The sequence below is a fragment of the Romboutsia ilealis genome, assembly GCF_900015215.1.
GTDB classification, from domain to species: domain Bacteria; phylum Bacillota; class Clostridia; order Peptostreptococcales; family Peptostreptococcaceae; genus Romboutsia; species Romboutsia ilealis.
Map to the genome: position 1 here is coordinate 2378585 of NZ_LN555523.1, position 57671 is coordinate 2436255.

The 57671-nt window shown below is 32.5% G+C and carries 45 protein-coding genes, 27 tRNA genes and 5 rRNA genes (2 of these 77 running past the window's edge); 4 read left to right on the forward strand and 73 right to left on the reverse strand.

Annotated elements, in window-relative coordinates; genetic code table 11:
* From cdaA to CRIB_RS11420, 58 genes are all read right to left on the reverse strand, one after another.
* Positions 1-726, reverse strand: the 5' portion of a protein-coding gene (cdaA, locus tag CRIB_RS11135) for a diadenylate cyclase CdaA (protein WP_180702430.1). Its footprint begins 117 nt before the window's first position; 726 of the gene's 843 nt are visible here — the first part of the coding sequence; its start codon is at positions 724-726; its stop codon lies off the left edge, out of view.
* A 148-nt stretch (positions 727-874) separates the two neighbouring features.
* A tRNA-Arg gene (locus CRIB_RS11140) sits at positions 875-951 on the reverse strand.
* Between the two features lie 11 nt (positions 952-962).
* Positions 963-1037: transfer RNA gene (locus CRIB_RS11145), tRNA-Gly, on the reverse strand.
* A gap of 8 nt (positions 1038-1045) precedes the next feature.
* Positions 1046-1121 (reverse strand) — tRNA-Asn (locus tag CRIB_RS11150).
* A gap of 16 nt (positions 1122-1137) precedes the next feature.
* Positions 1138-1214 (reverse strand) — tRNA-Asp (locus CRIB_RS11155).
* 5 nt (positions 1215-1219) lie between these two features.
* Positions 1220-1295, reverse strand: a tRNA-Val gene (locus CRIB_RS11160).
* Positions 1296-1306: 11 nt separating this feature from the next.
* A tRNA-Gly gene (locus CRIB_RS11165) sits at positions 1307-1380 on the reverse strand.
* Between the two features lie 9 nt (positions 1381-1389).
* Positions 1390-1464, reverse strand: a tRNA-Glu gene (locus CRIB_RS11170).
* Positions 1465-1469: 5 nt separating this feature from the next.
* Positions 1470-1545: transfer RNA gene (locus CRIB_RS11175), tRNA-Met, on the reverse strand.
* A gap of 9 nt (positions 1546-1554) precedes the next feature.
* Positions 1555-1643, reverse strand: a tRNA-Leu gene (locus CRIB_RS11180).
* Positions 1644-1648: 5 nt separating this feature from the next.
* A 5S ribosomal RNA gene (gene rrf, locus CRIB_RS11185) occupies positions 1649-1765 on the reverse strand.
* Positions 1766-1898: 133 nt separating this feature from the next.
* Positions 1899-4796: ribosomal RNA gene (locus CRIB_RS11190) — 23S ribosomal RNA — on the reverse strand.
* Between the two features lie 152 nt (positions 4797-4948).
* Positions 4949-5024: transfer RNA gene (locus CRIB_RS11195), tRNA-Ala, on the reverse strand.
* An 84-nt stretch (positions 5025-5108) separates the two neighbouring features.
* A tRNA-Met gene (locus CRIB_RS11200) sits at positions 5109-5185 on the reverse strand.
* 10 nt (positions 5186-5195) lie between these two features.
* Positions 5196-5271 (reverse strand) — tRNA-Phe (locus CRIB_RS11205).
* A gap of 8 nt (positions 5272-5279) precedes the next feature.
* Positions 5280-5356, reverse strand: a tRNA-Ile gene (locus tag CRIB_RS11210).
* 10 nt (positions 5357-5366) lie between these two features.
* A tRNA-Pro gene (locus tag CRIB_RS11215) sits at positions 5367-5443 on the reverse strand.
* 37 nt (positions 5444-5480) lie between these two features.
* A tRNA-Trp gene (locus CRIB_RS11220) sits at positions 5481-5556 on the reverse strand.
* A gap of 8 nt (positions 5557-5564) precedes the next feature.
* Positions 5565-5641: transfer RNA gene (locus tag CRIB_RS11225), tRNA-Ile, on the reverse strand.
* 10 nt (positions 5642-5651) lie between these two features.
* Positions 5652-5728, reverse strand: a tRNA-Pro gene (locus tag CRIB_RS11230).
* A 6-nt stretch (positions 5729-5734) separates the two neighbouring features.
* Positions 5735-5827 (reverse strand) — tRNA-Ser (locus CRIB_RS11235).
* Positions 5828-5841: 14 nt separating this feature from the next.
* Positions 5842-5930 (reverse strand) — tRNA-Ser (locus CRIB_RS11240).
* Between the two features lie 3 nt (positions 5931-5933).
* Positions 5934-6009, reverse strand: a tRNA-Lys gene (locus CRIB_RS11245).
* Positions 6010-6020: 11 nt separating this feature from the next.
* A tRNA-Gln gene (locus CRIB_RS11250) sits at positions 6021-6096 on the reverse strand.
* Between the two features lie 8 nt (positions 6097-6104).
* Positions 6105-6181, reverse strand: a tRNA-Arg gene (locus CRIB_RS11255).
* Between the two features lie 18 nt (positions 6182-6199).
* Positions 6200-6273, reverse strand: a tRNA-Gly gene (locus tag CRIB_RS11260).
* Between the two features lie 9 nt (positions 6274-6282).
* Positions 6283-6357: transfer RNA gene (locus CRIB_RS11265), tRNA-Glu, on the reverse strand.
* A 5-nt stretch (positions 6358-6362) separates the two neighbouring features.
* Positions 6363-6438: transfer RNA gene (locus CRIB_RS11270), tRNA-Met, on the reverse strand.
* A gap of 9 nt (positions 6439-6447) precedes the next feature.
* Positions 6448-6536 (reverse strand) — tRNA-Leu (locus CRIB_RS11275).
* A gap of 5 nt (positions 6537-6541) precedes the next feature.
* A 5S ribosomal RNA gene (rrf, locus tag CRIB_RS11280) occupies positions 6542-6658 on the reverse strand.
* Between the two features lie 133 nt (positions 6659-6791).
* Positions 6792-9689 (reverse strand): 23S ribosomal RNA (locus CRIB_RS11285).
* Between the two features lie 152 nt (positions 9690-9841).
* A tRNA-Ala gene (locus CRIB_RS11290) sits at positions 9842-9917 on the reverse strand.
* 112 nt (positions 9918-10029) lie between these two features.
* Positions 10030-11534: ribosomal RNA gene (locus tag CRIB_RS11295) — 16S ribosomal RNA — on the reverse strand.
* The 16S, 23S and 5S rRNA genes sit together here with 27 tRNA genes alongside, the layout of an rRNA operon.
* Before the next feature lie 253 nt (positions 11535-11787).
* Positions 11788-11961, reverse strand: a complete 174-nt coding sequence (locus CRIB_RS11300) for a hypothetical protein (protein WP_180702431.1) — start codon at positions 11959-11961, stop codon at positions 11788-11790.
* 747 nt (positions 11962-12708) lie between these two features.
* On the reverse strand, positions 12709-14229 hold the full coding sequence (lysS, locus tag CRIB_RS11305) for a lysine--tRNA ligase (protein WP_180702432.1): 1521 nt from the start codon (positions 14227-14229) through the stop codon (positions 12709-12711).
* A gap of 20 nt (positions 14230-14249) precedes the next feature.
* The gene (gene greA / locus CRIB_RS11310) at positions 14250-14729 is read right to left on the reverse strand and encodes a transcription elongation factor GreA (protein WP_180702433.1); all 480 of its coding nucleotides are present in this window, start codon (positions 14727-14729) and stop codon (positions 14250-14252) included.
* A 102-nt stretch (positions 14730-14831) separates the two neighbouring features.
* Entirely contained in the window at positions 14832-15806 is a 975-nt protein-coding gene (gene dusB / locus CRIB_RS11315) for a tRNA dihydrouridine synthase DusB (protein ID WP_180702434.1), read from the reverse strand.
* A 77-nt stretch (positions 15807-15883) separates the two neighbouring features.
* Positions 15884-16654 carry a type III pantothenate kinase gene (locus CRIB_RS11320; protein ID WP_180702435.1) on the reverse strand — a complete coding sequence of 257 codons (771 nt, stop codon included), beginning with the start codon at positions 16652-16654 and terminating at the stop codon, positions 15884-15886.
* Positions 16655-16672: 18 nt separating this feature from the next.
* Positions 16673-17344, reverse strand: coding sequence for an ECF transporter S component (locus CRIB_RS11325; protein ID WP_330404872.1), 672 nt, complete (start codon positions 17342-17344; stop codon positions 16673-16675).
* 125 nt (positions 17345-17469) lie between these two features.
* Entirely contained in the window at positions 17470-18447 is a 978-nt protein-coding gene (locus CRIB_RS11330; protein WP_180702436.1) for a P1 family peptidase, read from the reverse strand.
* Positions 18440-19417 (reverse strand): biotin--[acetyl-CoA-carboxylase] ligase, encoded by a 978-nt coding sequence (locus tag CRIB_RS11335; protein WP_180702437.1) that lies wholly within the window; start codon positions 19415-19417, stop codon positions 18440-18442. Before CRIB_RS11335 ends, CRIB_RS11330 begins: the two co-directional genes overlap by 8 nt.
* 160 nt (positions 19418-19577) lie before the next feature.
* Positions 19578-21557 (reverse strand): ATP-dependent zinc metalloprotease FtsH, encoded by a 1980-nt coding sequence (ftsH, locus tag CRIB_RS11340; protein ID WP_180702438.1) that lies wholly within the window; start codon positions 21555-21557, stop codon positions 19578-19580.
* A 32-nt stretch (positions 21558-21589) separates the two neighbouring features.
* Positions 21590-22975, reverse strand: a complete 1386-nt coding sequence (tilS, locus tag CRIB_RS11345; RefSeq protein WP_180702439.1) for a tRNA lysidine(34) synthetase TilS — start codon at positions 22973-22975, stop codon at positions 21590-21592.
* A gap of 184 nt (positions 22976-23159) precedes the next feature.
* Entirely contained in the window at positions 23160-23576 is a 417-nt protein-coding gene (locus CRIB_RS11350; RefSeq protein ID WP_180702440.1) for a DUF1934 domain-containing protein, read from the reverse strand.
* Between the two features lie 62 nt (positions 23577-23638).
* Positions 23639-24448: a glutamate racemase gene (gene murI, locus CRIB_RS11355; RefSeq protein ID WP_180702441.1), complete on the reverse strand. Its 810-nt coding sequence runs from the start codon at positions 24446-24448 to the stop codon at positions 23639-23641.
* 14 nt (positions 24449-24462) lie between these two features.
* Positions 24463-25530, reverse strand: coding sequence for a D-alanine--D-alanine ligase (locus CRIB_RS11360; protein WP_180702442.1), 1068 nt, complete (start codon positions 25528-25530; stop codon positions 24463-24465).
* A gap of 142 nt (positions 25531-25672) precedes the next feature.
* Positions 25673-26191: a cell wall hydrolase gene (locus tag CRIB_RS11365; protein WP_180702443.1), complete on the reverse strand. Its 519-nt coding sequence runs from the start codon at positions 26189-26191 to the stop codon at positions 25673-25675.
* 16 nt (positions 26192-26207) lie between these two features.
* Positions 26208-26873: a stage II sporulation protein R gene (gene spoIIR / locus CRIB_RS11370; protein WP_330404873.1), complete on the reverse strand. Its 666-nt coding sequence runs from the start codon at positions 26871-26873 to the stop codon at positions 26208-26210.
* A 207-nt stretch (positions 26874-27080) separates the two neighbouring features.
* Positions 27081-27761, reverse strand: coding sequence for a GntR family transcriptional regulator (locus CRIB_RS11375; RefSeq protein ID WP_180702444.1), 681 nt, complete (start codon positions 27759-27761; stop codon positions 27081-27083).
* A complete protein-coding gene (gene ispE, locus CRIB_RS11380) occupies positions 27745-28635 on the reverse strand; it encodes a 4-(cytidine 5'-diphospho)-2-C-methyl-D-erythritol kinase (protein ID WP_180702445.1) in 891 nt (296 codons plus the stop codon). Before ispE ends, CRIB_RS11375 begins: the two co-directional genes overlap by 17 nt.
* 178 nt (positions 28636-28813) lie before the next feature.
* Positions 28814-30364: a DUF3794 and LysM peptidoglycan-binding domain-containing protein gene (locus CRIB_RS11385; protein ID WP_180702446.1), complete on the reverse strand. Its 1551-nt coding sequence runs from the start codon at positions 30362-30364 to the stop codon at positions 28814-28816.
* Positions 30365-30458: 94 nt separating this feature from the next.
* A complete protein-coding gene (locus tag CRIB_RS11390) occupies positions 30459-30725 on the reverse strand; it encodes a Veg family protein (protein WP_180702447.1) in 267 nt (88 codons plus the stop codon).
* A 142-nt stretch (positions 30726-30867) separates the two neighbouring features.
* Positions 30868-31728, reverse strand: a complete 861-nt coding sequence (gene yabG, locus CRIB_RS11395; RefSeq protein ID WP_180702448.1) for a sporulation peptidase YabG — start codon at positions 31726-31728, stop codon at positions 30868-30870.
* A gap of 372 nt (positions 31729-32100) precedes the next feature.
* Positions 32101-32262, reverse strand: a complete 162-nt coding sequence (locus CRIB_RS11400; protein ID WP_180702449.1) for a hypothetical protein — start codon at positions 32260-32262, stop codon at positions 32101-32103.
* A gap of 9 nt (positions 32263-32271) precedes the next feature.
* Positions 32272-32769 (reverse strand): SEC-C metal-binding domain-containing protein, encoded by a 498-nt coding sequence (locus CRIB_RS11405; RefSeq protein ID WP_180702450.1) that lies wholly within the window; start codon positions 32767-32769, stop codon positions 32272-32274.
* A 71-nt stretch (positions 32770-32840) separates the two neighbouring features.
* Positions 32841-33557 carry a peptide arginase family protein gene (locus CRIB_RS11410; RefSeq protein ID WP_330404874.1) on the reverse strand — a complete coding sequence of 239 codons (717 nt, stop codon included), beginning with the start codon at positions 33555-33557 and terminating at the stop codon, positions 32841-32843.
* A gap of 21 nt (positions 33558-33578) precedes the next feature.
* On the reverse strand, positions 33579-34244 hold the full coding sequence (locus CRIB_RS11415) for an RluA family pseudouridine synthase (protein ID WP_180702451.1): 666 nt from the start codon (positions 34242-34244) through the stop codon (positions 33579-33581).
* On the reverse strand, positions 34244-35116 hold the full coding sequence (locus CRIB_RS11420) for a class I SAM-dependent methyltransferase (protein WP_180702452.1): 873 nt from the start codon (positions 35114-35116) through the stop codon (positions 34244-34246). The genes CRIB_RS11415 and CRIB_RS11420 overlap by 1 nt, the downstream gene beginning before the upstream one ends.
* Before the next feature lie 216 nt (positions 35117-35332).
* Here CRIB_RS11420 and CRIB_RS11425 point away from each other — a divergent pair, with 216 nt between their 5' ends.
* Entirely contained in the window at positions 35333-36073 is a 741-nt protein-coding gene (locus tag CRIB_RS11425) for a DUF3298 and DUF4163 domain-containing protein (RefSeq protein ID WP_180702453.1), read from the forward strand.
* A gap of 110 nt (positions 36074-36183) precedes the next feature.
* Here CRIB_RS11425 and carB read toward each other — a convergent pair whose 3' ends face one another.
* The 4 genes from carB to CRIB_RS11445 form a co-directional block, all read right to left on the reverse strand.
* Positions 36184-39390 (reverse strand): carbamoyl-phosphate synthase large subunit, encoded by a 3207-nt coding sequence (gene carB, locus CRIB_RS11430; RefSeq protein WP_180702454.1) that lies wholly within the window; start codon positions 39388-39390, stop codon positions 36184-36186.
* Between the two features lie 40 nt (positions 39391-39430).
* Positions 39431-40477: a carbamoyl phosphate synthase small subunit gene (locus tag CRIB_RS11435; protein ID WP_180702455.1), complete on the reverse strand. Its 1047-nt coding sequence runs from the start codon at positions 40475-40477 to the stop codon at positions 39431-39433.
* Positions 40478-40489: 12 nt separating this feature from the next.
* Positions 40490-41206 (reverse strand): orotidine-5'-phosphate decarboxylase, encoded by a 717-nt coding sequence (pyrF, locus tag CRIB_RS11440; protein WP_180702456.1) that lies wholly within the window; start codon positions 41204-41206, stop codon positions 40490-40492.
* A gap of 464 nt (positions 41207-41670) precedes the next feature.
* On the reverse strand, positions 41671-42483 hold the full coding sequence (locus tag CRIB_RS11445; RefSeq protein ID WP_180702457.1) for a nitroreductase family protein: 813 nt from the start codon (positions 42481-42483) through the stop codon (positions 41671-41673).
* A 433-nt stretch (positions 42484-42916) separates the two neighbouring features.
* On the opposite strand from CRIB_RS11445, the gene CRIB_RS11450 reads away from it, so the two are divergent.
* Positions 42917-44146 carry an aminopeptidase gene (locus CRIB_RS11450; protein ID WP_180702458.1) on the forward strand — a complete coding sequence of 410 codons (1230 nt, stop codon included), beginning with the start codon at positions 42917-42919 and terminating at the stop codon, positions 44144-44146.
* Between the two features lie 123 nt (positions 44147-44269).
* On the opposite strand, the gene tnpA is transcribed toward CRIB_RS11450, so the two are convergent.
* From tnpA to CRIB_RS11475, 5 genes are all read right to left on the reverse strand, one after another.
* Positions 44270-44743, reverse strand: coding sequence for an IS200/IS605 family transposase (tnpA, locus tag CRIB_RS11455; protein WP_180702459.1), 474 nt, complete (start codon positions 44741-44743; stop codon positions 44270-44272).
* A gap of 270 nt (positions 44744-45013) precedes the next feature.
* On the reverse strand, positions 45014-45973 hold the full coding sequence (locus CRIB_RS11460) for a carbohydrate kinase family protein (protein ID WP_330404875.1): 960 nt from the start codon (positions 45971-45973) through the stop codon (positions 45014-45016).
* 200 nt (positions 45974-46173) lie between these two features.
* Positions 46174-48564, reverse strand: coding sequence for a homocysteine S-methyltransferase family protein (locus CRIB_RS11465; protein WP_180702460.1), 2391 nt, complete (start codon positions 48562-48564; stop codon positions 46174-46176).
* Entirely contained in the window at positions 48536-49258 is a 723-nt protein-coding gene (locus CRIB_RS11470; protein ID WP_180702461.1) for a vitamin B12 dependent-methionine synthase activation domain-containing protein, read from the reverse strand. The genes CRIB_RS11465 and CRIB_RS11470 overlap by 29 nt, the downstream gene beginning before the upstream one ends.
* Before the next feature lie 5 nt (positions 49259-49263).
* Positions 49264-49719, reverse strand: a complete 456-nt coding sequence (locus CRIB_RS11475) for an S-ribosylhomocysteine lyase (protein ID WP_180702462.1) — start codon at positions 49717-49719, stop codon at positions 49264-49266.
* Between the two features lie 233 nt (positions 49720-49952).
* Here CRIB_RS11475 and CRIB_RS11480 point away from each other — a divergent pair, with 233 nt between their 5' ends.
* Entirely contained in the window at positions 49953-50678 is a 726-nt protein-coding gene (locus CRIB_RS11480; RefSeq protein WP_330404876.1) for a tRNA 2-thiocytidine biosynthesis TtcA family protein, read from the forward strand.
* A gap of 101 nt (positions 50679-50779) precedes the next feature.
* On the opposite strand, the gene CRIB_RS11485 is transcribed toward CRIB_RS11480, so the two are convergent.
* From CRIB_RS11485 to CRIB_RS11505, 5 genes are all read right to left on the reverse strand, one after another.
* The gene (locus CRIB_RS11485; protein ID WP_180702463.1) at positions 50780-51427 is read right to left on the reverse strand and encodes a YitT family protein; all 648 of its coding nucleotides are present in this window, start codon (positions 51425-51427) and stop codon (positions 50780-50782) included.
* A 99-nt stretch (positions 51428-51526) separates the two neighbouring features.
* The gene (locus CRIB_RS11490; protein WP_180702464.1) at positions 51527-52159 is read right to left on the reverse strand and encodes a DUF488 domain-containing protein; all 633 of its coding nucleotides are present in this window, start codon (positions 52157-52159) and stop codon (positions 51527-51529) included.
* A gap of 114 nt (positions 52160-52273) precedes the next feature.
* Positions 52274-52615, reverse strand: a complete 342-nt coding sequence (locus tag CRIB_RS11495; protein WP_180702465.1) for a zinc ribbon domain-containing protein YjdM — start codon at positions 52613-52615, stop codon at positions 52274-52276.
* A gap of 201 nt (positions 52616-52816) precedes the next feature.
* Positions 52817-54079, reverse strand: a complete 1263-nt coding sequence (locus tag CRIB_RS11500; RefSeq protein WP_180702466.1) for an MFS transporter — start codon at positions 54077-54079, stop codon at positions 52817-52819.
* A 1059-nt stretch (positions 54080-55138) separates the two neighbouring features.
* Complete coding sequence (locus CRIB_RS11505) at positions 55139-55594, reverse strand: DIP1984 family protein (protein WP_180702467.1); 456 nt, start codon at positions 55592-55594, stop codon at positions 55139-55141.
* A 361-nt stretch (positions 55595-55955) separates the two neighbouring features.
* On the opposite strand from CRIB_RS11505, the gene CRIB_RS11510 reads away from it, so the two are divergent.
* Positions 55956-57335, forward strand: a complete 1380-nt coding sequence (locus CRIB_RS11510) for a GntP family permease (protein ID WP_180702468.1) — start codon at positions 55956-55958, stop codon at positions 57333-57335.
* A 48-nt stretch (positions 57336-57383) separates the two neighbouring features.
* Here CRIB_RS11510 and CRIB_RS11515 read toward each other — a convergent pair whose 3' ends face one another.
* Positions 57384-57671, reverse strand: partial view of an ABC transporter substrate-binding protein gene (locus CRIB_RS11515; protein ID WP_180702469.1) — the 3' portion only. Its footprint extends 768 nt past the window's final position; 288 of the gene's 1056 nt are visible here — the last part of the coding sequence; its start codon lies off the right edge, out of view; its stop codon occupies positions 57384-57386.

Genomic DNA, 57671 nt, shown 5'->3' on the forward strand with positions numbered 1-57671 from the left:
AGCTATAGATACATCTCCAGTTTCTTCTGATACTATTAATGATATACAATCAGAAACTTCACTTACTCCTACTGCAGCCCTATGTCTAGTACCTAAATCCTTACTTAAATCCTTCGATTGAGTTAACGGAAGAAAGCATGCTGCTGCTTTTATTTGGGAATCTCTTATAACAACTGCTCCATCATGTAAAGGAGTATTAGGTATAAAAATATTGATTAATAACTGTCTCGATATTGCACCATCAATACTTGTACCTGTATTTATTATATCTCCTATTTTAGTTTGTCTCTCTAATATAATAAGAGCGCCTATTTTCTGTCTAGATAAAGAATATAGTGCTTCAACTATCTCTTCTATTGTTTTATCAAATATTTCTTCTGATACACTTGCGCTATTCTTCAAAAAGAAATTAAACTTTGTTCTTCCTATATATTCAAGCCCTGCTCTAAGCTCTGGTTGAAATATTACTAATGCTGCTATAAAACCTAAATCAAGAGCTTTTATTAATATCCAATATAATGTATGTAGCTTTAATATTTCACTAATTTGTGTAGCTACAAATAACAAAACAATTCCTTTTAAAACTTGTTCTGCCCTAGTATCTTTAATGAACATAAATACCTTATAAAATATATACGCTACTATTAATATATCTATAACATCATTTATACTCATACTAAATATCATATCAAAAAATCCACCGAAAAAGGAATTTATATCTAACACAATTTACTCCTCCTGTTTGAGATTTATTAAAAGTTTATACTATTACACTATGTATTATACTATATTAATCTAACTATATACAAACTATTTAATATATAGTTAATTTTAGAAAATAAAAAAAAGTTTCACTAAAGTGAAACTTTTAAAATGGTGAGCGCACAGGGATTCGAACCCCGGACACACGCCTTAGAAGGGCGTTGCTCTATCCAGCTGAGCTATGCACCCATATTTTATTATGGAGCGGGAAACGAGATTCGAACTCGCGACTTTCACCTTGGCAAGGTGACGCTCTACCACTGAACTATTCCCGCAAATACAATGGCGGGAATAACAGGACTCGAACCTGTGACCCATTGATTAACAGTCAATTGCTCTACCAACTGAGCCATATTCCCGCGTATTTAATTAAGTTGGCGACCTGGAAGGGACTCGAACCCTCGACCTCCAGCGTGACAGGCTGGCATTCTAACCAGCTGAACTACCAGGCCGCAAATGGTGGGACTAACAGGGCTCGAACCTGTGACCCCCTGCTTGTAAGGCAGGTGCTCTCCCAGCTGAGCTATAGTCCCATAAGTTTATCTGGAGCGGGTGAAGGGGATCGAACCCTCACAGCCGGCTTGGAAGGCCGGAACTCTACCATTGAGCTACACCCGCATATTTAATTGGTGACCCATAGGGGAATCGAACCCCTGTTACCGCCGTGAAAGGGCGGTGTCTTGACCGCTTGACCAATGGGCCATTTTTGGTTGCGGAGGCAGGACTCGAACCTGCGACCTTCGGGTTATGAGCCCGACGAGCTGCCAACTGCTCCACCCCGCGATATTAATATGGTGCCGAAGACCGGAATCGAACCGGTACGAGAGGTAAGTCCCGCAGGATTTTAAGTCCTGTGCGTCTGCCAGTTCCGCCACTTCGGCATACCACGTGGCTACGTGCTACTCTCCCAGGCGGTCGCCCACCAAGTACCATCGCCGCTAAAGAGCTTAACTTCTGTGTTCGGTATGGGAACAGGTGTATCCTCTTTGCTATAATAACCACATTATATGTTTGCCCTTCTCTCAAGGACAAGTATAATATTAACATTTTCGATTAATAATGTCAATACTTTTTTATAAAGTTTTTTCAAAGTTAGTACTCTGAAAACTGCATACCATTTAATTCCATCATTTCTTTTGGTCAAGTCCTCGACCTATTAGTATCGATAAGCTAAATACATTACTGCACTTACACCTTCGACCTATCAACCAGGTAGTCTTCCTGGGGTCTTACCCTTACGGTGGGAAATCTTATCTTGAAGTTGGCTTCGCGCTTAGATGCTTTCAGCGCTTATCCATTCCGTACATAGCTACCCAGCCATGCCCTTGGCAGAACAACTGGTACACCAGAGGTACGTCCATCCCGGTCCTCTCGTACTAAGGACAGGTCTTCTCAAATTTCCTACGCCTGCGACGGATAGGGACCGAACTGTCTCACGACGTTCTGAACCCAGCTCGCGTACCACTTTAATGGGCGAACAGCCCAACCCTTGGGACCTACTACAGCCCCAGGATGTGATGAGCCGACATCGAGGTGCCAAACCTCCCCGTCGATGTGGACTCTTGGGGGAGATAAGCCTGTTATCCCCAGGGTAGCTTTTATCCGTTGAGCGATGGCCCTTCCATGCGGTACCACCGGATCACTAAGTCCGACTTTCGTCCTTGCTCGACCTGTATGTCTTGCAATCAAGCTTCCTTTTGCCTTTACACTCTTCGCACGATTTCCGACCGTGCTGAGGAAACCTTTGAGCGCCTCCGTTACTTTTTAGGAGGCGACCGCCCCAGTCAAACTGCCCACCTGACGGTGTTCCAAGACCTGATTCAAGGCCTATGGTTAGGATCCCAGTACTACAAGGGTGGTATCCCAAGGTTGACTCCACACAGACTGGCGTCCATGCTTCTTAGTCTCCCACCTATCCTGTACATGTAGTACCAAGACCCAACGTCAAGCTACAGTAAAGCTCCATGGGGTCTTTCCGTCCTGTCGCAGGTACCCGGCATCTTCACCGGGATTACAATTTCACCGAGTCTATTGTTGAGACAGTGCCCAAATCGTTACGCCTTTCGTGCGGGTCGGAACTTACCCGACAAGGAATTTCGCTACCTTAGGACCGTTATAGTTACGGCCGCCGTTTACTGGGGCTTAAGTTCACTGCTTCGATTGCTCTAACAGATCCCCTTAACCTTCCAGCACCGGGCAGGCGTCAGCTCCTATACATCGTCTTGCGACTTAGCAGAAACCTGTGTTTTTGGTAAACAGTCGCTTGGGCCTATTCTCTGCGGCCTGTCATAGACAGGCACCCCTTCTCCCTAAGTTACGGGGTCATTTTGCCGAGTTCCTTAACAATAGTTCTCTCGCTGGCCTTAGGATACTCTCCTCACCCACCTGTGTCGGTTTACGGTACGGGCGCCTTTAAACTCGATAGAAGCTTTTCTTGACAGTGTGAAATCAGCTACTTCGCCCCGAAGGGCTTCCCCATCACATCCTAGCATTGTCTAAACGGATTTGCCTATTTAGACTGCCTCAATGCTTAGCCGTACATAACCAACAGTACGGTTAGCTTATCCTACTGTGTCACTCCATCTCTCAAACGCTTATTGGCGGTACAGGAATATCAACCTGTTGTCCATCACCTACGCCTTTCGGCCTCGGCTTAGGTCCCGACTAACCCAGGGCGGACGAACCTTCCCCTGGAAACCTTGGGTTTACGGCCCGTGGGATTCTCACCCACGTCTCGCTACTCATGCCAACATTCTCACTCGTATACTGTCCACATGTCCTTACGGTCATGCTTCAGCCTGCATACGAAGCTCCCCTACCCATCATAATTGATGCCGTAGCTTCGGTAGTACGTTTTAGCCCCGGAAATTTTCGGCGCAGGATCACTCGACCAGTGAGCTATTACGCACTCTTTAAATGAGTGGCTGCTTCTAAGCCAACATCCTGGTTGTCTGTGCAATCCCACATCCTTTACCACTTAACGTACATTTAGGGACCTTAGCTGACGATCTGGGCTGTTGCCCTTTTGACTATGAATCTTATCACCCACAGTCTGACTCCCAAGTAAAAGAAAACGGCATTCGGAGTTTGATAGTCTTCGGTAAGTGCAATACCCCCTAGGACATTCAGTGCTCTACCTCCGTTTCTCTACGCTTGAGGCTAGCCCTAAAGCTATTTCGGGGAGAACCAGCTATCTCCGGGCTCGATTGGAATTTCACCGCTATCCACAAGTCATCCCCGAGCTTTTCAACGCTCGTGGGTTCGGTCCTCCACGAAATTTTACTTTCGCTTCAACCTGCTCATGGATAGGTCGCCCGGTTTCGGGTCTACGCCAAGTAACTTAATCGCCCATTTAAGACTCGCTTTCGCTACGGCTCCACACCTTAAGTGCTTAACCTTGCTACTTAACGTAACTCGTTGGCCCGTTCTACAAAAAGTACGCGGTCACACAAGTAATGTGCTCCCACAGCTTGTAAGTGCAGGGTTTCAGGTTCTATTTCACTCCCCTCCCGGGGTTCTTTTCACCTTTCCCTCACGGTACTATGCGCTATCGGTCACTAGGTAGTATTTAGGCTTGGAGGATGGTCCCTCCTGCTTCCCACAGGGTTTCACGTGTCCCGTGGTACTCTGGATCATACTAGTAGCTTTCTCGTTTCAACTACAGGGCTATTACCTTCTATGGCGGAGCTTTCCAACTCTCTTCATTTACGATATTGCATCCATGTTGTATGTCCGCAACCCCAACGAAGTAAACTTCATTGGTTTGGCCTGTTCCGCTTTCGCTCGCCGCTACTTACGGAATCGAATTTCTTTCTCTTCCTCCGGGTACTTAGATGTTTCAGTTCCCCGGGTTCCCCTCGCTAAGCTATGTATTCACTTAACGATACTTAGACATTACTCTAAGTGAGTTTCCTCATTCGGAAATCTTCGGATCAAAGTTTACGTGCAACTCCCCGAAGCTTATCGCAGCTTATCACGTCCTTCATCGGCTCCTAGTGCCAAGGCATCCGCCCTGCACCCTTAATAACTTGACCAGTTATTAAAAAGTTATCGCTACTGAACAAACTTCGTATTCACTCAGTTTATTCCAGTGCTTAAAAGTGTAATTTTAAAGACTTTTCTTGTCTATATATGTTTAAAATGATGTCATATCACTAAATGTTATGCAGTTTTCAAAGTACAAACATGGTGGAGATGAGGAGGATCGAACTCCTGACCCCTTGCGTGCAAGGCAAGTGCTCTCCCAGCTGAGCTACACCCCCGTATTTATTTTTACAACGATATATATTTTATAGTATATGTCGAAGATTGTCAATAGAGTTTTTAATTTTTATNATATTTTTTGATGGTAGCGGTAACAGGAGTCGAACCTGTGACCTTTCGGGTATGAACCGAACGCTCTAGCCAACTAAGCTATACCGCCACAACAATTATGGTGCCCAGAGGCGGAATCGAACCACCGACACGGGGATTTTCAGTCCCCTGCTCTACCGACTGAGCTATCTGGGCGCAACAATTGGTGGGCCTAGCTGGACTCGAACCAGCGACCTCACGCTTATCAGGCGTGCGCTCTAACCACCTGAGCTATAAGCCCTAATTGTTAATGGTCGAGGTGGAGGGACTCGAACCCCCGGCCCCATGGTCCCAAACCACGTGCGCTACCAAACTGCGCTACACCTCGAAGTTATTAAAATTCATTTTATTTATTTTTTTATAAGTGGCAGGGGTGGAGGGACTCGAACCCCCGGCGCACGGTTTTGGAGACCGACGCTCTACCAACTGAGCTACACCCCTATAAAATTTGGTGGACCATCAGGGACTCGAACCCCAGACCTACCGGTTATGAGCCGGGCGCTCTAACCAACTGAGCTAATGGTCCACGTTATTAATGGTCGAGGTGGAGGGACTCGAACCCCCGGCCCCATGGTCCCAAACCACGTGCGCTACCAAACTGCGCTACACCTCGAATTAATGGCGGAGAAGGAGGGATTCGAACCCTCGCACCGGTTTAATCCAGCCTAATCCCTTAGCAGGGGATCCTCTTGAGCCACTTGAGTACTTCTCCATTTATTAAATTAATGGCGGAGAGGGTGGGATTCGAACCCACGGTGCCGTTAAGCATCACTGGTTTTCAAGACCAGCTCCTTAAACCACTCGGACACCTCTCCACTTGGTGATCCATCCGCGACTCGAACGCGGGACACCCTGATTAAAAGTCAGGTGCTCTACCGACTGAGCTAATGGATCAAATATTAATTTGGCAGGGGATGCAGGACTCGAACCTACGCATGTAGCAGTCAAAGTGCTATGCCTTACCGACTTGGCGAATCCCCTATATAAAGTGGTGAGCGCACAGGGATTCGAACCCCGGACACACGCCTTAGAAGGGCGTTGCTCTATCCAGCTGAGCTATGCACCCACATTATATTATAGATCATGGAGCGGGTGAAGGGGATCGAACCCTCACAGCCGGCTTGGAAGGCCGGAACTCTACCATTGAGCTACACCCGCATATTTAATTGGTGACCCATAGGGGAATCGAACCCCTGTTACCGCCGTGAAAGGGCGGTGTCTTGACCGCTTGACCAATGGGCCATTTTTGGTTGCGGAGGCAGGACTCGAACCTGCGACCTTCGGGTTATGAGCCCGACGAGCTGCCAACTGCTCCACCCCGCGATATTAATATGGTGCCGAAGACCGGAATCGAACCGGTACGAGAGGTAAGTCCCGCAGGATTTTAAGTCCTGTGCGTCTGCCAGTTCCGCCACTTCGGCATACCACGTGGCTACGTGCTACTCTCCCAGGCGGTCGCCCACCAAGTACCATCGCCGCTAAAGAGCTTAACTTCTGTGTTCGGTATGGGAACAGGTGTATCCTCTTTGCTATAATAACCACATTATATGTTTGCCCTTCTCTCAAGGACAAGTATAATATTAACATTTTCGATTAATAATGTCAATACTTTTTTATAAAGTTTTTTCAAAGTTAGTACTCTGAAAACTGCATACCATTTAATTCCATCATTTCTTTTGGTCAAGTCCTCGACCTATTAGTATCGATAAGCTAAATACATTACTGCACTTACACCTTCGACCTATCAACCAGGTAGTCTTCCTGGGGTCTTACCCTTACGGTGGGAAATCTTATCTTGAAGTTGGCTTCGCGCTTAGATGCTTTCAGCGCTTATCCATTCCGTACATAGCTACCCAGCCATGCCCTTGGCAGAACAACTGGTACACCAGAGGTACGTCCATCCCGGTCCTCTCGTACTAAGGACAGGTCTTCTCAAATTTCCTACGCCTGCGACGGATAGGGACCGAACTGTCTCACGACGTTCTGAACCCAGCTCGCGTACCACTTTAATGGGCGAACAGCCCAACCCTTGGGACCTACTACAGCCCCAGGATGTGATGAGCCGACATCGAGGTGCCAAACCTCCCCGTCGATGTGGACTCTTGGGGGAGATAAGCCTGTTATCCCCAGGGTAGCTTTTATCCGTTGAGCGATGGCCCTTCCATGCGGTACCACCGGATCACTAAGTCCGACTTTCGTCCTTGCTCGACCTGTATGTCTTGCAATCAAGCTTCCTTTTGCCTTTACACTCTTCGCACGATTTCCGACCGTGCTGAGGAAACCTTTGAGCGCCTCCGTTACTTTTTAGGAGGCGACCGCCCCAGTCAAACTGCCCACCTGACGGTGTTCCAAGACCTGATTCAAGGCCTATGGTTAGGATCCCAGTACTACAAGGGTGGTATCCCAAGGTTGACTCCACACAGACTGGCGTCCATGCTTCTTAGTCTCCCACCTATCCTGTACATGTAGTACCAAGACCCAACGTCAAGCTACAGTAAAGCTCCATGGGGTCTTTCCGTCCTGTCGCAGGTACCCGGCATCTTCACCGGGATTACAATTTCACCGAGTCTATTGTTGAGACAGTGCCCAAATCGTTACGCCTTTCGTGCGGGTCGGAACTTACCCGACAAGGAATTTCGCTACCTTAGGACCGTTATAGTTACGGCCGCCGTTTACTGGGGCTTAAGTTCACTGCTTCGATTGCTCTAACAGATCCCCTTAACCTTCCAGCACCGGGCAGGCGTCAGCTCCTATACATCGTCTTGCGACTTAGCAGAAACCTGTGTTTTTGGTAAACAGTCGCTTGGGCCTATTCTCTGCGGCCTGTCATAGACAGGCACCCCTTCTCCCTAAGTTACGGGGTCATTTTGCCGAGTTCCTTAACAATAGTTCTCTCGCTGGCCTTAGGATACTCTCCTCACCCACCTGTGTCGGTTTACGGTACGGGCGCCTTTAAACTCGATAGAAGCTTTTCTTGACAGTGTGAAATCAGCTACTTCGCCCCGAAGGGCTTCCCCATCACATCCTAGCATTGTCTAAACGGATTTGCCTATTTAGACTGCCTCAATGCTTAGCCGTACATAACCAACAGTACGGTTAGCTTATCCTACTGTGTCACTCCATCTCTCAAACGCTTATTGGCGGTACAGGAATATCAACCTGTTGTCCATCACCTACGCCTTTCGGCCTCGGCTTAGGTCCCGACTAACCCAGGGCGGACGAACCTTCCCCTGGAAACCTTGGGTTTACGGCCCGTGGGATTCTCACCCACGTCTCGCTACTCATGCCAACATTCTCACTCGTATACTGTCCACATGTCCTTACGGTCATGCTTCAGCCTGCATACGAAGCTCCCCTACCCATCATAATTGATGCCGTAGCTTCGGTAGTACGTTTTAGCCCCGGAAATTTTCGGCGCAGGATCACTCGACCAGTGAGCTATTACGCACTCTTTAAATGAGTGGCTGCTTCTAAGCCAACATCCTGGTTGTCTGTGCAATCCCACATCCTTTACCACTTAACGTACATTTAGGGACCTTAGCTGACGATCTGGGCTGTTGCCCTTTTGACTATGAATCTTATCACCCACAGTCTGACTCCCAAGTAAAAGAAAACGGCATTCGGAGTTTGATAGTCTTCGGTAAGTGCAATACCCCCTAGGACATTCAGTGCTCTACCTCCGTTTCTCTACGCTTGAGGCTAGCCCTAAAGCTATTTCGGGGAGAACCAGCTATCTCCGGGCTCGATTGGAATTTCACCGCTATCCACAAGTCATCCCCGAGCTTTTCAACGCTCGTGGGTTCGGTCCTCCACGAAATTTTACTTTCGCTTCAACCTGCTCATGGATAGGTCGCCCGGTTTCGGGTCTACGCCAAGTAACTTAATCGCCCATTTAAGACTCGCTTTCGCTACGGCTCCACACCTTAAGTGCTTAACCTTGCTACTTAACGTAACTCGTTGGCCCGTTCTACAAAAAGTACGCGGTCACACAAGTAATGTGCTCCCACAGCTTGTAAGTGCAGGGTTTCAGGTTCTATTTCACTCCCCTCCCGGGGTTCTTTTCACCTTTCCCTCACGGTACTATGCGCTATCGGTCACTAGGTAGTATTTAGGCTTGGAGGATGGTCCCTCCTGCTTCCCACAGGGTTTCACGTGTCCCGTGGTACTCTGGATCATACTAGTAGCTTTCTCGTTTCAACTACAGGGCTATTACCTTCTATGGCGGAGCTTTCCAACTCTCTTCATTTACGATATTGCATCCATGTTGTATGTCCGCAACCCCAACGAAGTAAACTTCATTGGTTTGGCCTGTTCCGCTTTCGCTCGCCGCTACTTACGGAATCGAATTTCTTTCTCTTCCTCCGGGTACTTAGATGTTTCAGTTCCCCGGGTTCCCCTCGCTAAGCTATGTATTCACTTAACGATACTTAGACATTACTCTAAGTGAGTTTCCTCATTCGGAAATCTTCGGATCAAAGTTTACGTGCAACTCCCCGAAGCTTATCGCAGCTTATCACGTCCTTCATCGGCTCCTAGTGCCAAGGCATCCGCCCTGCACCCTTAATAACTTGACCAGTTATTAAAAAGTTATCGCTACTGAACAAACTTCGTATTCACTCAGTTTATTCCAGTGCTTAAAAGTGTAATTTTAAAGACTTTTCTTGTCTATATATGTTTAAAATGATGTCATATCACTAAATGTTATGCAGTTTTCAAAGTACAAACATGGTGGAGATGAGGAGGATCGAACTCCTGACCCCTTGCGTGCAAGGCAAGTGCTCTCCCAGCTGAGCTACACCCCCGTATTTATTTTTACAACGATATATATTTTATAGTATATGTCGAAGATTGTCAATAGAGTTTTTAATTTTTATTAAGAACCCTCAAAATTAAACAGTAGGTAATTCTCCTTAGAAAGGAGGTGATCCAGCCGCACCTTCCGATACGGCTACCTTGTTACGACTTCACCCCAGTTATTGATTTCACCTTCGACACTCGCTTCCCAAAAGGGTTAGCTAAGTGGCTTCGGGCGCCCCCAACTTCCGTGGTGTGACGGGCGGTGTGTACAAGACCCGGGAACGCATTCACCGCAGCATTCTGATCTGCGATTACTAGTAACTCCAGCTTCATGTAGGCGAGTTTCAGCCTACAATCCGAACTGAGAATGGCTTTAAGGGATTAGCTCCGCCTCACGACTTGGCTGCCCTCTGTACCACCCATTGTAGCACGTGTGTAGCCCTAAGCATAAGGGGCATGATGATTTGACGTCATCCCCACCTTCCTCCAGGTTATCCCTGGCAGTCCCTCTAGAGTGCCCAACTTAATGCTGGCAACTAAAGGCAAGGGTTGCGCTCGTTGCGGGACTTAACCCAACATCTCACGACACGAGCTGACGACAACCATGCACCACCTGTCACTTCTGTCCCCGAAGGGAAAGATGCGATTAGGCATCGGTCAAAAGGATGTCAAGCTTAGGTAAGGTTCTTCGCGTTGCTTCGAATTAAACCACATGCTCCGCTACTTGTGCGGGTCCCCGTCAATTCCTTTGAGTTTCACTCTTGCGAGCGTACTTCCCAGGCGGAGTACTTAATGCGTTAGCTGCGCCACCGAAGGGGGTAACCTCCGACAGCTAGTACTCATCGTTTACGGCGTGGACTACCAGGGTATCTAATCCTGTTTGCTCCCCACGCTTTCGTGCCTCAGTGTCAGTTACAGTCCAGAGAGCCGCCTTCGCAACTGGTGTTCCTCCTAATATCTACGCATTTCACCGCTACACTAGGAATTCCACTCTCCTCTCCTGCACTCAAGTTTCCCAGTTTCAAAGGCTTACTACGGTTGAGCCGTAGCCTTTCACCTCTGACTTAAGAAACCACCTACGCACCCTTTACGCCCAGTAATTCCGGATAACGCTAGCCCCCTACGTATTACCGCGGCTGCTGGCACGTAGTTAGCCGGGGCTTCCTCCTCAAGTACCGTCATTATCTTCCTTGAGGACAGAGCTTTACGACCCGAAGGCCTTCATCGCTCACGCGGCGTTGCTGCATCAGGCTTTCGCCCATTGTGCAATATTCCCCACTGCTGCCTCCCGTAGGAGTTTGGACCGTGTCTCAGTTCCAATGTGGCCGATCACCCTCTCAGGTCGGCTACTGATCGTCGCCTTGGTAAGCCGTTACCTTACCAACTAGCTAATCAGACGCGGGTCCATCCTGTACCGCAAAAGCTTTGATACTTCTACCATGCGATAAAAGTATTTTATCTCGTATTAGCATACCTTTCGGTATGTTATCCGTGTGTACAGGGCAGGTTACCCACGCGTTACTCACCCGTCCGCCGCTCTTTACCGAAGTAAATCGCTCGACTTGCATGTGTTAGGCACGCCGCCAGCGTTCATCCTGAGCCAGGATCAAACTCTCAAATAAAAGTTGTTACCTGCTCAGACTAATCATTATCTGAATATCTGGCTTGGTTTGTTTAGTTTCAATTCTATAAATTAACCTACTGTTTAATTTTCAAAGTTCTTATTTCAACTTCTTAAGTTTACCAAAGTTATTTTTCTTTGTCAACTTATTTTTTTAAGCTATTTTCTTTCGTTTTGCCCTTTTCTTAAGGACAAGTATAACTATACCATCTTATTTTTATATCGTCAATACTTTTTTTAACTTTTTTATATTTTTATTTTGCAATTTTATCTTCATATACGTAAGTTCTTGTTTTCCCAACAGGTCTAACTTTTATCCTCGTTGACTTATTATAAATTTTTATAGCATCGTTACAAAAATAAATCATAACATCTAATACCAATAAAATAATACTTATTAAACATCCCCAGTTAATTATTTGACTCATAGTTCATTCCCCCAATTTAATATTTTAGTTAATATTCTTAATGATTATACATATTTCCTTTATAAAAATTTCGTTTTATAATTCTATAATGCTATACTTTACTTTTATTTTTTTCACTAAAATTACTTTATTTACATTTTTTTATATACTTTACTGAAATTTAGTGTTTATATTTTTCATCTTATAACTTAAATTTCATACTCAAAGTAACTTTATTTTTAAGTTAAATATTTACAATTTATATAATTAAATTGATTTATTATCTTAAATTTATAATAAAATCACACCTGCTATAAATCCAATATGTATGAAATTATATTTGATTTTTAATATAACTTCTAAAATATCTAAATATCAATATAACAATTAAACATATCTAAACATAAATATTATATTTTTATTTTCTATTTATTGAAAATCATAATATTCTATATTTTTCATTTTTAATGTTATCAATTATAATTTTAATATCCTCATTTTTCAAACATTAAAAGTTTTAGGCATAAAAAATTCACTTCGCTTGAGCGACGTGTCGGCGAAACAGTTCATATCGCCAACGACTTCGTCCGTTGCTTGAGCCACTGAGTGGGCGAAGCATTTCAAAATCTTTTTTACGCTCAAAAACAATTTATTGATATTACTTACATTCAAAAGTTATCCACATTTTTAAAAATATTATAATATCCTTAAGCGTAAAAAAGGATTGTCTATTGATTACAAATCATACACAATCCTTTTTTACAAATATTATTCTTCTATTTTATTTTGGTTATTTTCTATAGGTTTCATTGTAGGGAATAATATAACATCTCTTATAGACGGAGAGTTAGTTAATAACATCATAACTCTATCTATACCTATTCCAAGACCACCTGTAGGAGGTAAACCTACTTCTAAAGCGTTTATGAAGTCTTCATCCATATCACAAGCTTCGTCATCGCCTAATTCTTTCTTTCTCAATTGATCCATGAATCTTCCTTTTTGATCAATTGGGTCATTTAACTCAGAGAATGCATTAGCTAATTCCCATTTATTTGCGAAAGCTTCAAATCTATCTGTTTTTCTTGGGTCTTCTACATTTCTCTTAGCAAGAGGCGATACTTCAACTGGATGATGAGTTATAAATGTAGGTTGAATTAACTTATCTTCACCAAATTCTTCGAAGAATGCATTTATAACCTCTCCTCTTCTCATTCCAGGAGTTATTTCTATTCCTTTTTCTTTAGCTATTGCTAAAGCTTCTTCATCTGTATTTATAGTAGAGAAATCTACACCAGTATATTCCTTAACACATTCTTCCATAGTCATTCTTCTCCATGGAGGTGTAAAGTCTATTTCTGTTCCTTGGTAGTTTATTTTCATGCTTCCTGTAGCAGCCTCAGCCATATGAGCTATAACATTTTCAGTTATTTCCATCATATCTGTATAATCTGCATAAGCTTGGTATAATTCTATTGCAGTATACTCTGGATTATGCTTTATAGACATACCTTCATTTCTGAACATTCTACCCATTTCATATACTTTATCAAATCCACCAACTATAAGTCTCTTTAAATATAATTCATTAGCTATTCTCATATACATCGGTATATCTAATGTATTATGATGAGTAACGAATGGTCTAGCATTTGCTCCACCAGCTATAGTATTTAATATTGGTGTTTCAACTTCTAAGAATCCTCTTTCATCTAAATACGATCTTAACGCTTTTAATGCTTTAGTTCTTGTTAAGAATGCATCCTTAACTTCTGGATTAACTATTAAGTCTACATATCTTTGTCTATATCTTAAATCTTGATCTTTTAATCCATGATATTTTTCTGGTAATACTTGAAGTGATTTAGATAATAAAACTACTTCATTAGCCTTTACAGATATTTCTTCTTTCTTAGTCTTGAACACTTCACCTTCAACACCAATTATATCTCCTATATCATATGTAGAGAATATAGAGTATTCTTCTTCCCCTATTCTATCTAATCTAACATAGCATTGGATTCTTCCATTTTGATCTTGTATATCTATAAATCCTGCTTTACCTTGGATTCTTTTACTCATTATACGACCAGCTATTTTAACTATCTTACCTTCAAATTCTTCAAAGTTTCCTTTTATTTCTGTAGAATTGCTAGTTCTGTCATATCTACTAACTTTAAAAGGATCTCTTCCCATGTCTTGTAATTTAGTTAATTTTTCTCTTCTTACTCTAAGTACTTCTGTAAGATCTTCTTGAAGTTGATCATTATTCATTTGGTCATTACTCATAGAGTTACCTCCTCAATTTATTATCTTCTTATTTCTAATATTTCAAATTTAGCTACACCATCTGGAACTTGAACATCAACTACATCTCCTATAGTTCTTCCTAAAAGAGCTTTTCCTACTGGAGATTCATTTGATATTTTACCTTCATATGGATCTGCTTCAGCCGAACCAACTATTGTATATTCAACTTCTTCTTCAAAATCCATATCATTTACTTTAACTATTGAACCTATCGTTACAACATTTGAATCTATTTTACTTTCATCAATGATAACTGCTCTTCTTATCATTGATTCTAATTTTATTATTCTTTCTTCAACTTGAGCTTGTTCATTTTTAGCTTCATCATACTCAGCATTTTCTGATATATCTCCAAAAGATATAGCAACCTTTATTCTATCAGCAACTTCTCTTCTTCTTACAGTCTTTAATATTTCTAATTCATCTTCTAATTTTTGATATCCTTCTTGAGTTAAAAGTATTTCCTTTTTTTCTTCCATAACCCCTACAACTCCTTCACTATATATTTAGGATTTCTCCCAAAGCCTATTTAAATTATTGCATATTTTGTTTTAATTTATGCGGTATATTATAGATTACTATTATTCTAATGTCAAGCAATCTTGCATATAGCCTTTCAGCTTGTTAACTACCTCTTCGTAACTTTCAATTTTGTTTATTTCATCTCTAACTTTAGCCGAATTTCTAAGACCTTTTAAATACCATGCGATATGTTTCCTCATTTCTCTTACAGCAACATATTCTCCATGTTCTTGCACTGCTAATTTTAAATGTTTCATAGCTGTATCTATTTTTTCTTCCAACGTAGGATCTGGCAATATCTCACCTGTTTGCATATAGTGATTTATTCTTTTAAATATCCATGGGTTTCCTTGAGCACCTCTTCCTATCATTATAGCATCACAATTTGTTTTATTTAACATATTTATTGCATCTTCAACTTCAAATACATCTCCATTACCTATAACAGGGATACTTACATTTTGTTTAACTTCTTTTATTATATCCCAATCTGCTTTTCCAGAGTAGTACTGCTCTCTAGTTCTACCATGAACAGCTATTGCACTTATTCCACAATCTTGGGCAATTTTAGCAATTTCTACTGCATTTATACAAGTGTCATCCCAACCCTTTCTTATTTTAAGAGTAACTGGTTTTTCAGAATTATCTACTACAGCCCTTAAAACTTTAGCTGCTAATTCAGGATTTTTTAAAAGGGCTGAACCATCACCATTTTTTACAACTTTAGGTGCCGGACATCCCATGTTTATATCTAATATTTCATTAGGGTATGAGTTTAATATTTTTGCAGCCCCACCCATATATTCTGGATCTGATCCAAATATTTGTATTGCAACAGGATGTTCTTCTTCTTCTATTTTCAACATTTTCTTAGTGTTTTGGTCATCATAACATAAAGCTTTTGCATTAACCATTTCTGTATATAACATTCCACAATCTTGTTCCTTGCAAATCAATCTAAATGGAAGGTCTGTTACTCCAGCCATAGGTGATAGAAAAACTTTATTATCTAAATTTAAGTTGCCTATTTTCATTTTTGTCTCCTTCTAAATTTAAAATTTATTAATATTTAAAAAAAGGAATTGGATTTATATTACCCAATTCCCCTATTCTATTCTTTATTCTTTTCGTGTAAAATTCTTAAACCATCTAAAGTTAAAAATCTATCTACATGATCTATACTTTTAGTTTCCGAAGCAATAAGAGTAGATAAACCACCTGTTGCTATAACCTTAACATTTTCTTGGTTTAACTCTCTCTTCATCATTTCTATTATCTTTTCAACTGATCCTACATAACCATATATTATTCCAGCTTGCATAGCAGATACTGTATTCTTACATATAACTGAACCTGGTTTAACTAATTCTACCCTAGGAAGTTTAGACGCTCTTTGGAATAATGCTTCACTAGATATTTTCAAACCTGGTACTATAGTTCCACCTAAGTAGTCTGCATTATTTGTTATAGCACAGAACGTAGTAGCTGTACCAAAATCAACCACTATAACAGGTGTACCATATTTTTCAACACATGCGACTGCATTAACTATTCTATCTGCTCCAACTTGTTTAGGGTTATCATATTTTATATTTAATCCAGTCTTTATACCTGGTCCTACAACTTTAGGTTGTTTTTTACAATACTTTTTACAAAAGTTTTCAAGAGAATGCATAACATCAGGAACTACAGATGATATTATAACATCTTCTACACAATTCATATCTATTTTTTCATGCTGAAATAAGTTACTTATTAAAATTCCATATTCATCAGATGTTTTATATTTATCCGTAGTTATTCTCCAATACCTTATAAGCTCTTTACCTTTATATAGCCCCAAAACCATATTGGTATTTCCAACGTCAAATACTAAAAGCATATATCATTAACCTTCTTTCTATTTTTTCCTTTTATTAAAAACTACGCAAACAGCTGATACAACAAAGCCTCCAACAATTGATTCTGGTATTCCATTTGTTGCTACTAGTGTTAATATTAAAGTTTTTGCTGCTGATGCACTTTCTCCTAAAGCCTCCGCATATCTAGCTCCATACAGTATATATATCATCCCTAGTACAACCGCTGTGTTAACTAAAGATCCCATAACTCCTGTTATCCATCCAGATACAAAAACATTCTTAGTAAATTTAATAGTAAGTTTATAAACATAATAAGCTACTATACCTATAAGCATCCTTGGTAATACAGATACTAATGGATTTACAAATGCAAAAGAAGTTATTGTAGGCATAGTAAGCGCTTTTAATAAACTTGTCGCTCCAAATATAAAACCTACTGTAATTCCAACTACAGGTCCTTCTATTATTGCACCTATAATTACAGGTATATGCATTATAGTTGCATTAGTTGGTCCTATAGGAATAAATCCTAAAGGTGTCATAGATAACATAATAGAAATAGCTGATAACACTCCTATTATTGCCATCCTTCTAACATCAGTCTTCTTTTTTTGTCTTAATTTAACTTTTGAATCCTTTGGTGATTCCATCACAATCTCCACTTCTGATGGACTTAATACTTCTACTTCTGATGATTCCAAATTCCTCATAAAAATACACCTCCGTTCCAGCTCATAAAAGATGCCGGACTTCTAAATTTTATTTTTCGCTATAGTAAAGTCAAGCTCTAAAAATTAGATACCTGCTATAACAAAACAATTGTATCAATAGTAATTTACATTGTCAATAATTCTTGATTACGAGCTATATCTTTATGTGAGCGTATTTCTCCTATAGAATCCGCATTTTTTATCGCATTTATTATACTTTTTTCTACAACCTCTGTAGCTAAAGATCCTAAAAGCGTAATATCTGTTTCAACTTCTCCCGTAGCCATAGTAAATATAGTATCTCCATCATGAGGGGTATGTATAGGGAATATAGCTTTTGCATAACCATTATGTGCCATTTGAGATATTTTTTTACACTCAGCTTTATTTAATTTAGCATTAGTAGCTACAATACCTATAGTAGTGTTATCTATACTAAATCCACCTTTATTGACTCCATTTTTCATCAATTCATAGCTGTTTAGCATGTTTTTCTTCTCATTATCCATAGTTCCTGCTATAACTTTCCCATTTTCATATACATCTCCAAAAGCATTTACTGCAACTAAAGCAGATACAACTAATCCGTTAGGAAGTTTAATTGAATGACTACCTATTCCACCCTTCATTGCATATTCTATACCTTTAATTTTACCAACTGTAGCTCCGCAACCCGCTCCAAAATTCCCTTGGTTTAACTTTGTATCACTTGCTACCTCACAAGCTCTATATCCCATCTCTATATTAGGTCTAGACTTCGGATTTCCAACTCCTAAATCAAACAGTACTGCACCTACGACTATAGGAACCTTAGTAACACCTACATCAAAACCTATATTCTGTTCTTCTAAATATCTACTTACACCACATGTAGACTCTAATCCAAAAGCTGAACCACCAGATAAAACAACTGCATGTACTTTTTGAATCATATTTATAGGATTTAATAAATCTGTTTCTCGTGTACCCGGACCTCCACCTCTAACATCAACACCACAAACAGCACCTTTTTCACATATAACAACTGTGCATCCAGTTAATCCTTCTTTATCTTCAACTTGCCCTACTTTTAATCCCTTAACATCTAGTATATTATTATACATATCCTTTAACTCCTCTTATAGATACCTCTCCTGAAATAATTTCTTTTATAATACTATCTTTTGTTTGTACTACTAAATTACCCTCTTGATTTATATCTAAACATCTAATCAACTCTTTTTCTTCACCTTTAATCAAGTACACATCTTTACCTATAATAGCAGAGTAATTTCTACATATATTTAAAATTTCTTCTTTAGAATCTTCATTTATATATTTTATATATAGTTTCTCGAACTCTTCTAATATATTCCTAACTATATCAACTCTAGATATTTTATGACCTTCTTTATATAATGAAGTCGCAATTTCAGATATTTCCTGGGAAAACTCCATAGTTTTAACATTTATGCCTATTCCTAAGATAATATAATTTATTCTCTCGATTTCTGCTGATAGTTCAGTAAGAATACCTGCAATCTTCTTATTATTTATTATTATATCATTTGGCCACTTTATAGTTGTTTCTATCCCTAAATTATTTAAAGCTTTAGCTATACTAGCCCCAGCTATTAAAGTTATAAAAGGTGCTTTTTGTGGTACTATCTTTGGTTTTAATATAATACTCATCCAAATACCTTCTTTAGATTTAGAATACCACTGCCTACCTATTCTTCCTTTTCCTTTTGTTTGCTCTTCACTAATAATCACAGTTCCTTCTAGTTCCTGCAAAGCTACTTTTTTAGCATAATCATTAGTAGAATCTATAGTCTCAAAATGAACTATTTTTCTCCCCATAACCTTAGTTTCTAGTCTATGAGAAATACTTTGATATGTTAGTAAATCCTTTGAGTCTTCTATTAATTTATATCCCTTTCTATTTACAAATTCAATATTGTATCCTTCTTCTTTTAAAGCATTCATGTGTTTCCATATTGAAGATCTAGATATCCCTAACTTTTTAGCTAGTTCTTGTTCTGAAATAAAATCATCTTTACTATTTAGTATATCTTTTATTATTTTCTCTCTCATATTCCACCCCTATTCAACTTTACTAATTATTATAATAAGTAATTATATATTAGGTTTATTAAAGTTAATACATAGTCTTTAATTCACATACCTAAACATAAAAAACTCTATATTTATATAATATCCTTAATCGTAAAAAAGAGCCTTTAAAGGCTCTTTTCTATTGTTGATTTTCATCTTTATCTATTTTTTCTTGAGAAGATTTATCTATTTCACCTAAATCTATATCTGATTGTAACGATCTAGATAAAGTTTCTTTCTTTTCAACTACTTCACTAGCATTTACTTTATCATCTTTTTTAGTATTTAAAACATCTAATGACAATTCTTTGTTAAACGCTTTTAAGAATTGATCTGCATCTAATGTTTCATATACTAATAATGCTTTAGCCACATATTCTAATCTATCCATATTATCTTGTAGAATCTTTTTAGTTTGCTTGTAAGATTCATCAACTATTCTTCCTATTTCCTTATCTATTTCATAAGCTACTTCTTCAGAATAATTCTGCTTACTTGCAAAGCTATTTCCTAAGAATACTTCATCATCTGAATCTCCAAATGTCATAGGTCCTAATTTAGTACTCATACCATATTTAGTAACCATATTTCTAGCAGTTGCTGAAACTCTTTCTAAGTCATTTGATGCTCCTGTAGATATATCATCTAAAGTCAATTCCTCAGCTACTCTACCACCAAGTAATACAACTATATTTTCTTTCATTTCATTTTTAGTTGCATAGAATTTATCTTCAACAGGAAGTTGCATAGTAAATCCTCCAGCTCTTCCTCTTGGAACTATTGTAACTTGGTGTACTGGACTTACATGAGGTAATACATGTGCACAAACTGCATGCCCTGCTTCATGGTAAGCCGTAAGTTTTCTTTCTGGTTCACTTATAACCCTAGATTTTTTAGCTACACCTGCTATAACTTTTGTTATAGCTTCTTCTATAGTTTCCATATGAATTTTCTTTTCTCTTTTTCTAGCAGTAAGTATTGCTGCTTCATTCATTAAGTTTTCTATATCAGCCGGAGTAAATCCAGGTGTTCTTCTTGCTAATACTTCTATCTTTACATCATCTGCTAAAGGCTTATTCTTAGAATGCACTTTAAATATTGCTTCTCTACCTTTTACGTCTGGTGCCCCTACAACGATTTGTCTATCAAATCTTCCTGGTCTAAGTAAGGCTGGATCTAATATATCAGGTCTGTTTGTAGCAGCCATTATTATTATACCTTGATTTACACCAAAACCATCCATCTCAACTAGTAACTGATTCAGAGTTTGTTCTCTTTCATCATGTCCTCCGCCAAGACCTGCACCTCTTTTTCTACCAACAGCATCTATTTCATCTATGAATATTATTGCTGGTGCATTTTTCTTAGCTTGATCAAATAAATCTCTAACTCTAGATGCACCAACTCCAACAAACATTTCAACGAAATCAGAACCACTTATACTAAAGAACGGTACTCCTGCTTCTCCAGCTACAGCCCTTGATAAGTAAGTTTTACCTGTTCCAGGAGGTCCTACCATAAGTATACCTTTTGGTATTCTAGCTCCTAGTTCTATATATTTTTTAGGATTCTTTAAGAAATCAACAACTTCTTGTAAGTCCTCTTTCTCTTCATTTAATCCTGCAACTTCCTTAAATGTTACTCTTGTTTTTTCATCATCCTTATGAACCTTAGCTTTTGACTTACCAAAGTTCATAACTCTTCCGCCTCCACCTTGAGACTGATTCATAAATACAAACCATAGTATTACCATAAAGAATATTAACAATAAAGTAGGTAATAACTCTATAAACCAAGGTGTAGATGGCTTAGCTTCTCCACCAACTACAATTTTACCTTCTTTAACTTGATCTAGTACCTCTTTTGAAAGAGTATCTCCTATTACCTCCTCAGGTACATAAGATCTAAATTTAGTATTTGAATCTTTTATAGTACCTTCTACTGCTGTATCACTTATAAAGTATAGACGAGATATATTTTCATTTGTTAACTCTCTGTATACTTTTGAAAATTCTAAAGTTTTCACTTCCTGTGCAGGTGTTCCTGAAAACTGAACTATTCCTACGATTATTATAAAAATTACTAGGTAGAAACCTATTCCTTTGAAAAATTTATTCAAAAGAAGCCCTCCTTTCATACGTTGTTTTTATTCTATAGTTTCTTAAAGGTAACCTTTAAGACTTCTTTTGTTTTTTCATCTATTTTATAATTTTCACTAGACTTATACTGACCAACTTGTAATATACCTTGTTCATCAGATATTATAGGTACTTTACATCTTTCTTCTCTTGCTATTTTCAAGTCTATAAATAGATCTTTAATTTTTTTAGAACCTCCAGCAAGTTTTATTTTATCACCTTGCTGTCTACTACGTACTACCATACCTCCTTTTATTTTGTTTAAATCAAACCCTCTAGACATTTTATCTACTTTTCCACTTTTATATCTATCTATAGTCATTGTTTGGGTTTCAATTATAGTGTTTACTTCTTTTATCTTAACAAATCCATTACTAGGTATATTATATAAGAAATCTATATCTTCAATGACTATTTCTGTAGTAGTTAATGTTATACAATCTTGCTTTCTATATACAAATACACCTCTTGGAAGGGTTAACATCTTATTTATTTTAGATTCACTTTCAAACCCTATTATATCTTCTATGTGTTTTTGCTCTATAAAATTCGTATCACCTAAAATAGATTTTATTCCTTCTCTTAAAATCCTTACTTTTATTGCATTATGTAACTTACTAAAATCATTTATTTTTATGTCTACTGTATCAGAAGTAACTTTACATATATTTTTAAACTCAGATTTAGCTTCAGATTCAATATAGTCACTATCACTTCTTAAATTATTACTCATCCTTACTATAGATTCTATTAAATTAGTATTAAAATTATCTTTCATATATGGTATTAATTCTAATCTAATTTTATTTCTAGTGTAAATATTTTCTAAATTACTTTCGTCTATTCTAGGATTTAAATTATGTACTTCACAATATTCTTCTATATCTTTTCTTTCTATATCTAGAAGTGGTCTAATTACACCATTTTCTCTAGCATATTCTATCCCTCTAAGACCTTGAAGTCCTGTTCCCCTCATAATTCTCATTAAAATAGTTTCTGCTTGATCGTTTAAATTATGTCCAACTGCTATTTTGTTTGATTTCGTTTTTTGTTTTATTTCATCAAACATTTCATATCTAAGTTTTCTTGCCCCTTCTTCTATTGATAAATTATTATCTTCACAATATTTAGGAACATCTATAGACTTTAAAAAATAAGTTATTCCCATTTTGTCGCATATATCTGAAACGTATAAGGCATCTTTTTGTGCTTCTATTCCCCTTATTTGATGATTCAAATGGGCTGCATATAATTCTATGTCTAGTTTATCCTTAAGTCTACTTAATATGTGCAATAGACAAACAGAATCTGGTCCTCCAGATATTCCTATAACAATTTTGTCCCCTGATTCTATTAAGTTATGTTTATTTATAGTACTTAGCACTTTTTCAAAAACCATATTTATACCTCTTACATTTAGTTTTTTTATAACTCGTATCTATAGTTTTCTATAAAAAAACTATAATCCCTTGTATAAATTTTTAAAATATATAAACTTTAATATACTTACTATAATACCAAATAAATCAAATAAAAGGTAGTATTTTAACTACCTTCTATAAAATATATATTTATAATCCGTATTATATATTATACTCTATTAACATATTTATTTCATTTTTTCCCTTAAATAAATCTAATATATTTATATTATATTCTATATTTAATTTTATATAATCTTTTTTACTTTTATCAACTATTAATTTAATAGTTTCTGTTTCTATCATAAATATTCCTTGGTTTGTTTTATATTTCGTAAGATGCTTATGCTTTTCTTTAAATACCATTAAAGAATTTACATTTCCAAACCTTTTTATAGAAACTTCTTCATCAGAAATCTTTACTGTAGTTGTTATTTTTTGACCTTCTTCGCTTTCTTCATAGACTACATATATATCTTTATTCTTTTCAAATATTTTCCCTATAGTCTTTACTTCTATAGTATCTATCGTTCCTAATTCATCGTATTGTTTTGTAATTATCTTTAGTTTTGCCTCCAAAATAAATCCTCTCCTAAAACAAGTATAAACTTTAAGCTATTGCTTAAAGTTTATACTTATAATTAATACTGTTGTATTTCTACATTTTTTATATCATCTATTTCCTTCTTTAAAAATTCTTCTGCAATAGCAGCAAATTTTTCTGGTATGTCTGATACATAATACTCATACTTAGGTACTTCTTCAACATCATCCCTAAGCATATTATTATCTTCTAGTATTTGCTTTAAATCTTTTGCAGTTTCTTTTGCAGGATTTACTAACTTAACTTTTTCTCCAACAATTTCTCCGATTGTTCTCTTCAGTAATGGATAATGTGTACATCCTAATACTAAAGAATCTATACCTTTATCCATTAATTCCTCTAAATACCTTTTCGCAGTTAATGATGCTATGTCAGTGTTCGCCCATCCTTCTTCTACTATAGGAACAAATAAAGGACATGCTTTATCTATTATTTTTATATCAGGATCTATTTTAGCAATTTCTATATTATATGCTTTAGATCTTATAGTTCCATCAGTTCCTATAATTCCAACAATTTTATTATTAGTAGTATATGCCGCAGTTCTTGCACCCGCTTCTATGACTCCAATTATAGGCAAATCATACTTTTCATTTGCTTCTTTTAATGCCCTTGCTGTAGCTGTATTACAAGCTATTACTATAGCTTTTACATTTTTTGAAATTAAAAAATCTATAGCTTGAAAAGTATATTTCATTATTGTTTCCTTAGATCTAGGACCATAAGGAACTCTAGCCGTATCTCCAAAATAAACTATATTTTCACTTGGTGTGATTTTCATTATTTCTCTTAATACTGTAAGACCTCCTAGTCCCGAATCAAACACACCTATAGGCCTATTATTCATTTGTAACACCCACTTTACTTTTTAGAATCTAGTGCTAACCCTATAAGTCTGTCTATAAGTTTAGGATACTCTAAACCTGTAGCTTCCCACATTTTAGGATACATACTTATATTTGTAAATCCTGGTAATGTATTTATTTCATTTATAAATATTTCACCTGAATCCTTATCTATAAAGAAATCTACTCTTGAAAGTCCTTTTCCATCGATTCCTTTGAATGCCTCTATTGCCATTCTTCTTATGTCTTCCATATCTTCTGTTTTTATATTTGCTGGTATATCATAAGTTGAAGCACCATTTATATATTTATCTTCATAATCATAGAAATCTTTAGCTGGCTTTATTTCACCTGCTATAGATGCTTTAACCTCTTCATTTCCGATAACAGCAACTTCTATTTCTCTAGCATTTATACCTTTTTCTAAAACTATTCTTGAATCATATTTTAAAGCTTCTTCTATACCAACTAGAAGCTCTTCTCTATTTGTAGCTTTAGATATACCTACACTTGAACCTAAATTAGCTGGTTTTACAAATATAGGGTAGTTTAATTTTTCCTCTATGTTATTTAATTCTTGATCTTTATTTGTATTAAATTCCCATCTATTTGTATATGTGTAATCTACTTGTGGTAATCCTATTTGTGAGAATACCTTTTTACATATAAGTTTATCCATACCTACGCTAGATGCTAAAACCCCACATCCTACGTATGGTATTTGGCTTATTTCAAATAATCCTTGTATCGTACCATCTTCTCCGTATGGACCATGTAACACTGGGAACAGTACATCTATCTTTTCTACTCTTCCGTCTTCAAATTTTAATCCAACTTCTTTATTTCCTGAAGGTATTAAATTTATCTCAACATTTTGATTAGCTAAATCAACCCAACTTCCATTTTTGATGTTTTCTTCATTTCCATCATAAAACATCCATCTTCCTTCTTTTGTTATTCCTATAGTAAAAACATTATATTTATCTCTATTAATATGCTTACAAATCGACGCTGCTGATAACAGTGAAACTTCATGTTCACCAGATTTTCCACCAAATATTAAAGCCACATTTATTTTACTCATAATATGCTCACCTTTCTGCAAATATTTGTTAATATCAAATATTATATGCATTTTATTATCTAAATGATTATTATAATTTATTTTAACAAAAAAATAAAGGCGCAAACGCACCTTTATTAATATTTAAAATATACATTTTCAACTATTTCGCAAATACGTGATTTCCTATTCTCATATATGGATTTAGCGTCTTTATCCAATTGCATGTAGCTATATCAGGATTCCAAAAATAGATTGCTTTGTTAGTTGGATCATTACCATATAATGCCTCTTGTGCAGCAGTATATGCTGACTCTGTAGGTTGCATATTTATAGACCCATCTTTAACTACAGAAAATGCATTTTTCTGATATATAACATCCTTTATAGTATTTGGGAACCTAGGGTCTTTTACCCTATTTATAACTACTGCAGCTACAGCAACTTGTCCTTTATAACTTTCACCTCGAGCTTCTCCTGCAACTAACTTAGATAAAAGTAATAATTCTTCATTAGTAATATTTATTACTTCTCTTTTTTGTTGTTTAACAGTTTTAGATTGAACAGAAGATGCTTTTGTATTAGAATTTGTATCTAATTCATTTGAATATATTAGACTTGTAGGAATAAGCACACAAGTTAAAACTATTATTAAAACTTTAAGCTTATAACACCTATCCATAAATTTTGTCACTCCTTTAGTTTTTTTCTTTAATTATATTTTGTATTATTTCGGCTATTTTAAATTTAATCTGAACTCTGTTCATTTGCTTACTCGTTTTTTGAGATATTAACTCATACTCTTCCTCAGTTAATACCTCTCTTAATTTATCATCTGTATCTTTATCTATTATCCCTTTTTGTTCATCTACAAAGCATAAAGGAGGAAACATAACACACCACCAGTTTTTTCCTTTGCCTTCACCTATTATTATTCTCAATGCTTTATACTCACCTGCTGGAAGTATTACATTAGAATATTGTTTAGTAGGGAATTCACTATAGTCAATTCCTACTTGTATATCATAATTATATCCATTTTCTAAAATAATATTTTTACTTATTTTCTCAAGCTCAGCGTACTCTTTTTTTATTATTGATTCACTTTCTTCTATGCTCTCTGACTCTAATAATTTAGGTTGTAAATAATCTATAATAGCATCTCTTACTTTTAATTTTAAATTTTGATCTTCATCTGAATCACTATTTGCTATCACATGGAATCTTATAAGTTTATCTTTATAATCTTCTGATGCAGTACTTATTTTTTTTACTTCTCCACTTATTGATATTGTCATAACAGATATAATTGCAATTAAACTTAATATTAATATACTTAATCTTATTTTTATTTTATTAATCATCATTAAATCCCCCTCAAAATATTACTATTTTGAGTATCTCCAATTTTAATTAATTTATACGAGTTTGACTAATAAAATTCTAATTTGGTTGGTACAAATATAACTAATCAAATTTTACGATAAAATATTTTTATTAATTTATTATTTTTAATAAAAAAACCATTGGGTAAATTTAGCTATCTTAAATTAATCCAATGATTTTTCTATTTATAATTCTTTATTATTTACTGTTGTTTCTATCATAAAATGCTCGGCCTTTTGAATATGTTCCATAGCATATTGTTTAGCAAGTTTACTATCTCTTCTTTTTATAGCATCTAATATCATTCTATGCTCTTCTATTATATTTACAGTAGAATCATAGTCTGATATATATGTAACTCTAAATCTATAGACTTGTTCCCATAAAGAATTTATTAATTGATGTAATTTTTTATTATTTGTAGATTTAAATATACATTCATGAAACTCTACATCTTTCTTTAATAAAGCTTCTACATTTGATTCATTTATACTATCGTTAAATTCTTCTATTATAAATTCTAATTTTTTTATATCTTCATCTGATATTCTCTCAGCAGCAAGAGATGCTGCTAGACCTTCTAAGCTGGCTCTTATTTCTAATACATCTTTTAAATCTTTTAATGACATGTTAGCTACATAAGCACCTTTTCTCGGAAGCATAACAACTAATCCCTCTAATTCTAATTTTCTTATAGCTTCTCTTACTGGTGTTCTACTTACGCCTAATTGTTCAGCTAATTGAACTTCCATAAGCCTTTGTCCCGGCTTTAATCGACCTTCTACTATTGCTTCCCTTAAATTCTCAAATACCACATCTCTTAGCGGTTTGTACTCATCTAAATTTAACTTAGTTAAACTCTCCATTAATTTCAACTCCTTTTTCACTACTTCTGACAACATAAACTTGATTATATTTCTTTAGTAGTTCTCCCTTTCCATTTAATGCATCTTCCTCTTTATCAAATAATCCAAAAACTGTAGGTCCACTTCCACTCATCATAGATCCTAAAGCATTGTGTTCTAACATTATCTTTTCTATATCTTTTATCTCTTCATGCATTTTACTTGTTACACTTTCAAGCACATTTACCATATTTGTTGCTAATAAATTTATATTCCCTTTTTTTAGACATTCTATTAAGAATTTATTATCTGGTCTATTTTTGATATTTTGTAAATCTAATCCTTCATATACATCCTTTGTTGATACAAATAAATTCGGTTTACAAACTAATATGACTGTATCTTTAGATAGTCCTTTTATATAAGTTAATTCTTCCCCTATTCCTTGAGCTAAAGCTGCACTTCCTGATATACAAAATGGAACATCTGCACCTAATTTAAGTCCTATTTCTTGTAATCTCACTTCTGATAAGTTGAGATTCCAAAGTTTATTAAGCCCTACTAAAACTGCAGCTGCATTACTACTTCCTCCAGCCATACCTGCTGCTACTGGAATATTTTTTTCTATAAATATTTCTACACCATTTTTTACGTTAAATTGATCTTTCAATACTTTTGCTGCCTTATAAACAATATTGTTTTCATTTAAAGGAATGTCTGAACTATTACTTTTTATATTAATTTCATCTATCTCAATTTCTTTTATCTTTATAATGTCATATAAATCTATTGTCTGCATTATCATTTCGACTAAATGATATCCATCTTCTCTTTTTCCTAGCACATCTATTGATAAATTTATTTTAGCTCTGCTTTTTAACTCTATTGAACTCATTTTAGCCTCCTTAAGTATTTATAATACATTTAATGCTTGCTCTTTATATTATACTACAAAAAATAAAATAATAGGGGACTATAATCCCCTATTATTTTATTTTAGCAGCCCCTGCTAATAAATAATTGCTTTATTTATCATAGTTATTATATAAATATTTTAGTAAAACAGATTTATATTAATCACACATTGCTACTTTTTTTTCTAAAATTAAGCATTTACCTGGCTTTAATGGCTCTTCCATTTTTAGTTCATTTAATTCTGCTATTTCTGATTCTGTTGTATTATATTTTTTTGCTATATTCCAAAGATTATCGCCTTCTTTACATATATAAACTATTATACTTGGAGCTTTAGATAAATCATATGTTCCTAAGTCTTCACCCTTAACTATAAAACTTTCTGTCTTTTTATCTACAGCTTCTATAAATCTCTTTATTTTCACTGATAAATCTATATCATCTCTATTTAAATCAACCTCTAATTTTTCTATAGAAACTGTATTAAATATATTACAAGTATCAGTTAAATCATCTATTTCTATATCATGTTCAAATGGTATTTCTTCACTTATTCTATAAACTGATTTTAAACCTTCTACAGGAACATATAGTATATCAACTTTTATTATACCTTGTATTATACTCTTATCCCCTTCTACATAAGAATTTTCTATAGATATAGATGGACAAACACTCACTATATCCTTTATTTGTATGTCATCATTACTATTTTTTATAGTTTCTCTTACAACAAAACTTTCTATATCAGAGTCTATCGTTTTATTTACTTCCATTGTTCTATAATCGAATTTTATTATTTTCTCAGGTGAGTAAGCATCTTGTAAAACTTCTCTTGTTATTTCATCTGTAACTTTTACTTTGCATTCAACTGTACAATCTATTTCTAGTAAACCAGTATTACTTTCATTGTTTTGTTTAAATACATAGTTTAATTCTCCCATAGATAATAAAGTTTCTTCTGTCATCCCTTCACATGCCCCTGGAACTTCTATAAATTGTGTAAAATCTATTCCTATCTTATCTAATTCAACTAATTCTCCATCATATGTACACGCTAAAGGATTTATTTCTACTACCCCACCAACTATAACTTTATTATCAGATACTCTAGTTTCTTTTACTTTAGCATATGGATTTAAACTTATTATTGATTGAACTTCTTCAGTATTTATAGTTATTGTATCTCTTATTGCACTTTCTGATTTTTCTATACCTACAATATCTTGATAGTTTATTTCTTTTCTATGCTTTTGAACACCTTCAACTTGAGCAACATCTTTTACTATATCTAATCTTTGCTTGTCAAATATACTTCCTCTTAAATTCATAAGAGCCCCTACTCTTATTTTTCTTTCATTCATTATAGTACAATCTACATGCTCTACTTCTGGGAATAACATATATTCCATATCCGGAGATATATTATCTTTTTCTATAACCTCATTTATATCTATCTTACCATCTACATTTGAAACTGTTGTTTTATCATCTGTTATATATATTACATTGTAGTTGAAACTACCTCTACAAAGTACCTTCCCTTCTGTAAGTTCTACTTTCTTTAAAGATATGTACCCTTCTGTTTTTATTATTTCATATACATCTGATTTCTTATCAGGCACAACTGCCTCTGTTTCTATAAAGGTTTGAAATTTACCAAAGTCCATTCTATTATCCACTTTTATTATATCTTTTATTAATTCCATATTTGCCTCCCCATATATCTAATATAAATATCACACTATATTTATATTTAATAAAACAAAAAAAAATTACACCTATTTTTGATAGGTATAATTTTTAACTTACATGTAATTTATCTTGATTTTTAAATACTTGCAATTTTACATTAGATGTTAGCAAATCTGAGTAGCTATAAGATACTCTAGAACATCCTTCATTGTCGCTTTCTAGCTTTACAACAAACACACTCGGATAGACTTTTTCTAGAATCCCTTTTTTTGTAATAATCTGTTTTCTCCCCTTATTAGCTTTAAGTAGTATTTTTTTACCTAAATGCCTCTCTAAACTTTCCCTTATCTTATCTAGAGTTTGAACAGTGGCCATAATATCACCTTCTTTAAACGTTTGTATGTTTACATAATATCATAAATGCATATTTTTGTCAAATGTTTAAACTATTTATTTTATATATTTTTAATAAAAAAGTCAATATTTTTTTTTACCATATTTGTAATATTATTATTTTTTAATATAGCATAGATTTAGGCATAGCCCATCTAAATTTTCCTCTTGTTTCAGAACCTCCTATACCTTTTAAACCTGTTACAGTTTGTTCTATAACTTCTTCTATAGGAACTATAGTATCTATCCTTGAGCAAGCAATCTTTTCAACTACAAATACTGGATCTAATGCATGTATCATTATTCTTCCTGGTGAACTAGCATAATTAGCTCCAGCTCTTATTAATTGTTCATAATTTGATTGACATGCTCCTGCAAATATAACTAAATTATCTAAATTAGGTTCCCATTTGCGCGCTTGCTTAACAGCTTTAATAAAATTTAAAGAATTCCTATAATTATTTAAATCTGTAATATTCCCTTTTCTAGATGTAAGAGCATCATGACCAGTTATAACTAATATATCTGGATTATGTTTTTCTAAAAGCCCAAATACTTCCTTGTATTGATTTTCTTCAGGTATAGCTACTCCTACTGCTGGTATACCAAGCTCAGTATATACATCTAAACATATTTTTAAATACTCTTTATCTCCATCTATTTGTAAAACCTTTCCTGGCATACCATAAACATTTGGATTTGCTTGTAACTTTGGTACCGCTCTATTCATCTTTTTTTCTCTATCTTGTGCACTTCTAACTGATTTATATATTAAATTTTCTACTGTAGGATCTATTAATATCTGTTTTATATCTGATACTTTTACAACTTCTAGGTCTTCTAAATATGCATCAGCAATTACCCTGAATGCTATACCTTTTAAAATCGCTATCTTCTCATTTTTATTATCTACGCTAAATCCAGCTATTCTAAATATTATATCTTTGTTGTATGATTTTCTAGTTACTATATCACCAATTTTCATAACTTCCCTCCTAGCTATAGTTGTATTAATATATGATATGTTAAAAATTTCTTTTTGTTCCTTCTACGTTAAATTATTTAACATTTTATTGTAGAAAATTGATAATTATTGCTAGAAATCTATCTATATCTATTTCAATTATAAATAAAAAATTCGCTTCGCTTGAGCGACGTGTCGGCGAATCACTTCATGTCGCCAACGACTTCGTCCGTTGCTCGAGCCACTGCGTGTGCGAAGTATTTCAAAATCTTTTTTACGCTCAAAACCAATTTATTGATATTACTTACATTCAGAATTTATCCACATTTTTTTAAGTATTATAATATCCTTAAGCGTAAAAAAATAGCTACCTCTAATGAGATAGCTATTTTTTTATTCTTCTTTAAGATTCGGTATTACTTTCTTTACCTCTTCTATTTGGTGCCAAGTTTTTTCTAGATTATTTTGATTTATATACTCTTTTAAATCAGTTAAGGATGCGAACTCCTTTACTGATAAGTCATCATCATCATTAATAAATCTTAAGATAAACATGGGCTTACCTTATTTTCCACAACACTTCTTATATTTTTTCCCACTTCCACATGGACAAGCATCATTTCTTCCTACTTTATCTTCTTTAACTACTGTCTTAGAAGTTTTGTATGCTTTTTGTAATTCTTTTCTCTTATCAGCTGATAATATAGCTTCCCAACCTGGTAAGTTGTATAACCAATGAGCTTCTACAGCTACCATGTTGTAGTATAATTTTTCAAAATCTATATCTAACTTTATAGTACTATCAGCTTCTATAGTTTCTAAAGTTATATCTTCTTTTAAACTTTCGCTTATTCCATCTATGAATCCCATGAAGTATTCAACAGAAACATTGTATTTAGCAGCTAATTCACTAACTTTACCTTCTATGACTTCTTGCTTATTATTTAATAATTCATTGTATATTGAAGCTTCTGCTTTTAAGTATTCTTCCCAAAACTTAACTTCTGCTTCTTGGCTTTCATGATTATCACTTAAATTTCTCCATTCAGTATATAAACTCATACCTTTATCCTCCTAGTTATATTTAATATATTTTTTATATTAAAATTAATTATGTATTTATTATAAATACGTTAAGCTAACTCTTCTATTATATCATAATTAAATAATTCTTTTAATACTTTTATAGCATACTCCTGATTTATAAAAAATGGACTAGATGCTATTGTTATTACTTTTGCTCTTTTTATTAAATCTTTTATTCTTGAAACTTTTAAATCATACGGTATATAGTCCATATCTTTAGAAAATATATCTAAATCTATATCTAGAACAAATTCTCCTTCTATTTCTAAATCAAAACCATAAGAACTATCTATTATAATTACATCAGAAAATATATTATGTTTTAACGCTGGCTTTATAAAACTTCCTACATTTAAAACTTCATTTGTATATCTAAATACATCATCTATATTCTCTATATCTACATCATAATTTTCAGGCTCTCTTGTATCTTTGTGTTGATCTACGTGAACCAACTTACACCCCTTAGTAAAGTTTCCTTTTTCCAAACTTTTTATCCAGAAATAAAATGCATGGTTATGATTATCAAATATATATGCATCTTTATCTTGATACTTATATATAATCATATTCTTAAGCCCTTTAGCTTTTATTTCGATATCTTCATCAATTTCATTGAATACTATTTCTTCTCCAATTGAAACATCATCTAGACTTCCTTCTATAAGTTTTGGTACATATATTTTTTTATTTTCTCTTTCCTCATATGAAAATATATTATTTCCAGTCGGTTTATCTATATAAAATCCTGTATATTTATCCATATTAATTCCTCTTAACTACTTTTAAAATAAATTCCATGGATATTCCTTTGGTGGTTCACATGTGAACTCCATTTTTTCTTTAGTTGTAGGATGTATTATTTCTAATTTATAAGACCACAGTGCTATTTGTTGACCAACTTTGTTAATATTTTGACCATATCTTTGATCCCCAAATAAAGGATGCCTTCTACTTGCAAATTGAACTCTTATTTGATGAGGTCTTCCTGTTTTTAAATCTATTTCAACAAGGCTAAATCCATCTTTTTTATCTAAAGTCTTATAACTTAACTCTGCATTTTTTGATTCTTTATGATCTTTATTAACTACGCTTACCATGTTAGTCTTTTTATTCTTATAAAGATAATCTTTAAGAGTATCTTCTTTCTTATTCATATCACCATGTATAACCGCTCTATAAGTTTTTTTAAATGTTTTAGTTCTAACCTGGTCAGATAACCTAGATGCAGCTTTAGAAGTCTTTGCAAAGACCATAATTCCTCCTACAGGTCTATCTAATCTATGAACTAAGCCAATATATACATTACCTGGTTTATTATACTTTTCTTTTACATATTGCTTAAGTAGGTTGACCATATCTTTATCATTAGTATCGTCACCTTGAGATAATATATTTACAGGCTTTTCTACAACTAAAAGATGATTATCTTCAAATATGACTTTAATCATTATTTAGACTCCCATCTTCCAAATATACCACATGGAAGTACCTTTCCATCTCTAGATGTTGGTATCCCTATTTCTCCACCATATACTTTTCCACCTTTGGCCTTTTTAGCTACAGTAGCATCTAATATATGTTCAAGTATTATCGGAGATAATCCAGTAGTGTATGAGTTTATTAAGAAGAATAAAGGTTCATCAGATAATACTTTCGTACATAATTCAACTAAACCATATAATTTTTCTTCTATTTGCCAAACCTCACCTTTTGGTCCTCTTCCGTAAGAAGGTGGGTCCATTATTATAGCATCATATCTATTTCCTCTTCTTATCTCTCTCTCAACAAATTTAACAACATCATCAACTATAAATCTTACTTTTCTGTCTCCTAATCCTGATGTATGTAAATTTTCCTTCGCCCAAGTTACCATACCTTTAGATGCATCTACATGACATACTTCTGCTCCTGCCGCTGCACAAGCTACTGTAGCTCCGCCAGTATATGCAAAAAGGTTTAATACTTTTATAGGTCTTTTAGCATTTTCTATCTTATCCATTGCCCAATCCCAGTTTGCCGCTTGTTCTGGGAATAATCCAGTATGTTTAAATCCTGTTGGACTTATGTTAAACTTTAAGTTTTTATAACTGATTGTCCATCTTTCCGGGTATTTCTTTTTATGTTCCCACTGTCCTCCACCTCTATTGCTTCTATGATAATGTCCATGAGGATTTTTCCATAATCCACTTTCATTTGGTATAGGCCACATAACTTGAGGATCTGGTCTTCTTAATACTATATCTCCCCAGCGCTCTAATTTTTCTCCGTTACCCATATCTATAAGCTCATAATCTTTCCATTTATCTGCTAATAATAACATTCAATTCCTCCTAAATTAATTCTATCAATTTATGTATTATACCATATAATTACTTAATATTTTCGGTATTTTATATACTTTATATTCCTAGTTATTAATTATTTAAAGGTTCTAAAATTGTATTATTATAAATAAATTTAAATTATAAACTTGTTAACTATGTTCATAATTTAATACACTATATTTTTGATTTTTTATAATAGGGGAGGAATTATTATGAAGTATTATGAAAGAAATGACAACTGCTTATACAATCCTATCTATATAAAATTTAATGAAGATTCTGGAATAGGAGAAACTTTTTCTTACACACTCCAATATCCATCTTTTTTTAATTTTAAAAATACTTATTTTAATGTAAATCAAAATGTACTTAACACTATAAACTCAACTATAAATTCTGATGTATTTACATTTAAAAATGGATTGGTAGATGAGGAAAAACAAGTAAATATCAATAACGTTGAAAGTAATGAACCTCAAGTAAAATATAAAGTTATTACAAATTATGCAGTTACTTTTAATAAAAATCATATATTAAGTACTATAGTTAATCTTATGGCTTTTGTTAATAATGAAGGTCCTAGATATAATGAATTAAACAATTATAACTTTGATTTGTTAACAGGAAGAGAATTTACTATTGGTAGCGTCTTTAATCCTAATGTTGATTATATAAAAGTTATAAGTAATTATATTAATTACAAGATAAATCAAAATAAAGAATTGTATTACAACGATACAGTTGTAGATATTCCCGAAGATCAAGCTTTTTACTTAACTGATGAAGGAATAGTAATTTATTTTGGCTTAGATGAAATTGCACCTGAAGAATTTGGTATTCCAAGATTTACAATGGAGTATAAGAAATTTGCTCCATATATAAACCCTAGATTTTACTGTACTCCTGAAAATATTTATACATCTATGAGACTAAGATCAAATTATAGAAGATAATAAAAAATTCGCTTCGCTCATTTCGCCAACGATATATCCTCGTTTCCACTTCGGATACATCCGTTGCTCAATAATAAAGGGATAAAACATTCAGCTTTATCCCTTTATTATTATTCAGCTATATTGTATACTTCTAATCCTGCATCTTTTATTTCTTTTTTCTTAACTTCTACTAAAGCCTTTAATGTATCTAAAGATGTCATTACTTCTGTTGAAAACTCTGTTGCCGTTCTTCTTATCTTAAATCCATCTCTTGTAGAGTCATTTCCTTTAGTTGGAGTATTTATTACTATATCAACTTGTTTATTTCTTATAGCATCTAATATATTAGGTCTTGATTCTTCTACTCTGTTAACTATATCAGAATCTATTCCATTGTCTTTTAGAGTTTTAGCTGTTCCTTCTGTAGCAACAAATGTATATCCTAATTCTTTCATATCTTTTGCTATTTCTATAAATTCTTCTTTATCATAATTATTTATAGTAGCTAGCACTACACCTCTCTTATCAGACATAGTCTTTCCTGCTGCTAAAAATCCTTTGTATAAAGCTTCTTCTAAGTTTTCACCTACACCTAAAACTTCTCCTGTTGATTTCATTTCAGGTCCTAAGCTTACATCAACTCTAGCAAGTTTTGACATTGAGAATACTGGTACCTTAACTGATACTAATTTAGGTTCTTTGTATACTCCCGTTCCATATCCTAAATCAGCTAAATTTTCTCCTAACATACATTTAGTAGCTAAATCTACTATTGGTACATTACTTACCTTACTTATATATGGTACTGTTCTACTCGCTCTTGGGTTAACTTCTATTACATATAATTCATTTTGGAATTCTATAAATTGTATATTAACCATTCCAAGTACATTTAGTTCTAATGCTATTTTCTTAGTGTAATCAAGTATCTTAGCTTTTATTTCATCTGTTACATTTTGGCTTGGATACATTGTTATACTATCTCCAGAGTGAACTCCTGCTCTTTCTAAGTGTTCCATTATACCTGGTATTAATATATCTTTACCATCACATATTGCATCAACTTCTATCTCTCTACCTGTTAAGTACTTGTCTATAAGCACTGGGTTTTTAGAGTCTCTTAAAAATGCACTTTCTAAGTATTTAGATAACTTAGCTTCATCGTAAGTTATTTCCATACCTTGCCCTCCAAGTACATAAGATGGTCTAACTAAAACTGGATAGCCTAACTTTTCAGCTTCTTTTATACCTTCTTTAACTGACCATATAGCTTTTCCTTTTGGTCTATTTATATCTAATTTTTCCAATAATTCTTCAAATTTTTCTCTATCTTCAGCAGTATCTATATTTTCAAAATCAGTTCCTAATATCTTTATATTCTTTTCGTGTAAGAACTTAGCTAACTTTATAGCTGTTTGACCACCAAATTGTAATATTACTCCATCTGGATTTTCTTTTTCTATTATGTTTAATACTTCTTCTTCTGTTAAAGGTTCAAAGTATAGTTTATCTGATGTATCAAAGTCTGTACTTACTGTTTCTGGGTTATTGTTTACTATTATAGTTTCTATTCCCATATTTCTTAATGATTTTACACAGTGAACTGAACAATAGTCAAACTCTATACCTTGACCTATTCTTATAGGACCAGAACCTAAAACTACAACTTTTTTCTTATCACTTATTTCTACTTCGTCATATTGTTCGTAAGTTGAGTAGTAGTATGGAGATAATGCATCAAACTCTCCTCCACAAGTATCAACCATTTTATATGCTGGTTGTATGTTGTATAACTTTCTTAATTCACATAATCTTTCTGGACTTATTTTCATTAAGTCAGCTATACCTTTATCAGAGAATCCTTTTTTCTTTAATTCTAATAAATATTCCTTATTTAAATCTTCTATTTTCATTCCCTTTAACTTTTCTTCTTGCTCTACTATCCACTTAAATTTATTTATAAACCACTTGTCTACTCCCGTGATTTGTTCTATCATTTCTACTTTGTAGCCTCTTCTTATCATTTCAGCTAAGTCAAATAATCTTTCATCATCCGGAACTACTATACTCTTCTTTAATTCTTCTATACTCTTTTCTTCAGAAGGAGCATGAACTAAAGAATATTTTCCTATTTCAAGAGATCTTATACCTTTAAGTATAGCTGCTTCAAAGTTGCTTCCTATACTCATTATCTCTCCTGTTGCCATCATTTTAGTTCCTAATTTTCTGTTTGCTTGCTTGAATTTATCAAATGGCCACTTTGGTATCTTAACTACTACATAATCAAGTGTTGGCTCAAAGCATGCGTAAGTTTTCTTAGTTACTGCATTTTCTATTTCATCCAATGTATAACCTAAAGCAATTTTCGCTGCAACCTTTGCTATTGGGTAACCTGTAGCTTTTGATGCAAGAGCTGAAGATCTAGAAACTCTTGGGTTTATTTCTATTATCGCATATTCTAAACTATCTGGATTTAATGCTATCTGAACATTACACCCACCCTTAACTTCTATAGCATTTATTATGTCTATAGAAGCTTTTCTTAACATTTGGTATTCTTTATCACTTAAAGTTTGGCTTGGTGCTACAACTATACTATCTCCTGTATGAACACCAACAGGGTCTATGTTTTCCATGTTACATACAGTTATACAGTTACCATTACCATCTCTTATAACTTCATACTCTATTTCTTTCCAACCTTTTATACTTTTTTCAAGTAATACTTGACTAACTGGACTTAATTGTAATCCTTGAGTAAGTATTTCTGTTAACTCCTCTACAGTTTCAGCTATACCTCCTCCAGTTCCTCCTAATGTATAGGCTGGTCTTACAACTACTGGGTATCCTATTTTTCCTGCAAATTCTAAACCATCTTCTAAATTAGTTACTATATCACTAACTACTACTGGTTGGTTTATTTGTCTCATTACTTCTCTGAATGTATCTCTATCTTCACCTTTTTTTATAGACTCTACTGAAGTACCTATTATCTTAACTCCATATTTATCTAATATTCCGGCATCGTGAAGTTCAACTGCTAAGTTAAGTCCTGTTTGACCACCCATTCCTGCTAATAAACTGTCTGGTTTTTCTTTTTCTATTATTTTTTCTATGAATTCTATTGTTAATGGTTCTATATATATTTTATCCGCTACTTCTTTATCAGTCATTATAGTAGCTGGGTTACTATTTACTAATACAACTTCTATTCCTTCTTCTTTTAAAGCTTGGCAAGCTTGTGTTCCAGAGTAATCAAATTCTGCTGCTTGCCCTATTATTATAGGTCCTGAACCTAGTACTAAAGTCTTTTTTATACTATCTATTTTAGGCATAATCTTTTCTCCTTATCTAATTAACGATTTTTATAATTTTCTATACTAACTCTAAGAACTTGTCGAATATATAATCGTTGTCTTTTGGTCCTGGACAAGCTTCTGGATGATATTGAACACTGTATATAGGCAACTCTTTATGTCTCATTCCTTCTACAGTATTATCATTTAAGTTTATATGTGTTACTTCCATATTTTCTGGCATTTCAGATACGTAGTAACCGTGGTTTTGAGATGTTATAAATATTTTATTTTCTTCTAAATCTTTAACTGGATGGTTTCCTCCTCTATGTCCAAACTTTAATTTAGACGTTTTTCCACCTAATGTTAAAGCTAATAATTGATGTCCTAAACATATTCCTACTATAGGTTTTTTTCCAATTAATTCGTTTATATTTTCTATAACATCTTCTAAATCTTCTGGATCTCCAGGTCCATTTGATAAGAATATTAAATCAGGATTTATTCCTAAAATTTCTTCTGGCTTAGTAGTTGCTGGGAATACTGTTATATCACAATTTCTCTTAGCAAAAGATCTTAATATGTTCTGCTTAACTCCAAAATCCATAACAGCAACCTTAGCACCTTCACCTTTTATATGCTCTATTTCTTTTCTTGTTACAGTTCTTACTGCTTCAGTATTTGTGAAAGCTTCTAACTTAGATTTTACATCTTCTAAAGAAGCATTTTCTAAAGTTATTATACCTTTCATTGTTCCATTATTTCTTAGTATTTTAGTTAATGCTCTTGTATCTATGCCTTCAAGTCCTATAACTTTATTTTGCTTCAAGTATGTATCTAAATCCATCTCACATCTAAAGTTATTTGGATCATTACTTTTTTCTCTAACTATAAACCCTTTTACGTGAGATTTATTTGATTCCATATCTTCTAAATTTATTCCATAATTCCCTACTAACGGATAAGTCATTGTTACTATTTGACCATAGTATGATGGGTCTGTTAATACTTCTTGATATCCTGTCATAGAAGTATTGAATACTACTTCACCTATACTATCTCCTAAGTATCCAAATGCTTTTCCTTCAAAAATTGTTCCATCTTCTAATATTAATTTCCCCTTCATTTGACCTACCCCCTATGCATTTTCTATTTCTTTTACTATATTAACCGCTGCTTCACTTGGGTTTTCAGCTTTAGTTATAGGTCTTCCAACTACTAAGTAATGAGCGCCTTTATTTATAGCATCCTTAGGAGTAACTACCCTTTTTTGATCTCCTACAGAAGCATTTGTTGGTCTTATTCCTGGACATACTGTAACAAAATCCTTACCACAAGCTTCAACTATTTTGTCTACTTCTTGTGCTGAACAAACTATTCCATCTATTCCAGCTTCTTTAGCTAGCTTAGCTCTCTTTATAGCTAGCTCTTCAGTTGTCATATTACATCCTATATCTTGTAAATCTTGATTGCTTAAAGATGTTAAAACAGTAACCCCTACTATTATTGGTTTTTCTATACCTAATTTCTCAGCCTCTTCTTTAGCAGCTTGAGCACACTGTCTCATACCTTCCATATCTGATACATGTATAGTCATTAACCATACATTATCTCTTACTGCTGCTCTTACTGCACTTTGCATTGTATTTGGTATATCGTGAAACTTAAGGTCTAAGAAAATTTTCTTACCTTTTTCTTTTAAATAATCAACTGTTTTTCCCCTTGTAGCTACATATTGCTCTAACCCTACTTTAAATATGTCTACACTATCTTCTAGCTTATCTATCAATTCTTTAGCTTTATCAAATTCATTTGTGTCTATTGCTACTATTAATTTTTCTTTTCCATTTACCATTATAAACTCTCCTTCTTTAATAAAGCCTATAAAAATTCGCTTCGCTTGAGCGACGTGTCGGCGAAGCATTTTATGTCGCCAACGATATATCCTTGCTACCGCTGCATATATATCCGTTGCTCAAAAAAATCCTTACACCAAAATGAGGTATAAGGATTTTATCTATTACAGATATCTTTCCCAGCCTCTCTGGACTAGTTTAAAAGACTTTATTATATTTTATTTTTTATATAAAAACCTCTAACTAATCCAGTTAGAGGTTGAAAATGCAAGTTTAAATAATATAAAATATTTAACCTTTTTAGCCTCTCTGGACTACTTTCAAGGATTTTATTGATTATAATTTTATTATTTGAAGATATACTTAATATCCTCTCTGGGACAATTTAAAGTTTATCTTTGTGTATAATTATCACATTTTTAATATTTAATGTCAACATATATTTTAAAGTTAAATTTATTTATTATTTTAAAGTAGCAGTTATATAATACTCTTTTGCTAATCTTTTTTTAACATCTATTTTAGAATACTCAACTTCTAATCCAAATTTATTACATGCTATATCAAAATGTCTAAGAGCTATACCCATACTTATTTTATTTGTGTCTTTAAGATTTTTCTTTTGTTTTTCTTCATATAAATGAATCATATTTAAATTATTATATAATATCCAAGGTTGAGAATTTTTCATAGATGGTGCCCATCTAAGTGGTTCTATAATTTTTTCTAAATTTTTATCTAGCCTTTTGCAAATATGATTCACACGCTTTCTATCTATATTCTTATTAGTTCTAAACAATCCTTCATTCTCTTCTGGATAACCAAATGCAATTATTGAATATGGCTGTTCTAAATTTTCTTTTTCTTCCAATTCCACTATTGTATCACTCTGTTCTCCATCTAAGTCTGACAACTCCACAAATTCTAAAATATCTTCTCTTTTTATGTTGCATTCTAACCAGCATGTTGCCAATCCTAAAGTTGTTAGTTTTAAAACAACTTCCTCCATAGCATATCCGATATTTTGTAAATAATCATTTCCTTTATTAGATGTTACTATTATATAGTGAGGTGCTTTTACTTTACAATTTTTTCCCATTAAAATACGTACTAAATGACCTCTATCTATAACATGAGCTTTTATATTTAATTCTTTATTTAAATAGGTAATTTGTGAACATACATTTTTAACTTCTTCTAATAAACTATCTTTTACCCTTTTATTAGAATATTTTCTAATTGACTTTCTATAAAAAATGGCATCATATAGCTCCATTTAATTCCTCCTAATTGAATCTCTTTATGTGTCTATATTATATATTATAAATTCTTTTTTTATTTTTTGTACATATTTTGTGATAAAATATACTATTTAAAAATATTTTAGTACTTATTAATATATTTATATTATATTAATCTATTACGTATATTCAAAAACCCTATAGCTTTTTAAGTGTTAAAATACTAGATTATAAAGTCTAGTATTTTCAATAAACAACATTAACTACCACAATTCATTATATTAATTTAATGATTCGATATTCAATTAGTATTACTTTTATTTGATTTAATTAATCTATGAATCTGTAGAGTTTTATTACAAAAATAACCATTTATTTTTATTTATGAAGTATTTTTATAACTATTATGTATTAAAATATAATTAAGTTTAAAAATGATTAATAATTCAATATCAAGGAGGTTAGATTATGTCATTTGAAAAAAATCTAGATAAATATGCAAAATTAGCAGTTAAAGTTGGCGTAAATATACAAGAAGGCCAAATTTTACTTGTTAGATCTCCAATAGAATGTGCTCCTTTTGTTAGGAAAGTAATTAAGCATGCTTATGAAGCAGGTGCTAAAAACGTACATATAGAATGGTCTGATGAGGAGTGTACTTTATTAAAATATTTACATGCTCCAGATGAAACATTTAATGAATTCCCTAAATGGATATCTGACCAATATGTAGATATAGCAAAGGAAGGTGGAGCCTTCTTAACTGTTTATGCTCAAAATCCAGACTTACTTAAAGATGTTGATCCTCAAAGAGTTGCAAACTTCCAAAAAGCTTCTGGTATAGCCTTAAAAGAATGGCGTTCTTATACTTTATCAGATAAATGTAAATGGAGTATAGTTTCAATTCCAACTGAAGCTTGGGCTACTAAAGTATTCCCTAACGTATCTACTGATGAAGCTATCGATAAACTTTGGGATGCTATATTTAAATGTACTAGAGTAGATAACGAAGATCCTGTAGATGCTTGGAAAAAGCATAATGCTGATTTAAAATCAAGAATGGACTTCTTAAATAATAAAAACTTCCAAACTTTAAAATTTAAATCTTCTAAGACTGACTTAACTATGGAATTACCTGAAGGGCATATATGGTTAAGTGGTGCATCTAAAGACCCTAACGGTATCGATTTTAATGCAAATATACCAACCGAAGAAGTATTCTCTATGCCTCATAAATTTAAAGTTAATGGTATAGTTCATAGTACTAAGCCTTTAGTATACGGCGGTAATATAATAGATGACTTCTCTTTAACTTTTAAAGACGGTAAAATAGTTGATTTTACTGCTGAAAAAGGCGCTGAAACACTAGGAAAACTTATTGATACAGACGAGGGTTCTCATTATTTAGGTGAAGTTGCTTTAGTTCCATTTAGATCTCCTATATCAGATACAAATATAGTTTTCTTTAATACTTTATTTGACGAAAATGCATCTTGTCACTTTGCTATAGGCTCTGCTTATAATACTTGTATAAAAAATGGCGACGATATAAAAGATGATGATTTAGATAAATACGGAGTAAACAGTAGTTTAACTCACGTTGACTTCATGATAGGTTCTAATGATATGAACATAGTAGGTATAACTCATGAAGGTGAAGAAGTTCAAGTATTCAAAGATGGAAACTGGGCATTTTAAATCAGAACCACCCGTAAAACGGGTGGTTTGCTCTACGCCTATAAGGCTTTGTTTCTGGCTGTGCTACTCGCACACTGAACGGTTTGCCAACCGCATACTATTACTAACTGCACCTAAAGGTGCTTATTTTTTTGCTTTATTTACTGGCTCACCCGTAAACGGGTCAATATATTCCTTTAAACTCATTTGTTCATGAATTATATCCTCTTGTATTTGATTTTTTATATATTCTTCAATTGCCTTTTTATTTCTTCCAACTGTATCAACATAATACCCTTTACACCAAAACTGTCTATTTCCATATTTATACTTTAAATTTGCATGTCTATCAAATATCATCAGTGAACTTTTTCCTTTCAGATAACCCATAAATTGAGATACACTAAGTTTTGGTGGTATACTTACAAGCATGTGTATATGATCTTTACATGCATTTGCTTCATTTATCTCAACACCTTTATGATCACAAAGTTTTCTTAATATAACACCAATATCAGACTTTATTTTTCCATAAATAATCTGCCTTCTATACTTTGGTGCAAAAACTATATTATATTTACAATTCCATTTGCTATGTGCTAAACTATTATTGTCCATTATCGGACACACCTCCTTAAATTTTATAGTTTTGGTCGGCAAACCTACTATAATTTTATGGAGGTTTTTTTATTTCTACTCATAGCTAAAAGCTTTTTAGAACCACAGGTATAACCTGTGGTATTCCTAATACAAGAAAAAAGACTGAAAGTATATACTTTCAGTCTTTTTAATGTTGACGACAAATTTTAATTTATATGAATTAACCTATTTCAGATTAATCTATAAGCTTTATTATATTATACATAATTTCTTCAATATAGTAAATTTTTATTTATTATATTTTACTTTTGTCCAGTTTATTTTGTCCATATATTCTTTAACTAATTCATGAGACATATCTGGATGTATTGTTTCTTCTGTAGATATAGTTATTGTTGACATAGTTATTGCATATTTTACAGTATCTACTATATTTTTATTATTCATATATCCATTAGCTATACCTGCAACAAAAGAATCACCTGCACCTGTAACATTAACTACAGATACATCGTTGGCTTTTATTTTTCCTTCTTCTATACCATTATTATAGTATATTCCATCTGCATCTAATGTTATAAATACATTTTTTATGCCTAAATCTATAAAATATTTCCCTGCTTTTCTTAAATCTTCATCATCTTTAATTTTAAATCCGCACATTATTTCAGCTTCATATCTATTCGGCTTTATAGTATGGAAATATTTAATTAGATGCTTTATATTTTTTGCTTTAGCAGCTGATACTGGGTCTAATATAAATTTAGTATTTCCACTAAATGTTTTTATTATATATTCAACTATATCAGGTCTATCTGAATCTAGTATCATATATTCTGAGTTTTTTATTATTTCTGATTTTGAATCTATAAAATCTGTAGTAAACATATCTATTATCTTCATATCAACTACAGCAGATACCATTTCACCTTGCTCATCTAAAATAGCCATATAAGTAGGTGTATGCCCACCCTTAACTACTAAAGATTCACTCATATCGTACTTCATTATTTCAGAATGTTCCATCATTCTATTTCCAGTTTCATCATCACCTAGAATAGATATAAATTTAGTATTAACACCTACTCTTGCCATACATTCAGCGATATTTCTACAAACGCCTCCAAAAGAAGTCTTTACTTTACCAGGATTAGAATCATTGCATCTATAATTTCTATCTGTAAAACCACAAATATCAAAAACCGATACTCCAAAAACTAATGCATAAGGCTGTCCATTTTCCATCATCGTTGTCTACCCTCCCTAAGAATCACCTTCCTATTTTATCATATTCTTATTAGTTTTTTCTATATATTTTATACATTAATATTATTTATATATATTTTTACAAAAAAATTCGCTTTGCTCATGTCACCAGCGATGCCTCCTTGCTACCGCTACGGATGTATCCGTTGCTCAAAAAAAATAGGGAAAATTCCCTATTTTCTTTAATTAAAGTTCAATTTTGCTATTTCTACTGCCGATTTTGCATCTTTTGAATAATAATCAGCCCCCATATCTTTTGCATATTCTTCAGTAAGAACAGCTCCTCCTACAAATACTTTTGTATTTAATCCTTCTTTTCTTAGTGCATCTATAGTTTCTTTCATGCTATGAACGGTTGTAGTCATTAATGCACTCAACCCAACTAATTGTATGTTATTTTTCTTTGAGTGATTTACAACTTCTTCTATAGGTACATCTTTACCTAGATCAATTACTTCATATCCATAGTTTTCTAGCATTATCTTTACTATATTTTTACCTATGTCGTGAATATCTCCTTTTACAGTTGCTACTATTATTTTTCCTTTTGATACTATATTGGTATTATTCTTTGCTAAAGTCTCTTTTATAGTATTCAAAGAAACTTTTACAGTTTCTGCTGACTGTATTAATTGAGGCAAGAATATTTCACCTTTATCATATTTTTTTCCTACCATATCTAAAGATGGAATTAAAACTTCATCTAATACATAATTTTCATCGTACTCTTTCAAAAGATTTAATGTAGCATCTTTTGCATTTTCTTTTAAACCATGCTCTACTATGCTCTCTAAAGATAAATCATTTTTTCTATCATTAGTGGCTTTAATAATATTATTTTGCTTACAATCACTATACTTCTCTATGTATTTTACACAACCTTTATCTATATTGTTTATAACTTTAAATGCATTTATGGTTTCCATTATTCCCTCTTCATTAGGATTTATTATTGGTAAATCTAATCCTGCAGATAAAGCTAAATTTAAGTATGTATTATTTAAAGCCCTTCTATTTGGAACACCAAACGATATATTCGATACTCCTAATATAGTTTTTACCCCTAATTTTTCTTTTACCATCTTAATGCATTTTAGAGTTTCTAATGCTTCTTCTTGTTGAGCTGAAACTGTTAATGAAAGACAATCTATAAATATATCTTCTCTCTTTATTCCATAAGATAATGCCTTATTTACTATTTTTTCTGCAATTTTAAATCTACCTTCTGCTGTACTTGGTATACCTTTTTCATCTAAAGTAAGACCAACTATACATGCTCCATATTTTTTTACTATAGGCAATATAGCATTAAGTAATTCTTCTTTTCCATTTACAGAGTTTGCTATAGTTTTTCCATTATAATATCTTAAACCTTGCTCTAATGCCTCTATATTTGAAGAATCCACTTGTAATGGAACATCTATAACTGACTGTATTTCTTTTATAACTTTTGGCATCATCCTTTTTTCGTCTATATTGGGTAATCCTATATTAACATTTAAAATATCCGCTCCACCTTCTATTTGCTCTAATCCTAGATTTATTACGTAATCAAGATTTTCATTTATAAGAGACTCCTTTAGGAGCTTTCTACCTGTTGGGTTTATTCTTTCACCTATAACTGTTGGAGCTTTTATTTCTATAAATTTTGATGGAGAGCATACTACACAACTATTATTTTTTTCTATTTCTACTTTTTTTAGAATTGATATATTTTCTGAAATTTTCTTTATAAATTCTGGATTTGTTCCGCAACATCCACCTATTATAGATGCTCCTAATTGAGCAAATTTCTCAACCCCAATAAAAAATTCTTCAGCATCTACATTATATATTGCTTGACCATTAACTATTTCAGGAAGTCCTGCATTAGCTTGTACAATTATTGGAACCGTAGCCATTTTTGATATCTTTTCTACTATAGGCATTAGCTGTTTGGGTCCTAATGAACAATTTACTCCTATAGCATCTACACCTAATCCCTCTATAGTTGCAACCATACTTTCTGGCATACAACCAGTAAAGCTTCTTCCATTTTCATCAAAAGTCATAGTACAAAATACTGGTAAATTTGTATTTTCCTTTGCAGCTAAAACAGCTGCTTTAGCTTCATATAAATCCATCATAGTTTCTATAATTATTAAATTTGCACCTGATTTTTCTCCTTGTATAGCTTGCCTTTTAAATATTTCGTATGCTCTATCAAAACTTAAAGTACCTATTGGCTCTAACATTTCTCCTATAGGTCCTAAATCTAATGCTACAAATCTAGGTTTAGACTTATCAGATTTTTCTATAGCCATCTTAGCCATATTTACAGCATTATCTACGATTTCTTCAACTGTGTATCCTAGTTTATCTAACTTAAGTTCGTTAGCTCCAAATGTATTAGTTGTTATTACATTTGAACCTGCTTCTAAATATAATCTATGTATATCTATTAGTTTATCTGGATTTTTAAATCCAAATACTTCTGGATTCTCACCTATTTGTAATCCCTTTTGTTGAAGCATAGTCCCCATAGCACCATCAAATATCAGTATATTATTTTTTATGTATTCTCTTACATCCATAATTATCACCCTCTTTTTTATATTTGCAGGTATTATAGTTAGAACATTCTAAACACGATTTTTGTTTATACGTTTTTTTATTTTCTGTTATACCTATTATTGCAATAACTGATTTTCTAGGTATCATAATTTTATCTTTAGTTATAGTTAAACCTATTTTCTTCGATGTATTTAATAAATTTATAATATCTTCATTTATATGTATTGGTAAATCTCCATAGCCTGGACTATATCTATTAGTTATGTATTTGCCTTCTTTTCTTAATTTCTCTTCTATGTTACGTTGTAGTATATCACAAAATTCTTCTATTGCTGTGGTTGCACAAGCATCAATTATAATGCTTTTTGTAAGATTTGAGTATGAATTTATTTTGATTTGCTTTTCTATATCTATTCCTAAAGTAGTTGATAGTACAATGCATTGTCTACAACTATCTAATAGTTTACATAAATCTTTGCTTTTTATAGATATGTTACTATCTTTAAATTTTATTTGGTAGCTATTATCTATCTTCTCTTTTAATATAGAATAAACCCCCAAAGTATATCGAGGGTTTATTTTTTCTTTAGTTATTTTTATGCACTCATCTATTATGTAGTCTAATTTTTCATCTATATGTTGACCATTGTATTCTAAATATCTTAAAACTTCCTTTTTATCTATATCTATTGAATTAACAAAGTTTCTTTCCAATTTAATTAATCTCCATATATATTAAGAGAGAATCCCTTTTCTAGAACTTCTTTTGCATATTCTTTAGCACCAAATAAAGATAAATCCTTGTAGTTTCCACATTCTACTCTAGTAGCTGCTGGTATTTCAGTTGCTTCTAAAACCATTTTTAATGCTTTTTCTAATCCATCTTTAACTGTTTGTGATTCAACTTCTCCCCACATTATTAAATAAAATCCAGTTCTGCATCCCATTGGAGATAAATCAATTATATCATCTAAAGTTTCTCTTAAATAAGTAGCTAATAAATGCTCTAATCCGTGCATTGCTGCTGTTCCAAAAGCTTCTTCATTTGGTTGTAAAAATCTTAAATCAAATTTTGTAACCTTATCTCCTTTAGCCCCTTTAAGTTCACAACATTTTCTTATATAAGGAGCTTTTACTTTTGTATGATCTAGTTTAAAACTTTCTACTTTTTGCATTTTATTATCCTCCATAATTTATTTTATATTATACATAAATACTTATATATTTTCCTATTTCAAACAATACATCTACATATTATTCTATGTTTCACGTTTAACGAAAAATATAATTCATATAACTGTTTTTCAATATTTATATTTAATTCTATTTATTTTCATTGTTTCCTTTAAATAAGTTTGTTATAATGTTTTGAGTTATTTTTACTTACATTTTATATGGAGGACATAATATGACTATGCAAAAACTTCTTAGTAAGGCTCGTAAAGCTATACAAGATTTTGATATGATACAAAAAAATGATAAAATAGCCGTAGGTCTTTCTGGTGGAAAGGATAGTTTAACATTACTTCACATACTAAAAAACTATCAAAGATTTTCTCCTCAGAAATTTGAACTTATCGCTATAACTTTAAATCCTGGTGGAGTAGATAATTCTCCATTATATAAACTATGTAAGGATTTAGATATAGAATTTCATGAAGTGCAAACAGATATAAAAGAAATAGTTTTTGATATAAGAAAAGAAAAAAATCCATGCTCATTATGTGCTAATTTAAGAAGGGGTGCATTAAATGATACAGCTAAAAAATTAGGTTGTACTAAGGTTGCACTTGGACATCACAAAGATGATGCGATAGAAACATTTATAATGTCTTTATTCTATGAAGGAAGAGTAAATTGTTTTTCACCAAAAACATATCTAGATAAACAAGGCATAACAGTAATAAGACCTATGGTTTACATTGAAGAATATATGACTAAAAAAGCAACTAAAGAATTTAATTATCCAGTTATAGTTAACCCTTGTCCTGCTAATGGTAGTACAAAAAGACAAGATGTTAAAGAACTTTTAGCTCAATTAAATAGTACTATGCCTGGTGTTAAGAAAAACATATTTGGTGCTTTGAATAATAGTGAGAAGCTATTTATATGGGATAAGGATAAAATTAAATAATTTTATCCTTTTTTTATAAAAATTTATACATCTTTATTCTTAATTATAATTTATTATTATACATAGAAAAAATTCTATTAAAATTAATAGGATTTCTTACTCTATGCTGCTTTTTCACTTTTTAGTTCTATTTTATTAGATTTTACCTTCTCTATTTTAGCTATTACAGCGTCTACTATTAATCCATTTGCTATAACAGCTAACAATGAATATATACCTTTATCTAACCCAAATGTTACTCCACCACATACTACAACAAATAAATCTACTAATAATAATGATATTCCTATATTAAAGGTAGAGTATTTATTTAATATTTTAGCAAGTATATCAGTTCCTCCAGTAGAAGCATTAATAGCAAATGCTATCCCTAATCCTGTTGCTATTATTATAGTTCCAAACATTATTGCTAAAAGCATGTTAGTTGTTAATGCATACGAATGAAGTACTTTCTCCATAAAATCCATTACAAATGACAACATAAAACTAGCGTATATAGTTTTAAATCCAAAATCCCCGCCTATTAAAATAAACGATATAGCAAATAATATTATGTTTCCTATCATGATTATTGTTCCAACTGATAAACTAGGTATATAATGACTAATTACTAGAGCCATTCCACTTAAACCTCCACCGGCGATTTCATTCGGTGCATAAAAATATTGTATTCCAAAAGCAACTAGTACAACACCTAAAGTTAGTAAAGTATATTCTTTTGCTATATCAGCGAAATTATTTTTCTTCATATCCTTCTCTCCATATAATAACTATTTTAAATTTGCTTAATTATTATATTACTTTTTCTAAATTAAAACAATTAATTTGGAAACAATTACAATTTTTTATCACAACTTGTCATTCTTTATATCTAAACGCTCTATTCTATACCCAATTTCTTTATTCGCTAGTCTATAAGCTTCTTTTATCATTTCCTCTTCACTTTTATCTGTTCCTAGTAAATAATCTATTGTTATTTGATTTCTGTCTTCAAAATACTTTTCTAAAATACTTTTTTCTATATCATCTTGTGATGCTATAGAATAGTCATCTAATATATGTTTAACTATAAATCCATTGTCTACTAAAGCTCGTCCCACTAATATACTTCTATGACATCTAATTGGATCCTGCATAGCCCCTAAAAGTGCTATTCTATATCCTTTTTCACATCCAATTTTTAGTCGTTTTATTCCATTTTTAAAATCTTCCTCATATATAACTTTTTCAAAATCTGAATAACCCTCATTATTATATGACTCTTTATTTTCTCTCTTTGCAGCGAATTCCTTAGCCATATAAATATATACGAAACCTTCATTTATCAATGTCTGTCTTATTGTTTCTTTATTATATTGAACATTATATTTTGAATACGGAGTTCCTCTAATATCTACAACACAATTTATATTATAATATCTTAACATATCTATTAACTTCTCTACATTATAATTTGAATGTCCTATAGTAAATATTTCCATATATTTCTCCTTGTTTCTTATTATTCTATATTAGTATTATACCTTATACCATATTATATAAACTAAAAAACCATACCTTTAAAGGTACGGCTTTTTAATTTATATAATATTAGATTATGCTTTTTTAACAACTGAAGATTTTAACTTCATAGCTCCAAATCCATCTATCTTGCATTCTATATCGTGTCCATCTGCTGCATCAGGAACTAAACGTATGTTTTTTACTTTTGTTCCTATTTTTATAGACGATGATGCTCCTTTTACTTTAAGGTCTTTAACTACTGTTACAGAATCTCCATCATTTAATACATTTCCGTTTACATCTTTTATAACATTTTCTTCTTCATTGCTTGACTCTGGTGACCATTCATATGCACATTCTGGACAAACTAATAGACTTCCATCTTCATAAGTATATTCTGAATTACATTTTGGGCAATTTGGTAAGTTTTCCATATTTAATTTCCTCCATCTACTGTTGTTATTCCCCATACGTTGGGATTCTTATAGTTCTATATAATATCACATTCTTATAATATTGACAAACCTTGCGTTTATATGCGTTATTATAAATGATGTTAATCTAGTGTTTGATTATACAAAAAAATAGGATAGATCAAATTTGACCTATCCTATTTTTTTATATATTGATAAAACTTATTTTTGTGCGAACATTTTTTTTGCTTGTATTTGAGCATATAAATTTAATCCATATCCTACTACACCAACAACTATAAATAAGATACATGAAGCTATTAACCCTATTTTGCTTGATATAGTTGAGAATAATAATGGTGAAATTGAACAACCTAATGCATAAGACATACCTACTTTTGCCATTTTCATTGTTCCATCTTTTTGTCCAAATACATCTGCTGGCATAAATGCTGGTGCTGATGTTATCGTATATACAGTTAATCCTGAACATATAGGTACTAAGAATCCTATTGCACTTCCATTTGGCATAAATGCCATTATTAATAATGCTGCAATTGTAGATATTCCTGATATAACCATTGGAACAAATGATCCTAGTTTATCGAATAATTTACCACCTGCTACATTACCTATTAAACATGCTACTCCGAATATTGAACCTGCAACTCCTAATTTTGCTGGTTCAAATCCTTTTTGTCCTAATACTGGTATTGCTTGTGTTGACACTGAAACAACTGCGAAGCACATTAATGCACATCCTGCACAGAAAATCCAGAATATTGGATTTTTATCATTTTCTTTATCTGATAAACCATCAAATTTTGCTCTTGCTGGTTTTCCATTTGACTTATTAGATGATGTTGCTACTACAACTTCGTCTGATTTTGGGAATCTTATAAATAATAATGCTAGTGGCACACCTATTATTATAATAGCTGCTCCTAATGCTATATATGTTCCTCTCCATCCAAGGTTAGCTAATAAATTAACTGTTACTGGTTGTAAGAACACGTTACCTAATGATCCACCTGCTAATGCTATTCCTAATGCTGTACCTTTACCTTCGCCTGGGAACCAATGATCCATCATTATTGGTAATGATAAAACTGTGAATAATATTGTACCTATTTGTGTACAGATTGCACTTGCATTAAACATTATCGCATTTTGAGCAAGCCCGTATGATGCGAATCCTAAACCAGCTATTGTTAATCCTAGTACATAGATGTATTTAATTTTTAACTTATCATACACTTTAGCTATTGCTGGATTGAATAATGCTGGAAGTGTTCCTGAAAAGTATAATAATGTAAATCCTATCTCACTTACTACACCTGATTGAGATACTGGTGTTTGCATCTGACTTTGTAAGTTTTGAGCTATACAATATGGTATTGCTTGAATTAACACACAAATGAATACTATAAAATATCTTTTATTTCTTTTTACATTTGTAGTTTTTACGTCTGTAGCTTGTTGCATTTTATAATTCCTCCTTGTAAATGTTTTAATACTAAAAATGTCTATAAAGGCATAATTTAATTAGTTATTAAATTTATTTGTCTAATATGACTACTAACTACATTTAATTAGTCTACAACTATTTAATCTATAAGTAAAATTGATATTTCTTATTTATTATATTAATTTTTTTAATGATTTATTAAAAACTTATCTATTCAGAATTTAGATTTTATTTATCTTTGTTGAGATTTAACGATTTCGTGCTAAAACTAAAAATAAAGTAACGTTACTACCTAACACACTTTTATAATCTCTCTTCTTTTTGTCATTTAATCCATTTTCTCTTCAAATTCTAAAGAATATTAAGTAAATTATAAAAATTTTCATTCTGATTTAATAATGGTATTAGTTTAAATAATATTTATGCTAACATGACTAAACAAACGGCTATTTTAGTTAAATATTTAACTTTAAATTCCCTCTAAATTTAAAGTCGATGAAATATTCTATTCCTATATTTAGTTTCAAAATTCACTTCATCATTATTTTTTATTTCTATTCTATATCTATTGCCAAAACACTACTTAAATATATATATAATAACTCTAACTAACTATAATTCTGTACTTTTCATTAATGTTTTCTTAAAATTCATTTATTATATCCTTGATAAATTACCGCATAGATATCTACTCTTAACCCACTTAGTTTTTTATTATTTAATTTCTTAATTTAATTATATTTAGTAAATTATGTAGATTAAAATCTTTAATTGTAATAACTATTGTTATATTTTTATCATTTATGTTGTAAAAAATAGCCATACCAATCACTAATGGCATAGCTATTATTTTACTACTTTTTATTAACTTTTAGATAAATATCTATTAGCCCCTATCCCACTCTCACTTACAAGTCAACATACGGTTGTTACATTAATTTATAACTTTACTCTTGTAACATTACTGAACTTAATTTTTATTATTTGCACATTGTTCCGTATATGCTATCATAACACTAATTCACACCTCAATTAGTAGAGCTTATGTTCACCCTTGTAAATTACCATCTAAATCTTTAAGAAATAATATCAGTCGTCCAATTTAATCCTTGTAATTTAGTATCTATTAATCTGTATTCTTTTGAAAGTTTATCTATTTCCTTCTGTTGTTCAGCTACATTCACTGTACTTAAAATTTTTATTTCTTTATTTGAATATCTCTCAATTTTATTAGCAGATTCACTAATAAAGCTTCTTAAAATAGATAATTTCAATCCTAAGGTATCTCTTTTAGCTATAATATCTGAAATACTTTCATTACCTATATAAGTAGAACTATTAGTTTTATTTATTGATTTTATAATATTTTCAAGTTCAATAATGTTATCATTTAGTTCATTTAAAAGCATATTTGGCTCTTCCGATGGTGTATCTCCCTCTTGAACCTTAGCATTTTTTATCAATCTTTCTCTTAAATTTGCAATTCTTTTCTGTAGATCGGCTCTTAAATTTAAAGCTTCAGCTAATTTCATTTAGATCACCTTATTCTTAACAATTTTTTTGTTACTTACTATTTATATAAATACATTTTGCATATTTCTCATTTCAATTATACATAAATTTTACATATAGTCAACATCATCGTGCTGCTATATTTCAAGGTGGAGTCAACTCGTAAATAACGTCTTATTTATATTCTATTATATTAGTATATTCTTTAATTTTTCTATATCTGTATATGGAAAGAAACTCAAAATAGATGAAATCACAAATATAATATTTTTTATCATAAGTTGTCTAGTAAGAGCAACTTACCTTGTTTTTAATTTAATCATTTTGGGTATCATAAAATAAGCTACTTTAAAATTTTGAATTGAAAGAGGTGATTTTAATATGATAAGCATAATCGGATTAATTTTATCATTATCTTTGATAATATTCTTAGCCTACAAAGGGTATTCAACTATTATTACAGCTCCCTTAGTTGCCTTACTTACATTATTTTTAATAGGTGAAGATACTAATACACAGTTAATGGTTCATTATACTGAAGTATATATGGGTGGGTTTGCAAATTTCGTAAAGAACTACTTCCCTATTTTCTTAACAGGTGCAATATTTGCTAAATTAATGGAAGAAACTCTTTATGCTAAATCCATAGCAAATTTCATTACTAAAAATTTAGGTAAAAATAAAACTATATTAGCAGTAGTATTTGCTGGTGCACTTCTTACCTATGGAGGGGTTTCTTTATTTACAGTTGCCTTCGTATTATATCCTATTGCCAATGTTTTGTTTAAGGAATCTGATATTCCAAAGAGATTGATTCCAGGAACTATTGCTCTAGGGTCATTTACCTTTACAATGACAGCTCTTCCAGGTACTCCTGAAATACAAAATGTTATTCCTATGAGGTACTTTGGTACAGATACTTTTGCTGCACCCCTTATAGGAATTATAGCTAGTGTATTAATGCTATTACTTGGTATAGTTTGGCTTACATATCGCGTTAGAAAAGCACATGCGAATCTAGAAGGATATGGAAATCATCATATTGAAGATAACCCTAATGAAAATAAGAATATTCCAAGTATATTTTTAGCAGTAACACCTATATTAATTATATTTTTAAGTAATTTATTCTTTTCAAAAATATTTTACCAATTAATCGATGGCTCTTATTTGAGTAAATATAACTTATCACTAGATAATGTGTCTGGCACATGGAGTGTAATTATCTCTATAGTTATATCCACATTATTTATAATAATAACTAACTTTGGGAAATTTTCTAACTTAAATAAAGTTCTTAATGAAGGTATATCAAATTCCTTTTTACCACTGCTTAGTTCTAGTGCTATTGTTGGATATGGAAGTGTTATAAAATCATTACCTGTATTTATTGCTTTGCAATCAATGATATTAAATGTATCCTCTAATCCAATAATTTCAGAAGCTTTATCAGTGAACATAATTTGTGGCATTACAGCATCTGCCTCTGGAGGACTTACTATAACACTAGATGCTCTATCATCTACCTTTATAGCAATGAGTCAATCCCTTAATATTTCTCCTGAAATAATGCATAGAATAGCTGCTTTAGCTTCTGGTGGACTTGATACATTGCCTCATAATGGAGCAGTAATAACAACACTTGCTATTTGTAGCCTTACTCATAAGGATTCCTATAAAGATATTTTTATTACCTCTGTTGTTATACCTATATTAGTAACCGCATTGGTCGTTATTACTGCATCTATATTATATACTTAAGAGTAATTAAAAATAAGGAAAGACTAATTATTTAGCTTTATCTTATTTTTAATTACTTGATTTTATTTGTATCCACGCATTGTCATATAATTTTTTAACATCTTTAGGTAAATCAACATATATTTCGCATCTATCCATTATCTCTTTTGACATATATGCATTAGGATTATTTCTAACTTCCTCTGGTTGTTCTAATCTTGCTTGTTTGTTCGGAGTTGTATAACCTATTTCATCAGCTATTCTCAATGCACTTTCCTTATCACTTACAAAGTTTATGAATTTTTCAGCTCCTGAAACATTTTTAGCATTATAAGGTATGCATAAGCTATCAATCCA

Bases quoted from the DNA above. Each gene is read 5' to 3' on its own strand.
- CRIB_RS11405 (WP_180702450.1), bottom strand. From the start codon at position 32,769: ATGAGTTTATATACTGAATGGAGAAATTTAAGTGATAATCATGAAAGC.
- yabG (WP_180702448.1), bottom strand. From the start codon at position 31,728: ATGAAAATTGGTGATATAGTAACTAGAAAATCATACAACAAAGATATA.
- CRIB_RS11330 (WP_180702436.1), bottom strand. From the start codon at position 18,447: ATGTATAATAATATACTAGATGTTAAGGGATTAAAAGTAGGGCAAGTT.
- CRIB_RS11385 (WP_180702446.1), bottom strand. From the start codon at position 30,364: ATGGAATTAATAAAAGATATAATAAAAGTGGATAATAGAATGGACTTT.
- CRIB_RS11335 (WP_180702437.1), bottom strand. From the start codon at position 19,417: ATGAGAGAGAAAATAATAAAAGATATACTAAATAGTAAAGATGATTTT.
- CRIB_RS11510 (WP_180702468.1), top strand. From the start codon at position 55,956: ATGATAAGCATAATCGGATTAATTTTATCATTATCTTTGATAATATTC.
- CRIB_RS11480 (WP_330404876.1), top strand. From the start codon at position 49,953: ATGACTATGCAAAAACTTCTTAGTAAGGCTCGTAAAGCTATACAAGAT.
- CRIB_RS11445 (WP_180702457.1), bottom strand. From the start codon at position 42,483: ATGGAGCTATATGATGCCATTTTTTATAGAAAGTCAATTAGAAAATAT.
- CRIB_RS11375 (WP_180702444.1), bottom strand. From the start codon at position 27,761: ATGGAGAGTTTAACTAAGTTAAATTTAGATGAGTACAAACCGCTAAGA.
- CRIB_RS11390 (WP_180702447.1), bottom strand. From the start codon at position 30,725: ATGGCCACTGTTCAAACTCTAGATAAGATAAGGGAAAGTTTAGAGAGG.
- CRIB_RS11300 (WP_180702431.1), bottom strand. From the start codon at position 11,961: ATGAGTCAAATAATTAACTGGGGATGTTTAATAAGTATTATTTTATTG.
- tnpA (WP_180702459.1), bottom strand. From the start codon at position 44,743: ATGGACAATAATAGTTTAGCACATAGCAAATGGAATTGTAAATATAAT.
- CRIB_RS11360 (WP_180702442.1), bottom strand. From the start codon at position 25,530: ATGAGTAAAATAAATGTGGCTTTAATATTTGGTGGAAAATCTGGTGAA.
- CRIB_RS11475 (WP_180702462.1), bottom strand. From the start codon at position 49,719: ATGCAAAAAGTAGAAAGTTTTAAACTAGATCATACAAAAGTAAAAGCT.
- dusB (WP_180702434.1), bottom strand. From the start codon at position 15,806: ATGAAAATAGGCAACTTAAATTTAGATAATAAAGTTTTTCTATCACCT.
- CRIB_RS11450 (WP_180702458.1), top strand. From the start codon at position 42,917: ATGTCATTTGAAAAAAATCTAGATAAATATGCAAAATTAGCAGTTAAA.
- tilS (WP_180702439.1), bottom strand. From the start codon at position 22,975: ATGGTTTTTGAAAAAGTGCTAAGTACTATAAATAAACATAACTTAATA.
- greA (WP_180702433.1), bottom strand. From the start codon at position 14,729: ATGGAAGAAAAAAAGGAAATACTTTTAACTCAAGAAGGATATCAAAAA.
- CRIB_RS11415 (WP_180702451.1), bottom strand. From the start codon at position 34,244: ATGATTAAAGTCATATTTGAAGATAATCATCTTTTAGTTGTAGAAAAG.
- CRIB_RS11325 (WP_330404872.1), bottom strand. From the start codon at position 17,344: ATGAGGAATTTGGAATCATCAGAAGTAGAAGTATTAAGTCCATCAGAA.
- CRIB_RS11490 (WP_180702464.1), bottom strand. From the start codon at position 52,159: ATGGAAATATTTACTATAGGACATTCAAATTATAATGTAGAGAAGTTA.
- CRIB_RS11425 (WP_180702453.1), top strand. From the start codon at position 35,333: ATGAAGTATTATGAAAGAAATGACAACTGCTTATACAATCCTATCTAT.
- CRIB_RS11460 (WP_330404875.1), bottom strand. From the start codon at position 45,973: ATGATGGAAAATGGACAGCCTTATGCATTAGTTTTTGGAGTATCGGTT.
- lysS (WP_180702432.1), bottom strand. From the start codon at position 14,229: ATGAGTAATGACCAAATGAATAATGATCAACTTCAAGAAGATCTTACA.
- carB (WP_180702454.1), bottom strand. From the start codon at position 39,390: ATGCCTAAAATAGATAGTATAAAAAAGACTTTAGTACTAGGTTCAGGA.
- CRIB_RS11485 (WP_180702463.1), bottom strand. From the start codon at position 51,427: ATGAAGAAAAATAATTTCGCTGATATAGCAAAAGAATATACTTTACTA.
- spoIIR (WP_330404873.1), bottom strand. From the start codon at position 26,873: ATGATTAATAAAATAAAAATAAGATTAAGTATATTAATATTAAGTTTA.
- CRIB_RS11505 (WP_180702467.1), bottom strand. From the start codon at position 55,594: ATGAAATTAGCTGAAGCTTTAAATTTAAGAGCCGATCTACAGAAAAGA.
- CRIB_RS11420 (WP_180702452.1), bottom strand. From the start codon at position 35,116: ATGTTATTATTAGCAGATAAATGGAAAGATTATGAGCTTATAGATATG.
- CRIB_RS11495 (WP_180702465.1), bottom strand. From the start codon at position 52,615: ATGGAAAACTTACCAAATTGCCCAAAATGTAATTCAGAATATACTTAT.
- CRIB_RS11365 (WP_180702443.1), bottom strand. From the start codon at position 26,191: ATGGATAGGTGTTATAAGCTTAAAGTTTTAATAATAGTTTTAACTTGT.
- CRIB_RS11320 (WP_180702435.1), bottom strand. From the start codon at position 16,654: ATGCTTTTAGTATTTGACGTTGGAAATACCAATATGGTTTTGGGGCTA.
- CRIB_RS11400 (WP_180702449.1), bottom strand. From the start codon at position 32,262: ATGTTTATCTTAAGATTTATTAATGATGATGATGACTTATCAGTAAAG.
- CRIB_RS11465 (WP_180702460.1), bottom strand. From the start codon at position 48,564: ATGGATGTAAGAGAATACATAAAAAATAATATACTGATATTTGATGGT.
- pyrF (WP_180702456.1), bottom strand. From the start codon at position 41,206: ATGGTAAATGGAAAAGAAAAATTAATAGTAGCAATAGACACAAATGAA.
- CRIB_RS11435 (WP_180702455.1), bottom strand. From the start codon at position 40,477: ATGAAGGGGAAATTAATATTAGAAGATGGAACAATTTTTGAAGGAAAA.
- ispE (WP_180702445.1), bottom strand. From the start codon at position 28,635: ATGAGTTCAATAGAGTTAAAAAGCAGAGCTAAAATAAATTTATCAATA.
- CRIB_RS11410 (WP_330404874.1), bottom strand. From the start codon at position 33,557: ATGGATAAATATACAGGATTTTATATAGATAAACCGACTGGAAATAAT.
- CRIB_RS11500 (WP_180702466.1), bottom strand. From the start codon at position 54,079: ATGCAACAAGCTACAGACGTAAAAACTACAAATGTAAAAAGAAATAAA.
- murI (WP_180702441.1), bottom strand. From the start codon at position 24,448: ATGAATAATAGGCCTATAGGTGTGTTTGATTCGGGACTAGGAGGTCTT.